This is a genomic window from Isoptericola sp. F-RaC21, assembly GCF_038593535.1.
Taxonomy (GTDB): Bacteria; Actinomycetota; Actinomycetes; order Actinomycetales; family Cellulomonadaceae; genus Isoptericola.
Genome location: NZ_JBCFYX010000004.1, coordinates 338085 through 393818, shown reverse-complemented (window position 1 = coordinate 393818; position 55734 = coordinate 338085). Strand labels below are relative to the sequence as shown.

The window sequence follows — 55734 nt, the reverse complement described above, 5'->3', positions numbered from 1 at the left end:
CCCGCCGGTGCGCGGACCGTACCGCGGCCGTAGTTGGACGTCGTGCCGACGTCGACGTGCACGTGGTTGCGGTGGCTGGCGGCCGACCCGGCCGTCCCGTCCCGCGCGTAGATCACGCCCAGGCCCATCGAGTCGGCCACCTTGATCGCGGTCCGTGCCCGGGTGCGCTCCGACGCGGGCGCCCCGGCCGGGCCGTAGTTGAGGTCCGCGGCGAGGCCGTCGTAGTGCCACGAGTTCTTCGAGTGCGCCCCGCGGGTCACCCCGCCGTACGACGGGTGCTCCGAGACCCGGAACCCGTACGCGCGGGCCCAGCTCAGGTACGCCTTCAGCGTCGCGGAGGAGCTCTTCTGCGGGCCGATCCCCATGGGCAGGAGGGCCTGTTCCGGCGCCTGGCGGGGCTCCGCCGCGGCGGGGGCGGCGTCTCGTGCGGAGGCGAACGCGGGCAGCGGGGGCAGCGCCAGGAGGACGGTGACGGCCCCGCAGACCGCCGCGGTGCGGCGTCGGCGCAGGTCGGCACGGCGGGCGTTCGGTCGGTTGCTCACTCACGACACCATGCACACGACTCGGCAGTTCTGCCAGGCGACGGTTGCCGCGACGTCGCGCCGCGCGGGGGAGCTCAGCCCCCCAGGGCGGTGCGGACGGCGCTCGCGGACCGGGCGAGGCGGGCGGCGATCTGTTCGTGATCGACGGGGCTGGCGACGTGCACGACGGCGACGGCGGCGGGCCCGCGCCCGCGCAGCTCGAGCGGGACGGCGACGGACTCCAGGCCGGGGATCACCTCGTCGTGGCTGGTGGCGAAGCCGCGCTCCGCGGCGTCGGCGACGGTGGCGCGCAGGGCCTCGGACGCGTCCGCGGGCCACTGTGCGTCGGGCAGCAGCGTGAGGATCGCCTTGCCGGGCGCGCCCGCCGTGACCGGGTGCCGGGTGCCCGGGCGCTGGGCCACGGGCGCGACGGCGTGCCGCGGCTCGACGCTGACGAGCGTCACGCACTCGTCGTGATCGAGGACGGCGAGGAAGCAGGTCATGCCCAGCTCGTTCGCGACGGCGGTGAGCTCGGGCAGGGCCTCGGCCTGGAGGTCGTGGGCCACGCCCGCGGCGAGCGCGGCCATGCGGGCGCCGAGCGCGACGCCCCCGTGCGCGTCGCGCACCACGAGCCCGTGGTGCTCCAGCGTGCGCAGCAGCCGGTACGCGATGGACCGGTGCACGCCGAGCGTCCCGGCGACGTCGTCGATGGTCAGGGGCGCGCGGGCGTCGGCGAGGACCTCGAGGATGCGGATGCCGCGGCTGAGGGTCTGCGACGGGGGCGGGCCGGCGTCGGGCATCGTCGTCCTTCCGGTGAGTTACGCTGCATTCAATAGTAGAACGTCGTGTTCGAATATAGAACACGAATGCAGCGTACGCCACGCCCGACGCGGAGGTCGAGCGGCGCATCGACGACGATGAGGAGTGCTCGTGCAGTTCCACCACCACGGTTACGTCTCCGGCGACCCGCGCGTGCTGCCGCCCGCCGGCACCGGCGTGGACCGGCCCGACGAGCTGCCCGACGAGGTCGACGTGCTGGTCGTCGGGTCGGGGCCGGCGGGCATGCTGCTCGCGGCGCAGATGTCGCGGTACCCGGGCGTCACGACGCGCGTCATCGAGAAGCGCGAGGGGCGGCTGGTGCTGGGGCAGGCCGACGGGATCCAGCCGCGCAGCGTCGAGACCTTCGACGCGTTCGGGTTCGCGGAGCGGATCATCGCCGAGGCCTACAACATCGGCTGGATGAACTTCTGGGGTCCGGACCCGGAGAACCCGAAGAACATCGTCCGCACGTCGCGCACCGAGGACTACGGCCTCAAGATCAGCGAGTACCCGCACCTCATCGTCAACCAGGCGCGCGTGCTCGACTACTTCGCCGAGGCTGCCGCGCTGGGGCCCGCCCGCATCGTGCCCGACTACGGTGTCGAGTTCCTCGGCCTCACGGTGCACGACGGCGACGAGCACCCCGTCGAGGTGCGGGTGCGGTACGTCGGGGGCGAGCGCGCCGGCGAGGAGCGCACCGTGCGGGCCAGGTACGTCGCCGGGTGCGACGGTGCCCGGAGCGCTGTGCGTGAGGCGATCGGTCGCAAGCACGTCGGCGAGCTCGCCGCGCACGCCTGGGGGGTCATGGACGTGCTCGTGAACACCGACTTCCCCGACTGGCGCACCAAGTGCGCGATCAACTCGGAGGCCGGCAACATCCTGCACATCCCCCGCGAGGGCGGGTACCTCAGCCGCATGTACGTCGACCTGGGCGAGGTCGCCGCGGACGACCACCACCAGGTCCGATCGACGCCGATCGAGGAGATCATCCGCCGGGCCAACGAGATCCTCACGCCCTACGCCCTCGACGTAAAGCAGGTCGCGTGGCACAGCGTGTACGAGGTCGGCCACCGCGTGACCGACAAGTTCGACGACGTGCCCGACGGCGAGGAGCACCGCACCCCGCGCGTCTTCCTCACCGGCGACGCCTGCCACACCCACAGCGCCAAGGCCGGGCAGGGGATGAACGTGTCCATGCAGGACGGGTTCAACCTGGGCTGGAAGCTCGGGTCCGTGCTCACCGGGCTCAGCCCCGAGTCCCTGCTGGCCACCTACTCCGCGGAGCGGCAGCCCGTGGCGCAGCAGCTCATCGACTTCGACCGCGAGTGGTCGAGCCTCATGGCCCGCAAGCCTGAGGAGATCTCCGACCCGCAGGAGCTGGCCGACTACTACCTCGCGACGTCGGAGTTCCCGTCGGGGTTCATGACCCGGTACGGGCCGTCGTCGATCGTCGGGAGCGACGCCCACCAGGAGCTGGCCGCCGGGTTCCCGCTGGGCAAGCGGTTCAAGTCCGCCCAGGTGACGCGGGTGTGCGACGGCAACGCCGTGCACCTCGGCCACCACGCCAAGGCCGACGGACGGTGGCGGGTTCACGCGTTCGCCGACGCCGCCGCTCCGGGTGAGGGCTCGGCTCTGGACGCGTGGGCGGCGTGGCTCGCCTCGCCGGAGTCTCCCGTGTGCCGGTTCACGCCCGAGGGTGCCGACGTCGACGCCGTCTTCGACGTGAAGGTCGTCTACCAGCAGGGGTTCCAGGACGTCGACCTCGCGGACGTGCCCGACGTCTTCCTCCCGAAGACCGGCCCGCTCGGGCTCACCGACTGGGAGAAGGTGTACGCCGCCGGCCCTACCGTGTGGAACGCGGACGACATCTTCGTCGAGCGAGGGCTGTCCCGCGACGGCGTGGTCGTCGTCGTGCGCCCCGACCAGTACGTGGCGCACGTGCTGCCGCTGGACGCCACCGACGAGCTCTCCGAGTTCTTCGCGGGGGTCTTCGTGGGCCGCTGACCCCCGGGCACCTCGCCGTCGGCGATGATCCTCCCCATGTCGCTGACACTGAGGCCGCCGCGCCCCGACGACGAGGCCACGCTGCTGCGCATGCACGACCAGCTCGCACCGGAGGGCTTCATGTTCCTCCAGCACGACGGGACGTGGGAGCAGCTCCTCGCGGCCGTGCGTCGTGAGGCGCGCGGGCAGGACCTGGCCCCGGGGCGCGTCCGGTGCGACTTCCTCGTCGCGGACGTCGACGGCGTGCCCGTGGGGCGGGTCTCCGTGCGACACGAGCTCACCGACTACCTGCGCGAGATCGGCGGGCACGTCGGGTACGCCGTCGCGCCGGAGCATCGCCGTCGGGGGCACGCGACGGCGATGCTCCGGGAGTCCGTCGCGCTCCTCGCCGCGGGCGGCGTCGCACGGGTGCTCGTGACGTGCGACGTCGACAACGCCGCCTCCGCCGCGGTCATCGAGGCGTGCGGCGGCGTGCTCGAGGACGTGCGCACGCGCGGCGGCGAGACCAAGCGGCGCTACTGGATCGACGTCTCGTCCGTGTGATCCGAGCCGTCGTCAGGGCCGGACGAACAGCGGCTGCGCCTGCGGCCGACCGCGCGAGTCGGAGCAGACCGCCCAGGTGTGCAGCCGCCAGCCGATCGCCAGGACCGCCGCCATCATGTGCTCCCAGTCCTCGACCCGGCCGGAGAGCCCGGCGTTCGAGCTCGGCATGTTGAGGATCGGCGTGAAGACGGGCGAGCCCGCATCCCACGCCTTGCGCGCGTCCTCGCCGAGCGTCGCCGCCTTCGCGTTCTTGATCCATCCCATGGCGACATGGTGCGGGCGGGGAGGGCGCGTGCGCACGCGCGACGACGCGGCGTCGCGCAGATACTGGTGGCGACCAGGATGAGCCCAGCGGCCGAGGAGGCCCCGCGATGGCAGACCTGATGATCGACTACATCACCTCGCTCGACGGCTTCGGCTCCGCCGACGGGTGGCCGGGCCTGTGGGGGATGGGCGGGCCGGACTACTTCGCGTTCCTCGAGGAGGACGGTCGGCAGGAGTTCACGACGCTGCTGGGCGCCACGACCTACCGGCTCTTCGCGGAGTTCGCGGAGACCGGCGAGGAGGAGATGGCCGAGGTCACCGCCCGGCCCAAGGTGGTCTTCTCCAGCACCCTCAGCGAACCGTTGGAGTGGGCGAACACGACGCTGGTCGCCGGCGACGCCGTCGAGGCCGTGCGCGAGATGAAGCAGGGCGACGTCCCCCTGCGGACGATCGGCAGCCCGAGCCTGGCTCGCTCGCTGCTGGTCGCGGGCCTCGTCGACCGGGTCAGGGTCGTCGTGTTCCCCGTCGTCAACGGGGCCACCGGTCACGACCGCCTGTACGACGGCTGGCCCGACGTTCGGCTGGACCTCCTGGACAGCCGCACCCTCGACGGCCGGCTGACGCTGCTCGAGTACGCGCCCACCGTGCTGGACGGGCCGCCCGGCGCGGGGTGAGTCGTTCGTCAGAACGGCGGGTGGTCGCCGTCGGCGCGGGTGGACCCGGGGCGTGACGTGGGCGCCGTCGCCGGCCCGGCGTTGTCGTCCTGCTTGTCCGGCAGGGCCGCGTTCGGCGGTGGTGCCTCGCGGGTGAGGTGTGCGGCTTCGGCGGCCCAGGTGTCGAGCCGGGTGAGGGTGTGGTCGGCCGTGCCGGGGGTGGTGAGGTAGGTGCGGCCGCGGGGAGAGGTCCAGGCCAGCACGCCGGCCTCGAGCTGCTCGACCTGCCAGCGGGACTCGTGCTTGATCGTGTGGTGCTTGCGGCACAGCGAGGCGAGGTTGGTCGCGTCGGTGGCCCCACCGTCGGCCCACGCGATCGTGTGGTCGAGGTCGCAACGCCGGGCGGGCACGCGGCAGCCGGGGAACCGGCAGGTCAGGTCGCGTTGGGTCAGGAAGGCGCGCAGGTCTGCGGGCACGACGTAGCTGCGGCGGTCCACGGTGAGCATCGCCCCGGTGACCGGGTCGGTCAGGATGCGCCGCAGCGTCGGGGCTCGGGCGGCCAGGTGGCGTGCGGTCTCCGCGTCCACCGGGATGGTGCCGTCCAACAGCCCCGAGGATTCACCGTCGCCGGTCAGCGTGGTGACCGGGACGGTCACATGCACCACCGGGCGCACGTTGCGCGCCAGCGTGGCCAGCGGATCAAGGAGCGGATCAGGGAGGGGATCTGGTGGCAGACCGGGGTCGACTGGTGTTGCCGTCGCTCGGTCGGGCGCCCGGCCCGGAGCGGGGCAGGGAGGTGCGCCGTCGTCACGGGACTTCTCGTCGTGGAGCAGCAGGGCGGTCAGGGTCGCGGCGCGTAGCTGCCCGACGCCGCGCGGGTCACCGGACGTCTTGGCGCGGGTGGCGGTGCGGGTCAGGCGGTCGTGCACACCGCGGGCCACGGGGGTGGGCAGGTGCGCGGTCAGCCAGGACATCCCGTCCCTGCCGTCGTCGACCCACACGTCCGCCCGCGCCGCGGCGGCCTCCCGGCGTACCTCCGCCGGGACCGGGTGCAGCCGGTCTCGCGCCGCGCGGGCGAGTGCCCCGAACCGGGCCGCCGTCAACCCGGCCGCGCGACCCAGCACAGCCTGCTCGACCTGCGCCGCGGCCGTCGCGGGCAGGTCCGCGACCACGTCCGCCAGCATCTCGGCATGCCGGTAGGAGATCGACCCGGCGCACAACGCGTCCAACGTGGCCGTGGCCTTGGCGGCCAGCACGCCCGCGTCCGCGAGCCACCCCTGCGCGACGTGCTCGCTCACCTCCAGCGCGCACGCGACCTCCGCGACCAGCGCCCGATGCGCGACCGACCCGCGACGCTCCGGCGTCGCCGACGACACCCACTCCACGCCCAGGTCCAACATCGCCCCAGGCGCCGCCTGCGCGGCCTCGAGGACCCGTGCCAGCGCGACCGTGCGCCGCCCCGCCGCCGCGTTCACCGCCACCTGCGCGTCCACCGCCGCATCCAGGGCAGCATCCAACGCGGCATCCAGCGCGGCATCCAACGGATGCTGCGCTGTGACGGAGACGGGCTGCTGTGCCATGACTCAAGCCAACCAGAACCCGACCCCGATGTCGAACACCTGTTCGAATCTGTGGACAACGATGGGGATACCTCGACGACGTCGCCCGCACCCGCCGGGGAGCGTGCTGCGGCCAGCTGTTCGACCAGCCTGCACACGGCGTTCGTGCAGCTGCCGCAACTGTGGTCGTCGGCCGGGCCGGCTCGTGCGGGGGGGTCAGTGGTCGTTCGCGACGACCGCCGCGGAATCGGTGTGTGCGGCGAACGGTGGCGGGCCGAGAACCTGAAGCCCGGCGGTCGCGACGGCGGCTGCGAAGCGGTCCGGGTCGGGTGGTGGTGGTGTGTCGCCGGGATCTGCGGCGGGGGTTCCGGCGAGCCGGAAGAACTCCTCGCTGACGGCGCTGGCCGGGGTGAGGATGACGAGGATGTGGGCCCACTCGGACTCGACCATGAAGGCGTGCGAGGTCCCGCGCGGCACGAGGGAGACGGTCCCCGCGGAGAGGTCCTGGTCGTCGACGCCGTCGACATGGATGCGGATCCGGCCGTCGAGGATCTTGAAGGTCTCGTCGGCGTCCGGGTGCACGTGGAGCGGCGTCGCCTTGCCGCGCGGCATGCGGGCCTCGAACAAGAGCATCGCGCCGTCGGTCTGCTTGCCGGTCGCCTTGAACGTCAGCAGGCCACCGTCGTAGTGGAGGTGCTCGCCGTCCAGATCGGCGAGAAGGAGCGGTGTCTGGGTCGGCATCATGTGCCTCCGAGCTATATGGACTCCTATATATGAGAATGACAGTACCGTCATGGTATGTCAATCCCATATGAGCGTACGGGTCGGACCGCGCAGAAGGCCCGCACGCGGCGGGCGCTGGTCGAGGCCGCGCGCGAGCTTCTCGCCGAGGGGCCGACCCCGACCGTGGAGCAGGTGGCCGACACCGCCGCGATCTCGCGGACGACCGCCTACCGCTACTTCCCGAACCAGCGGGCGCTGCTCCTCGCCGTCTTTCCCGAGATCGACACGGAATCGCTGCTCCCCGACGACCCGCCCGACGACCCCGAGGCTCGACTGGAGGCCCTCACCGAGGCGCTGACGGCGATCCTTCTCCAGCACGAGCCGGAGCTGCGCATGCAGCTCCGGCTCTCGCTCGAACCCGATGGCGACGGCCCACCCCACCACCCGTACCGCACCGGTCGGGCGATCACCTGGATCGAGCAGGCCCTCGCGCCCTTGGAGGGCAGCCTGCCGACCGCCGCGCTGCGTCGGCTCGTCCTCGCGATCAGGACGGCCGTGGGGATCGAGGCACTCGTCTGGCTCACCGACATCGCGGGGCTCTCCCGCGACGAAGCGGCGGGGCTCATGCGCTGGTCGGCGCGAGCGCTCCTCCGTCAGGCGCTGGCGGACCACGACGAGCGGTCCGGGTGAGTCATGCGTCGACCCGTGGGGCGCACGACCCTTGTCGTTGCCGGGGAGCGGAGCGGTCAGGTCTCTGGGTGCATCGCGATGTCGGACCTGAGGTGGGCGGTCACCGCGTGCGGTTCACCCGCAGGATCTCCTCCTGGTACGGGGCGACGACGGTGGGCGACACCCGGCAGTCGAGCATGAGGAAGCGTCGCTGGTCGACGGGCTCGCGCGCCCAGGTCCCGAGGCGGTCGAGGTCGGCGAGGCTGCGCACGACGACGCCCTCCGCGCCGACGGCGGCGGCGAGGGCGGCGAAGTCGGTCTCGGGGATGCGCATGGGCTCCTCGGCGAGGCCCTGGCGGCCGTAGACGTGCACCTCGGCGCCGTAGACGGCGTCGTTCCACACGACGGCGACGCCGCGGCCGCCGGCGGTGCGCACGGCGGTCTCGAGGTCGGCCAGGGCCATGAGGCCGCCGCCGTCGCCGGTGGTGAGGACGACGGTCGCGTCCGGCTGGGCCGCGGCGGCGCCGGCGACGCTGGGGAAGCCGAGACCGATGGACTGGTAGGCGGTGCCCACCATCATCATCCGGTCGGGCGAGGCCACGGGCCAGTACATGTTGGCCCAGCCGATGAAGTGCCCGCCGTCGGAGACGACGACGCGGTCGGCGGGCAGCAGCGCGCCGATGCGGCTCGCGACGCCGCGGGGGTCCAGCCGTCCGTCGGCGGCGAGCCCGTCGGCGGGGCCGGTGTCGTAGGTGCGGGCGGCGGCGACGCCCACGGAGTCCCGCCAGCCCGACGGCGCGGCGTCGAGGGCGCGCAGAGCGTCGAGCAGCGCGCGGGTCACGAGGGCCGCGTCCCCGCGGACGAACGAGCCGACGTGGCGGTGCGTCGCCGCCTGCGCGATGTCCACCTGGACCACGCGGGTGCCGGGGGAGAAGAGCTCGCCGAACCGCATCGTGAACTGGTTGAGCGACGCGCCCACCACGACGGCGACGTCCGCCTCGCGCACCAGCGCCATCGCGCCGTCCGCGCCGAACCCGCCGGCCACGCCGAGGTCGTACCGCCCGTCGGGGAAGACGCCGCGGCCCAGCGCCGTCGTCGCGGTCAGGGCGCCGGTGGCCTCCGCGAGCTCGCCCAGCGCCTCGCCGGCGCCCGCGAGCCAGGCGCCGCGGCCCGCGAGCAGCAGCGGCCGCTCTGCCACGGCGAGGGCGCGCGCGAGGTCGGTGATCGCGGCGGCGTCGAACGGCCCGGCCGGGGCGAGCGGGCCGGGGAGGGCGGGCTCGGGCGCGTCGGGGACCGGGCCGGCCTCGAGCGCCGCGACGTCGTAGGGGATGGCCAGCACGACGGGCACGCGGTAGGTGAGCGAGTGCTCGATCGCGATGACGGTGGTCGCGGCGGCGTCCGCGCGGCCGACGGTGTAGGTGCGCGCGCCGACGGCGGCGGCCAGCGCGATCTGGTCCACGTCCCACGGGCGCGGGCCCGACGTCGGCTCGTCGCCCGCGAGCAGTACCAGCGGGACGCGGGCCTGCGCGGCCTCGGCGAGCGCCGTCAGCGTGTTGGTGAAGCCTGCGCCGTAGGTGACGGTCGCGGCGGCGATGCGGCCGGATGCGCGGAAGTAGGCGTCGGCGGCCACGACGCCGCCGGCCTCGTGCCGGACGGCGGTGAACCGGGCGGACGTGGTGCGCTCGATGTCGTCGAGGAACCAGGCGTTGCCGTTGCCCATGACGCCGAAGACGTGGTCGACGTGCTGGGCGAGGGTGCGGGCGACGTGGGCGGACACGGTGCTGGACGAGGTGGGCACGGGGGCCTCCAGGGGAACAGTGACGGATGAGTGGCGTGCGTCCGTATGTGTCCCGTGCGGTCCCGACGCCGGGTCCGACGTGCTGGCTGTCCAGCGGCGACTGCCGGCGACCGGGCTGCCGTGCGCCCTTTTTTCGAGCGCAAGGCGGCACGAGTCCGCCTCGACGCCGCGAGTATAGCCACGGGTCGTGCGCGATCTCGCGCGGGGTCTTGTGGCCACGTTCCGTCAGGCGTAACTTACCGTAAGTGGCTACTGACACATCTGGGTTCGCCGCGCTGGCGGACCCCACGCGGCGCGAGATCTTCGAGCGCGTCGCGGCCCGGCCGTCGTCGGTCGGGGAGCTCGCCGCCGGGCTGCCCGTGAGCCGCCCGGCCGTCTCGCAGCACCTGCGCGTGCTCAAGGACGCCCGGCTGGTGACCGACGAGGCCGTCGGCACCCGCCGCGTCTACCGGGCCGACCCCGAGGGGCTCGCGATGCTCCGCGAGTACCTGGACCTGTTCTGGCGTCGCTCGCTCGACACGTTCGCCTCGGTCGCAGAGGAGACCTTCCATGACCGCTCAGACCCGACCTGACGTCTCCGTCGCCGTGGACGTCGCCGCCCCCGTGGAGCACGTCTTCGACGTGTTCACCCGGCAGATGTCGAGGTGGTGGGACCCGTCCCACCACCTGCTCGACGACGTCGTCGACATGGACGTCGAGCTCCGGCCCGGCGGCACGATCACCGAGGTGGACGCCGCGGGGAATCGCTGCACCTTCGCCCGCGTGCTCTTCGTGGACCGCCCCGCGCGGTTCGTCTTCACCTGGGACGTGTCGCCCCGCTGGGAGGTCGAGAACGACCCCGCGCGGTGCAGCGAGGTGCACGTGTCCTTCGCTCCGGTCGACGACGGCACGACGCGAGTGACCGTCGAGCACCGCCACCTCGACCGCCACGGCGAGGGGTGGGAGGGCATGCGCGCCGCCGTGGGCGGCGCCGACGGCTGGGCCGTCGACGTGCGGCGCCTGGCGGAGGTCGCGGGGGCGCCGGCCTGACGCCGGGGGCTCCGCGGCTAGGGTGGTCGCTCACGTCGCGACGGCCGAGGAGACACGAGTGACCATCCCCCCGGGGACGCGGCGACCCGTCGGGTACGCCGCGCGCATCGCGAGCTACCTGACGCGCCGTGCCGGCAGCCAGCGCGCGGAGGCGTGGGCGATGGTGGCCCTGAAGGTCCTCGCGCTGGCGCTCGCCGTGGTCTGCGTGGTGGTCGTCGTGGTGGCGGTGCAGGAGTCGGGCTGGCGCGGCCTCGTCGTCGCCCCGTTCGCCCTGGTCGGGATGCTGCTCGCACTGGGGATCACCGTCCTGGCCGGCAACGAGCTCGTCCGCGACCGGTTGCGCCCGGGCCGCGGCTACCACCGACTCGGCGCGCGCGACGTCGCCGCGCTCCCTGCGACCGTCGAGCCCGACCCTGGCCCCGCCGGCGACGACGTCGCCGAGCCGCCCGAGGGGGCGCTGATCTCCTCCCCGCGGGGACAGGCGACCCTGTTCACGCGCGCGGCGGTGTGCCTGGTGCTCGGCCTGCCGGCGGCGGCGTTCGTCGTGCTCTCCCTGCTGGCCTACGTGCACCAGGTGTGGGCGGGGTGGTCGAGCCCGGACGTCGACGCCTGGGCGTGGGACGCGCCGCAGCACTTCGGCGAGCTCGGCCGGTGGTTCTTCACCGACGAGTCGCTCGTCGTGCCGGTGAAGCAGGGTGAGGTCACCGTGCAGGTGCTGGTGGTGCTCCTGTCCGCCGTCCCCCTCGGGGCCGGGATCATCCTCGCGCAGCAGGCCGTCCCCGCGCTGCTGCGCCGGGGTGCCGCCGCGATCGACCTCGGCGTCGTGCAGACCGGGGCCGTCACCCGCGGGGGCCTGGCGCTCGGCTGGGACGAGATCTCCGCCGCCCTCGTGGTCCGCGACCAGCGGGTCACGGCCGACGTGGAGCGTCGGGGGACGACGGCTGGCGGCCGGCTGCCACCGTTCGTCCTGCGGCCCACGTTCGTCCGCGGGCAGTCCCGCACCCGGGTCGCGCTGGTGCTGCGCGACGTGCGGGACGTCGCCGCCCGCGCCACCGGCCCGCAGCGGCGCGGCCTGCTCGTGGACGACGACGTCACCCACGGCTACGCGCTGTGCGACCTGTGGGTCCACCCCGCGGACCGGGTGACCGAGACCCTCGCGGCGCTCGCGGCGGGCGCCCGTCGCGCCCGCGTCCCGGTCTCGATCGTGGACCGGGAGATCGCCGAGTCGTGACGGCCCGGCCCGGCGCGGTCAGGCCTCGCCGAGGAACAGCTCCACCACCGGCACGGCGACGTCCGGCCGCGCGGTGGGCACGTGCAGCGTGAGCGTGCCGGGCGGCTGCCCGCCGGGGTTGGTGTTCCACGCCTTCTGGTCCGGGTCGGAGACCGACGTGCGCAGCTCGGAGCCGTCGTGCAGCAGCTGGGCGTACCGCACCCGGTCGGCGAGCCCGCGCAGGTGCACGTGCCCGAACGGCCAGGCGAACAGGTGCAGGTACAGGCGGTCGTCGCGCTGCGTGAGCACGACGCCGGGCGGCAGACCGGGCGCGACGGCGGCGGCGAGGTCCGGGTCGGCGGGGCCGGCGCCGCGGATCGCGCGCTCGTGCAGGCGCATCCACGACCCGAGGACGGCGAGGGAGGCGGCGTCGCGCGCGGGGATCGCGCCCCGCCCGTCGGGGCCGACGTTGAGCAGCAGGTTGCCGCCCTTGGACACGGTGTCCACGAGCATGCGCACCAGCAGGTCCGGGTCCTTGAACTTCGTGTTGTCCCGGTCGTAGCCCCAGCTGCCGTTGAGGGTCTGGCACGCCTCCCAGACGACGAGCTCGCCGTCGTCGCCGCGCATCGGCTCGGCCGGCTGGTACTGCTCCGGGGTGACGAGGTCGCCGGGGATGCCGAGGCGGTCGTTGACCACCGCCTGCGGCTGCAGCTCGCGCACCATGGCGAGCAGCCCCTCGGCGTCCCAGTCCTCGGGGCGCTTGCCGGGCCAGCCGCGCCTGTCGCGGGTGTCGGTGAAGTCGAAGAAGACGTAGTCGACCGGCCCGTACCCGGTGAGCAGCTCGCGCACCTGGGCGTGCAGGTACTCCCGGTAGCGGGCCATGTCGCGGCCCTCGTTGAGCGCGTGGGCGTCGGGGTCGTCCCGGCGCGGGTGGTCGGCGTCGATCACGTAGTCGGGGTGGTGCCAGTCCAGGAGCGAGTGGTACAGCCCGAGCCGCAGCCCCTCCTCCCGGACGGCCTCGGCCAGCTCGGCGACGAGGTCGCGTCCGCGGGTGCGGGCGATGGAGTAGTCGCTGACGGCGGAGTCCCACAGGGCGAAGCCGTCGTGGTGCTTGGTGGTCAGCACCACGTACCGCATCCCGGCGTCCTTGGCGGCACGCGCGATGGCACGCGCGTCGAACAGGTCCGGGTCGAACACCTCGGCGTAGCGTGCGTACTGCTCGACGGTCATGCGCTCGAAGCTCATCACCCACTCGTGCCGGGCGGCCGCGGAGTAGAGGCCGAAGTGCACGAAGAGGCCGAAGCGGGCCTCGGTGAACCATGCTTGCTCGGGGGCTTGCTCAGGGGCCCGCTCGGGGCGCAGGGGCGGGGCGGCCGTGGTCATGCGGATCACTCCTCGTCGAGCGGGCGGTCCGGCGGCGAGCCGGTCGAGTCGGGCACGTAGAGATATGACGTCTGCGCGCGCGATCTGAGGATACGCGGTGCGGTCGGGGCTGGCGCAAGCGGCTGAGGCGCCTATACATTGGATGAATCAGTCCGCAGGCCGAGGGAGTCCGGATGTCCGACGTCGTCGTCGACGCGCACCACCACCTGTGGGTCCGCGCGCGGCACCCGCAGGACTGGATCGACCCGGTGAGCATGGCCGCCATCGACGCCGACTTCACGCCTGCCGACCTGCCGGCCGCCGCCCACGGCGTCGACGCCACCGTCGTCGTGCAGAGCGTGAGCACCTGGTCCGAGACCGAGGACCTGCTCGACGTCGCCGCCTCGCCCGAGGGGCGCGCGGCCCGCGTCGCGGGCGTGGTCGGGTGGGCCGACCTGTTCGACCCGGCGCTCGAGGACCGCCTCGCCGCCCTGCGGGAGCTCCCGGGCGGCGACCGCCTCGTCGGCATCCGTTCGATGGTGCAGGCCGAGACGGACCCCGGCTACCTCGACCGCGCTGACGTGCACGCCGGGATCGCCGCCGTCGGCGCGGCGGGCCTGCCGTTCGACCTCGTGGTCCGCGCGGACCAGCTCGCGTCGTGCGCGCGCCTCGTGGCGGCGCTGCCCGGCACGACGTTCGTGCTCGACCACCTGGCCAAGCCGCCGATCGCCAGCGGCAGCCTCGATGCCTGGCGTCGCGACCTGGCGGCGCTCGCCGCCCGGCCGAACGTCGTCGCGAAGCTGTCGGGCCTGGTCACCGAGGCGCGGTGGGACGACTGGACCGTCGCGGACCTGCGCCCCGTGGCCGACCACGCCCTCGACGTCTTCGGGCCGGACCGCCTCCTGCTCGGCAGCGACTGGCCCGTCTGCCTGCTCGCGTCCGGCTACGGGCGCTGGCTCGCCGCCGCCGACGAGCTGCTCGCGGCCCTCTCGGCCGACGAGCGCGCCGCCGTGCGCGGGCGCACCGCAGTCACCACCTACGGGCTCGACACCTCCGGGATCGACGTGCCCGCCACCACCACGAAGGAGAGCTCGTGAGCAGCACCCAGCTTCCGCCGGAGTTCGCCGGCATCCGCGCGATCGTCACCGGGGGCGCGTCCGGCATCGGCGCGTCCGTCGTGCGCGCCCTGCTCGCCCGCGGCGCGCAGGTGGTCGCGATCGACCGCACGCGCGACGGCGTCCCCGAGGGCGCGGGCGCCCAGGTCGCCGACGTCACCGACGACGCCGCGGTGCGCGCCGCCGTCGAGGGGGCCGCCGCCGAGATGGGCGGCATCGACGTCGTGGTGAACAACGCCGGGATCGGCGCGCAGGGCACCGTGGCGGACAACGACGACGCCGAGTGGCTGCGGGTGCTCGACGTCAACGTGCTCGGCATCGTGCGGGTGACGCGCGCGGCGCTGCCGCACCTGCGCGCGTCGGAGCACGCGGCCGTCGTGAACACGGCGTCGATCGCGTCGTGGTCGGGGCTGCCGCAGCGCGCGCTGTACTCCGCGAGCAAGGGCGCCGTGCAGGCGCTCACCCTCGCGATGGCCGCCGACCACGTGCGCGAGGGAATCCGCGTGACCTGCGTGAACCCCGGCACCGTGGACACCCCGTGGGTGGGCCGGCTGCTCGACGCCGCGCCCGACCCGGCTGCCGAGCGCGCCGCGCTCGAGTCGCGCCAGCCCACCGGGAAGCTGGTGAGCCCGGAGGCCGTCGCGCACGCCGTCTGCTACCTCGCGAGCCCGCTCGCCACCGCGACCACCGGCACCGCGCTCGCCGTCGACGGCGGCATGCACGAGCTGCGGGTGCGCCCGCCGGAGCAGCCGTGAACGTTCGGCTGACGAGCCTCGGGTACGGCGCCGCGCAGGCGGGCAACCTGTACCGGCCGACGACGGACGCCGAGACGCAGGAGGCGTTCGACGCCGCGTGGGACGCCGGCGTGCGGTACTTCGACACCGCGCCGCACTACGGGCTAGGGCTGTCGGAGCGGCGGCTCGGCGCGAGCCTGGCCGGGCGGCCGCGCGACGAGTACGTGGTGTCCACGAAGGTGGGGCGGCTGCTCGTGCCGTCGCCGGAGACGGCGCACCTCAAGGACCCGGACATGTTCGACGTCCCCGCCGACGTGCGCCGGGTCTGGGACTTCTCCCGCGACGGCGTGCTGCGGTCGCTGGAGGCGAGCCTGGAGCGCACCGGCCTGGACCGCGTCGACGTCGTGTACCTGCACGACCCGGACGACCACGAGGAGCAGGCGTTCGCGGAGGCGGTCCCCGCGCTCGTGGAGCTCCGCGAGCAGGGCGTCGTCGGCGCGATCGGGGCGGGGATGAACCAGTCGGCGATGCTCGCCCGGTTCGTCGCCGAGGCCGACGTGGACGTCGTCATGTGCGCCGGCCGGTTCACGCTGCTGGAGCAGCCCGCGCTCACCGACCTGCTCCCCGTCGCCGCCGAGCGGGGCGCCGCCGTCGTCGTCGCCGGGGTCTACAACTCGGGGCTGCTGGCCCGCGACGTCGTGCCGGACGATGCGACGTACGACTACGCGCAGGCCCCGGCCGCCCTGCTCGACCGCACCCGCCGCATCGCCGAGGCGTGCGCCGAGCACGGGGTGACGCTGCCGCAGGCCGCGCTCGCCTACGTGCGCACGCACCCGGCGGTGGCGAGCACCGTCGTCGGGCTGCGCACCGCCGACCAGGTGCGCCAGGCCGTGGACCGGCACGCCGCCGTCGTCCCCACCGACCTGTGGACCGACCTCGTGGGTCGGGGCCTACTCGACCCCGAGGCCCACCCCGACGCCTTCGCCTGACCGACGCGGCCCTGACATCCGCCCGCATGACGGGACGGATGTGACCGGGCAGCGATACGGGCGCATGATCGAGGCGCCCCCCCAGAGAGAACAGAGGACACCGATGCAGCTGCTCCGCCTGGGCCCGGTGGGCCAGGAGATCCCCGCCGTCACCCACGACGGCACGACCTACGACCTGCGGCCGCTGACGGCCGGCACCGGAGGCGACCTCGACGGTCGCTTCCTCGCCGCCGACGGCGTCGCCCGCACCCGCGCCGCGCTCGCCGCGGGCGAGCTGCCCGTGCTGGAGGGCGCGGACGGCCTGCGGGTCGGGGCGCCGATCGCGCGGCCGACCGCCGTCGTGTGCGTGGGCCAGAACTACGCCGCGCACGCGCGCGAGTCGGGCGCGGAGCCGCCGCGCCTGCCGATCATCTTCTTCAAGCACCCGAACACCGTCGTCGGCCCCGACGACACGGTGCCCATCCCGCCCGGCGCCGACAAGGTCGACTGGGAGGTCGAGCTCGCGATCGTCGTCGGGAAGCGCGCCAGCTACCTGTCGTCCGTCGACGAGGCGCTCGAGCACGTCGCCGGCTACACGGTGGTGGACGACGTCAGCGAGCGGACCTGGCAGCTCGAGGACTCCCTCGGGCAGTGGTCGAAGGGCAAGTGCGGCCCGGCGTTCCTGCCCACCGGCCCCGCGCTGGTGCCCGCCGACGAGGTGGACGCCGGCGACCTGCGACTGCGGTCGTGGGTCAACGGCGAGCCCCGCCAGGACTCGTCGACGGCGGACATGATCGCGGGCGTGGCCCAGATCGTGCACCACCTGTCGCAGTACATGGCGCTCGAGCCGGGCGACCTGATCTGCACCGGCACGCCCGAGGGCGTCGCCCTCTCCGGCCGTTTCCCGTACCTCGCCGACGGCGACGTCGTCGAGGTGGAGATCGACGGCCTCGGCCGCCAGCGGCACGCGTTCGCCGACGCCCCCGTCCCTGCGACGGCCCAGGCCTGACCGTGCTGCGCTACGAGCTGTTGCACCCGGGCCTCGTCACGGCGCTCGCCGTGGCGGGGCACGGGTCGCGGGTGCTGCTGGCGGACGCGAACTACCCGCACTCCACGGGCGCCCGCCCCGGCGCGGCGCGCGTGCACCTCAACCTGCGGCCCGGCCTGCTGACCGTGGACCAGGTGCTCGAGGTGCTGCTCGACGCCGTGCCCGTCGAGTCCGCCGCCGTCATGGTGCCCGGCGGCGTGGCCGGCGACGTCGTCGCCGCGGGGGAGGAGATCCCCGCCCACACCGGCTACCGGGAGATGCTCGGGCCCGACGTCGGCTGGGACGAGCTGGACCGCTTCGCGTTCTACGACGCCGCCCGGTCGGACGACGTCGCGCTGCTCGTCGCGACGGGCGACCAGCGCGTCTACGCCAACCTGCTGCTCACGATCGGCGTCCGCACCCCCGCGAGGTAGTCCGGGAACTACCTCGGCCAGGTTCGAACTACCTCGCGTCCGACTCGGTCGCCTCGGGGCCGGGGAGCGTCTCCTCGACGTCGAGGAGGTGCGCGGCCATGCGCACGCGCGCGGCCTCCGCGTCGCCGGCGGCCAGCGCCCGCCAGACGGCCTCGTGGTCGCGCTGGGTGCGCTCCTCCGCGCCTTCCTCGTGCCGGCCGCGCCAGAGGCGCTCGCGGGACGTACGGCCGGCGATGGCCTCGACGAGCGCGGTCACCACGGGGTTGCCGCCCTGGTCGGCCACGATCCGGTGGAAGGCGGTGTCGGCCTCGATGAAGGCGGCGTGGTCGACCTCGTCCTGCGCGAGCGTGCGGGCGGCCTCGTCGAGGACGAGGCGCGCCTCCTCGAGCGCCTCGGGGGTGATGCGGTGCGCCGCGAGCCCGGCGGCCTCGGTCTCCAGCACCCGGCGGACGGCGTGGAACGGGCGTGCGCTGGTGTCGCCGTGCAGGTCTACGACGAACTGCAGGGACGACATGAGCCGGGCGGGGTCGAGGCTGGTCACGTACGTGCCGTCGCCCTGCCGGGTGTCGAGCACGCCGAGCACGGTGAGCGCGCGCACGCCCTCGCGCAGCGACCCGCGGGAGACGCCGAGCCGGTCGGCGAGGTCCTTTTCCACGGGGAGCCGGTCGCCCGGCCCGAGCTCGCCGTCGGTGATCATCCGTCGGACGCCGGCGACGACCTCATCGGTGCGGGACATGCCCTGGATTATGGCCCAGTTCGCCGCCGGCCGCACCGATTCCTCTGATGAATCCGGGGGACGCGCTGTGAGCGGGCGTTTGGCCCTGCTTCCGTCGGGAAACAGGGCCAAACGCCCGCTCACAACACCGGGGTGTCGTCAGGCGGGGACGATGAGCCCGGCGGTCTGGGTGCGGGCGCGCTGCAGGCGGGCGGCGACGTCCTGCCAGTTGGCGATGTTCCAGACGGCCTTGACGTAGTCGGCCTTGACGTTGAGGTAGTCGAGGTAGAAGGCGTGCTCCCACATGTCCAGCATGAACAGCGGGGTGATGCCGACGGGCACGTTGGCCTGCTGGTCGAAGAGCTGGAAGATGGCGAGGCGCTGGCCGATGGCGTCCCAGCCGAGCACGGCCCAGCCGGAGCCCTGGATGCCGGTGGCGACGGCAGCGAACTGGGCCTGGAACTTGGCGAAGTCGCCGAAGTACTCCTTGATGGCCTCGGCGAGCTCGCCCTCGGGCTGACCGCCGCCCTCGGGGGACAGGTTGTTCCAGAACACGGTGTGGTTGGTGTGGCCGCCGAGGTTGAACGCGAGGTTCTTCTCGTGCAGGTTCACCGCGGCGTTGTCGCCGGACTCGCGGGCCTCGGCCAGCTTCTCCAGGGCCGTGTTGGCGCCGGTGACGTAGGCCGCGTGGTGCTTGTCGTGGTGCAGCTCCATGATCTTGCCGCTGATGTGCGGCTCCAGGGCGCTGTAGTCGTACGGCAGGTCGGGCAGGGTGTACACGGACATCTCGTTCCCTTCGACGGTGCTGGTGTCGTTGCTGGTCACGCTACGACCTGAACCCTTGTTGAGGTCAACGTGTTCCGGGCCAACGTGTCCCAGGTCACCACGGTCACGCGGTCCACGCCACGCCGTCGGGGAAGCGGAACTCCGCCACGGACCCCGGGCGCATCTGCGTGGAGTACCCGGGCGCGCTGGGCACGACATACGACACGCCCTCGCCGGCGTCCTGCACCACGCACGGGTCGGTGAAGTGCTCGTGCAGGTGGTCGACGAACTCGGTGATGCGCCCGTCCAGCGACCCCGAGACGGCGACGTAGTCGAGCACCGACACGTGCTGCACCATCTCGCACAGGCCGACGCCGCCGGCGTGCGGGCAGACGGGCACGCCGAACTTCGCGGCGAGCAGCAGCACCGCGACGATCTCGTTGAGGCTGGCGAGCCGGCCGGTGTCGAGCTGGCAGTAGTCGGTCGCGCCGGCCTGGAAGAGCTGCTTGAACATCACCCGGTTGTGGCAGTGCTCGCCCGTCGCCACGCGCACGGGTGCGACGGCCTCCCGGATCGCGGCGTGGCCGAGGACGTCGTCGGGCGACGTGGGCTCCTCGATCCACAGCGGGTCGAACCCCCGCAGCGCGCGGACCCACTCGATCGCCTCGGGCACGTCCCACACCTGGTTGGCGTCGATCATCAGCGTGAGGTCGGGCCCGAGCTCCTCGCGCGCGATGCCGAGGCGGCGCACGTCGTCCTCGAGCCGGGCGCCGACCTTGAGCTTCACGTGCCGGTAGCCGGCGTCCACGGCCTCCCGGGTGAGGCGGCGCAGCTTGGCGTCGTCGTACCCGAGCCAGCCCGCCGACGTCGTGTACGCGGGGTAGCCGCGGTGTTCGAGGTGCGCGATGCGCTCCGCCTTGCCCGGCTCGGCGGCGCGCAGGATCTCCAGCGCCTCGTCGCGGGTGAGGGCGTCCGACAGGTAGCGCAGGTCGGCGACGTCGACCAGCTGCTCGGGCGTCATGTCGGCGAGCAGTCGCCAGACCGGCTTGCCGGCGCGGCGCCCGGCGAGGTCCCACGCGGCGTTGAGCACGGCGGCCAGCGACAGGTGCACCACGCCCTTCTCGGGGCCGAGCCAGCGCAGCTGGCTGTCCGCGGTGAGGTCGCGGTAGACGCCGCCCATGTCGCCGACGACCTCGTCGACGTCGCGCCCCACCAGGCGGTCGGCCTGGTGCCGGGCGGCGAGGGCGACGACGTCGGTGCCGCGGCCGATGGTGAACGTGAGGCCGTGGCCGGCCAGCGGCTCGCCCGCGGCGTCCGTGGCGTCGGTGCGCAGGACGACGTAGACAGCCGAGTAGTCGGCGTCTGCGTTCATGGCGTCCGATCCGTCGGCCGTGCGGGAGGTCGGGAAGCGGACGTCCGTGATCTCGACGTCGGTGATGGTCGGCATGCGCACCTCTTCGTGGCGATGGACGGAGAAAGATCGGATGACTGCAGTCAATCTAGCCCGGGTGTGGACGGTGCGGCAACGATGCGGCCCTGCGGCCGCGGCGAAGTGATCCGAGGACTGGGGCGATGTGCTCCCGCCGCGACCGGCGTCGTACCGTGGGGCGCATGCCCGAGCGTCCCGTCCTCGTCAGCGCCTGCCTCGCCGGGGTGCCGTGCCGGTACGACGGCCGGGCCAAGCCGGACGCCGCCCTCGTCGCCGACGTCGAGGCGGGGCGCGCCGTCCCGGCGTGCGCGGAGGTGCTGGGCGGCATGGACACCCCGCGCCCGGCCGCGGAGATCGTCGGCGGGGACGGCCACGACGTGCTCGACGGCGCGGCGACGGTGCGCACGGTCGACGGGGAGGACGTGACCGCCCCCTTCGTGCGCGGCGCCGAGGCCGTCGCCGATCTCGCGGCCTCCCACGGGGTCACGACGGCGGTGCTGCAGGCGCGCAGCCCGTCGTGCGGCTGCGGCCGCATCTACGACGGCTCGCACACCGGCGCGCTCGCCGACGGCGACGGTGTCGTCGCGGCGCTGCTGAGGCGTCGCGGGCTGGACGTCGTCGCGGTGCGGGGCACGAGCTGACCCGCGCTGAAGCTTCTCTGTCGGCGGCGCCGCTCGCGCCCGGCCGGGCTCGGCAGCGGCCGTCCCCCCGGAAGGCTGGCGCTCGGGGCGGCGATCCGCCAGGATCGTCGCGTGCTCGACGCCGAGGGCAAGCCGCCGCGTCGCAAGACCGGCCTCGTCATGAAGATCCTGGGACTGACCGCGCTCCTCGCGGTCGTGCCCACGATCGCCACCATCTACGTCGTGAACACCCTGGTCGACGAGTCCGTGAGAGCCGACGGGGTCCTGCGGGGCGCTCTCGGCGGGTTCGTCGCGGACGACGGCGAGGCACTGGCTGCTGAGCTCGGGGAGCGCGTCGCGATCGGGATCGCGGACGACGTCGAACCCTCCTACGACGAACCCGCCGACGCGGCCGCCATCGTCCAACGCCGCGCCATCGTGTCGCCGCGGCTGCCGGAAGTCGCCGCCGGTGTGTCCATCTCGGTAGTCCCCCTGGCCTGGCACGGGTCCTCCGGCGACCAGGAAGGGGCGCTGATCGACCTCGCCGTGTCGGTCGACGTCGCACAGATCGACAGCGTCATGGGAGACGCAGGCCGCGACGCGGGGAGCTCGAGGACCTGCTGGCGGTACGCGGTCCGGGCGCCGGACCCGGACGACATCGCCGACTACGACGAGGTCGACTGCCCGGGGGACCTGTCACCTGCGCAGCCCTCGCCGACCCCGCTCCCGTCCCTCGGCGTCGAGGAGAGCGACGAGGTGCGACAGGTGCTGGACGAGCTCCCCGACGGAGCCGGCCCCGAGGACGCGGAGGCGGCCCTGCGGGCAGTCTTCCCGGGTGTCGACGTCGTCCGGGCGGAGCGGGCGGCGGACGAGCTGGTCGCGGCCGTGGGCGTCACCCAGGCGCGCGACTGCATCGTGGCGGTGCGGCCGGACGGCGGGCACACGTGGCGGTTCACCGCCTTCGACAAGGTTCTCGTCGAGCCCGGAGAGCTGGGTTGCACACCGAGCCTCTACACGGTTCCGGTCTCCACCCACTAGACGTCGGGCCGCGTCGAGCCCCGCTCCACCAGGCGGACCGGGGTGGTCACGTGCTCGCGCGGCGCGTCGCTGCCCGCCATCCGTCGCTCGAGCAGGCGCACCGCGGTGGCGGCCACGACGTCGTAGCCGGGGTCGACGGAGGTGATCCCCGGCGGGACGAAGCGCGACACGTCGAGGTTGTCGAACCCGGCGAGCTGGACCTGGTCGGGAACGCTCACGCCGCGCTCCGTCAGCGCCGCGAGGGCGCCGAACGCCGCGGTGTCGTTGACGGCGAAGACGCCGTCGAACGGCACGCCGTCGTCGAGCACCCGGCCGACCGCGTGGTGCGCCGCCTCGGCGGTGAAGTCGTCCAACGACACCACCAGGTCCTCGTCGGGGGTCAGGCCCGCCTCCCGGTGCGCCTCCGCCCAGCCGGCGCGGCGGTCGGACTCCATGCCGGTGGACGGCTCGACGCTGCCGCCGAGGGCGAGCACCCGGCGGGCGCCGCGCTCGAGCAGGTGCGCCGTCGCGAGGCGGGCGCCCCCGACGTTGTCGAGCCGGACGTGGTCGAACCGCGCGGGCACCTCCCGCTCGCCCAGCAGCACGATCGGGGCGGAGGCCGGCACCCGGTCGAGCTCGTCGCCGTCCAGCCCGGCCACCGAGAGGAAGACGCCGTCGTACATCTGCAGGCGCGGGACGCTCAGCGACTCCATCTCGCTTCGGGCGTCGGCGCTCGTGCGCTCGAGCACGAGGTGCCGCCCGCCGGCCTCGATCAGCGGGGCGATCCGGTCCGCGACCTCGGCGAAGTAGTCGTGGAAGCTCGGCACGATGAGGGCCACGGTGTCCGTGCGCCCGGCGCGCAGGTGGCGGGCGGTGAGGTTCACCTCGTACCCCAGCGACTCCACCGCCGCGAGCACCCGGTCGCGCGTCGGCTCGCCCACGCGCTTGCGGCCGGTGAGCACGTTGGAGACGGTCATCATCGACACGCCCGCCTCGCGCGCGACGTCGCTCATCGTGACCATGCGGCACCTCCCGGGGTGATCCTGCCAGGCCGTCGCCGCCGCCGTCGTGCCGACCTTGACGGTGCCGGGGAGCCGTGTCAGGGTCGTGGCGGATTAACGATAAACCAGAAGGGTCCCGACGATGCGCGCCGACGATCCGTACGGCTATCTCCTGGTGCACTTCGTGGAGGACAGCGCCGGGCACGGGGAGCGCGTGCACCTCAGCCTCAGCGAGGGCGACGACCCGCTGCGCTGGCGCCGGCTCCGCGGCGGCGAGCCGTTGCTCGAGAGCCGCGCCGGCACCACCGGGGTGCGCGACCCGCACGTCGTGCGCCGGCCGGACGGCACCGGGTTCCACCTCGTGGCCACGGACCTGCGGGTGTGGCGGCCGGAGGGCCCGGACTGGGAGGAGTTCCGGCGGCACGGCAGCCGGGACGTCGTCGTCTGGGACTCGCCGGATCTCCTGACGTGGTCGGAGCCGCGGCTCGTGACGGTCGCGCCGCCGCACGCCGGCATGGCGTGGGCGCCGGAGGCCTTCTACGACGAGGACACGGGGGTCTTCGTGCTGCACTTCGCGGCCGCCCTGTACGTGGAGGACGACCCCGCGCACGAGGGCCCGTGCGTGCCGCGGATCATGACGACCACCACCCGCGACTTCCGCAGCTTCACGCCTGCCGAGCCGTACCTGGAGCTGCCCGGCGGGGTGATCGACATGACGGCGGTGCGCGCCGGCGGTCAGGTGCACCGCTTCGCGAAGCAGGACGACGCCGCGCCCGGGTCGTGGCAGGTGTTCCACCAGGTCGGGGCGTCGTTCTTCCACCCCGCGTTCCGGACGCTCGCGACCGGGCTCGGGCAGGGCTTCGGCCCGGCGGTCGAGGGGCCGCTGGTCTTCCCCACGCACGACGGCCGCCGGTGGTACCTGTGGGTGGACCAGTACGGGACGCCCCCGCAGGGGTACCGGGCGCTGACCACGACCGACATCGCGTCGGGGGAGTGGGTGCCCGTGCCGGACGACGAGCTGCACATACCCCCGCACACCAAGCACGGCGCCGTGCTCCCGCTCCAGCGCGGCGAGTGGAAAGGGCTTGCTCGGCTCTGAAAGGGTCGGCGGACGACACACGACGAAGGAGACGTATGACGCGACGAGCGCTCGTGGTGCGCGGCGGATGGGACGGCCATCAGCCCGAGGCAGCTACGGACCTGTTCCTCCCCTTCCTGCGCGAGCAGGGGTTCGAGGTGCGGGTCGAGACGGACAACGAGGTGTACGCCGACGCCGACACGATGGCAGCGACCGACCTGGTGCTGCAGTGCGTGACGATGTCGCAGATCAGCGGCCCCGCGCTGCAGGGGCTGCGCGCGGCGGTCGAGGCGGGCACCGGCCTGGCGGGGTGGCACGGCGGCATCGCCGACTCCTACCGCGCGAGCTCGGACTACCTGCAGCTGGTGGGCGGGCAGTTCGCGACCCACCCGGGCAAGGAGCCGCACCTGCGGCAGGGGGACGCGAGCGACAACTACCTGCGGCACACGGTGGAGCTCACCGATCTCGGCCGGGAGCACCCCGTCACCGCCGGCCTGGACGACGTCGAGCTCGAGACCGAGCAGTACTGGGTGCTGCACGACGACCTCATCGACGTCCTCGCCACCACGACGCACCCGGCGCCGGAGTGGCACCCGTGGCACCGCCCGGTGACGTCGCCGGCGGTCTGGACGCGGCAGTGGGGCGCGGGGCGCGTGTTCGTCGCGACGCCGGGGCACTCGGTGGACGTGCTCGAGAACCCGACCGTACGGACGATCGTGGAGAGGGGGCTGCTGTGGGCGAGCCGGTGAACGAGGCGTCGGGCGAGGTGGGCATCGGGATCGTGGGGCTCGGCGTCATCTCGCGCCAGTACCTGGACACGCTGGCCGGTCACCCGCGGGCGCGGGTCGTCGCCGTGACGGACCTGGACCGGGCGCGGGCGGAGGCGGTCGCCGCCGAGCTGCCCGGCGCGCGCGTGGCCCCGGACCTCGACGCCCTCGTCGCGGACGACGAGGTGTCGGTCGTGCTGGACCTCACGACGCCCGGCGTGCACGCGCACGTCGCGAAGGCCTGCGCCGCGGCCGGCGTCGACCGCTACGGCGAGAAGCCGCTCGCGGTGGACCTGGAGGCGTCGCGCGAGGTGATGGCCGCGGCGCAGGCGGCGGGCACCCGCGTGGGCTGCGCCCCGGACACCGTGCTCGGCACGGGCGTGCAGACCGCCCGGGCCGCCGTCGCCGAGGGGCGGATCGGCACGCCGACCGCCGCCGTCGCGACGTGGGTCTCGCCCGGGCACGAGGCGTGGCACCCGCAGCCCGACTTCTACTACGCGCCCGGCGGCGGCCCGCTGCTGGACATGGGCCCGTACTACCTCACGAGCCTGGTGCAGATCCTGGGGCCCGTGGCGTGGGTGCAGGGCGCGGCGTCGCGGTCGCGGGACGAGCGCACCATCGCCTCCGGGCCCCGCGCCGGCGAGCGCGTGCCGGTGCAGGTCGCCACGCACGTGACCGGAGTCCTGGGCCACGCGAGCGGTGCGCTGTCCACCGTGACGGTGAGCTTCGACGCGGTGGGCTCGCACTCCAGGCCGATCGAGGTGCACGGCACCGAGGGGTCGCTCGTCGTGCCGGACCCCAACCGCTTCGACGGCGATGTGGAGCTGCGGACCCTCGGCGGCCGTGAGTGGGAGGTGCTCCCTCCGAGCGCCGGGTTCGAGGGCGCCGGTCGCGGCGTCGGGCTGCTGGAGATGGTCGGCGCGGCGGGCCTCGGCGACGCGCCGCCCGCCCCGCGCGCCGGCGGCGACGTCGGGCTGCACGTCATGGAGATCATGACGGGCCTGCTGGACTCCGCCGACTCCGGCCGGCGCGTCGAGCTGACCAGCGCGCCCGAGGTGCCGCCGCTCGTGCCGCTCACGTCGGAGGCGGCCTGGCACGGTGGCCGCGGCGCGGGGGCCGTGTGACCGGTCTGGAGCACCGCCGCACACGGTCGACCGTGACCCTGCGCGGGTCGGACGGCCTGCCCCTGGCGCACCAGGACGTGACGGTGCGCCAGGTGCGGCACGCGTTCGAGTTCGGCTGCGCCGCCTTCGAGGTGGCCGACGCGGACGCGGCGTACCAGGACCTGTGGCTCGGGCTCTTCGACACCGCGACGCTGCCCGTCTACTGGGGGCGGTACGAGCCCCGCCCCGGGGAGACGGCGCTCGCGGACCTCACGGCCGCGGCGCGCTGGCTCGCCGACCGGGGGGTGCGCCTCAAGGGGCACCCCCTGGTGTGGCACACCGTCAAGGCGCCGTGGGTCGACCGTCTGCCGCTGGACGAGGCCGAGCGTCTGCTGCGCGGCCGCGTGCGCCGGGAGGTGCGCGACCTCGCGGGTCTGATCGACACATGGGACGCCATCAACGAGGTGGTGATCATGCCGCGGTTCGACAACGAGCCGGACGGCGTCCCCAACGCGGTCAGCCGGCTGTGCGCCCGCCTCGGGCGCGTCGAGATGGTGCGGTTGGCGGTGGACGAGGCGCGCGCCCAGGGCACGTCGCCGCGGCTGCTCGTCAACGACTTCGACCTGGGCGCCGAGTACGAGCGGCTGATCGAGGAGCTGCTCGAGGCCGGGGTGCGGATCGACGCGATCGGGCTGCAGTCGCACATGCACCAGGGCGCCCGCGGCGCCGACGAGCTCCTGGAGATCTGCGATCGGTTCGCCCGGTTCGGGCTGCCGCTGCACTGGACGGAGACGACGCTCGTCTCGGGCGACCTCATGCCGCCCGACGTCGTGGACCTCAACGACTTCCAGCCCGCCGAGTGGCCCTCCATGCCGGAGGGCGAGGCGCGCCAGGCCCAGGACGTGGTGCGGCACTACATGACGCTCGTGTCCCACCCGGCAGTCGAGTCGATCACCTACTGGGGGATGGGCGACGGCGGCGCGTGGCTGGGCGCGCCGGCGGGGCTGGTGCGCGCGGACGGCACGCCGAAGCCGGCCTACGACGCGCTGCGGTCGCTGGTGCGCGGCGCGTGGTGGACGGACCCGGCGCCGGCGCGCACCGACGCCGAGGGTCGGATAGAGGTCGAGGGCTTCGCCGGCCGGTACGAGGCGCGCTGCGGCGCGGGCTCGGCGACCGTCGACCTGGCGGTCGGCGAGCACGCCGTCGAGGCGCGTCTCGCGCGCTGACTCTCGTGAGACAGGGGTTGACGGGCCCCGAGCAGGGCTCTAGTTTAACGCTAAAATCGCTCGGGCAGTGCGGCTCGGGTTCTCGAAGGGGAGACACATGACGCGTGATCTGACGCCGCGGGCGCACCGTCGGCCATGGCAGCTCGGCACGGCGGCGCTCGCCGCGACCTCGATGCTCCTCCTCGCCGCCTGCGGCAGCGACGAGGGCGAGGAGGACGGGGCCGGGTCGGAGAACACCGCGGGGTCGATGACCGACTTCGCGGCCGACCAGCAGTTCACGGCGACCGAGCCGCTCGACTTCTCGATCCTGTGGACCGACTGGCCCGACCTGCCGATCAAGGACTCCTGGCGCCTCTTCGACGAGATCGAGAAGCGGACGAACGTCACGCTCGAGCCCACCAACATCCCGTTCAGCGACGCCACCGAGAAGCGCAGCCTGCTCATCAGCGCGGGCGACGCGCCGCAGATCATCCCGCTCGTGTACACGGGCGAGGACGCGCCGTTCGTGTCGTCCGGCGCGGTGCTGCCGATGAGCGACTACGTCGACCTCATGCCGAACTTCCAGAAGTACGTCGAGGAGTGGGACCTCGGCGACATGATCGACAACCTCCGCCAGGACGACGGCAAGTACTACATGGTGCCCGGCCTGCAGGAGGTCTCGGTCCCGGTCTTCTCGATGATCATCCGCAAGGACGTCTTCGACGAGGTCGGCGCGAAGACGCCCGAGACCTGGGACGAGCTCCGCGACGCCCTGGCGAAGATCAAGGAGAAGCACCCGGAGTCGTACCCGCTCGCGGACGGCTTCGAGGGGCAGTCGCTGCTCAACTACGCCGCGCACGCGTTCGGCACGGTGGGCGGCTGGGGCTTCGGCAACGGCACGTTCTGGGACGAGGGGGCCGGCGAGTTCAGGTACGCCGCGACCTCGGACGGCTACCAGGAGATGGTCGAGTACTTCCACGGCCTCGTCGAGGACGGGCTGCTCGACCCGGAGTCGCTCACCGCGTCGAACGACGGCAGCGGCGGCGGCGACGTCTCCGAGAAGGTGGCGAACAGCGCCGTCTTCGCCGCCTCCGGGTCCTCGGGCACCGTCGAGGAGTTCCGCACCGCGCTGAAGGCGGCCGACCCCGACGCCGACGTCGAGCTGATCCAGATCGCCCCGCCCGGCGGGCCTGCCGGCCAGGTCGTGGAGCCCCGCAACTTCTGGCACGGGTTCATGCTGAGCGCCGAGGCCAAGGACAGCCCGAACTTCGTGGCCATGGTGCAGTTCCTCGACTGGCTGTACTACAGCCCCGACGCGCGCGAGATGCTGCGCTGGGGCATCGAGGGCGAGACCTACACCAAGGACGCCGACGGCACGATCACGATCGACCCCGACTACTCGCTCGACGCCTTCAACATCAACCCGGACGGCAAGACCGACCTGCAGAAGGACCTCGGGTTCTCGACGTTCCTCGCGGAGTCGACCGAGTCGCGGGCGCTCAAGGAGTCCTACAGCTCCGAGCAGTTCGTCGAGTACATGGACACGGTGCTCGAGACCAGGACGCCCCGCGACCCGTTCCCGCCCGCGCCGCTGGACGACGCGGAGCTGGAGCAGGCGTCGCTGCTGGCCACCCCGCTCAAGGACACCGTGGACACGAACACGCTCAAGTTCATCCTCGGCGACCGGCCGCTGTCGGAGTGGGACGCCTACGTGGGCGAGCTCGAGGGGCAGAACCTGCAGGGCTACCTCGACCTCGTCAACGGGGCGCAGCAGCGCTTCGCGGCGAAGAACTAGCCCTGGCCTCCGGGAGCTCACGAAGGAGCGACGCATGAGCGTGACGTTGGATCGGGCGGCGGCCGGGCCCGCCACCGTGCCCGACGGACCCGTGGGCACGCGGCCCGCCCGCCGGTCGTGGCGGCTGACCCTGCGCCGCGACTGGCAGCTGTACGCCCTGGCCGTCGTGCCGGTGCTGTTCCTCGTCGTCTTCCGCTACGTGCCGATGCTGGGGAACGTCATCGCGTTCCGCCAGTTCCGGCCCGGCGGGAGCATCTTCGGCGAGCAGTGGGTGGGCCTGCGGTACGTGGACATGTTCATCCACGACCCGACGTTCTGGCACGTGTTCGCCAACACGGCGATCCTCGGCGGGCTGACGCTCGTGGTCTGCTTCCCGTTGCCGATCGTGCTGGCGCTGCTCCTCAACGAGGTGCGCAAGAAGGCGTTCAAGCGGACCATCCAGTCGATCTCCTACCTGCCGCACTTCCTGTCGCTGGTGATCGTGGCGGGCATGGTCATGCAGCTGCTGTCGCTGCAGGGCACGGTCAACCAGATCATCGAGGGGCTCGGCGGCCAGGGGATCCCGTTCCTGCAGCGGGCGGAGTGGTTCCGCACGATCTACGTGGGTTCGGAGGTCTGGCAGACCGTCGGCTGGGGCACGATCCTCTACCTCGCCGCGCTGACCACCGTGGACGGGTCCCTCTACGAGGCGGCGCGCATCGACGGCGCGAACCGGTGGAAGCAGACCTGGCACGTCACGATCCCGGGCATCCGCCCGACGATGATCACGCTGCTCATCCTCAACATCGGCACGTTCCTCAACGTCGGCTTCGAGAAGGTCCTGCTGCTCTACAACCCGCTGACGTATTCGACGGCCGACGTCATCTCGACGTACCTGTACCGGGTCGGCCTGGTGTCCAACAACCTCAGCTACGCGGCCGCCATCGGCCTCTTCCAGGCGTGCATCGGCCTGGTGATGGTGCTGAGCGCCAACTTCATCTCGCGACGAGTGGTGGGAGCAAGCCTGTGGTGACGCAGAGCGGGATGTCGCTACCCGGCGGCCTGGCCCGGCCAGGGAAGCCGGTCGGGGCGCGGGACACCCGGGGGTACCGGGCGTTCACGGTGTTCAACACGGTGGCGCTGGTGGTGGTGTCGCTGTTCATGCTCTACCCGTTCGTCACCGTGCTGGCGCAGTCGTTCAGCAGCCCGGGGGCGATCAAGGCCGGCCTGGTGAGCTTCTGGCCGGTGGGCTTCAACCTCGACACCTACCACGCGGTGGCGCAGGACCAGATGTTCTGGACCAGCTACCGCAACACGCTCGTCTACACGCTCGTCGGCACGACGATCGCGATGGTGCTGACCACCACGTTCGCGTTCGTGATCTCCAAGAAGCACCTGCGCGGCCGCGGGGTGCTCATCGGGATCGCCGTCTTCACGATGTTCTTCAACGGCGGCCTGGTGCCGAACTACGTGCTGATCTCGTCGCTCGGGCTCAAGAACACGATGTGGGCGGTCGTGCTGCCCGGTGCGGTGTCGGTGTTCAACCTGCTGGTGATGAAGTCGTTCTTCGAGAACCTCCCCCAGGAGCTGGAGGAGGCCGCGCAGATCGACGGCCTGGGCTGGTTCGGGATCTTCGGCCGCATCGTGCTGCCGCTGTCGAAGGCCGTGCTCGCCACGATGGTGCTGTTCTACTCCGTGGCCTACTGGAACGACTGGTTCGCCGCGTTCCTGTACCTCGACAAGAACGACCTGTTCCCGGTCACCCTGTTCCTGCGCAACCTCATCGCGGGCGCCTCGACGACGGCGTCCGAGGGCGCGGCCGCGGTCGGGGCCACCACGCAGGCCGTGTCGGCGAACATCCAGGCGGTCACGATGATCCTCACGATCGTGCCGATCCTGTGCGTCTACCCCTTCGTCCAGAGGTTCTTCGTGTCGGGCGTGATGCTGGGCTCGGTCAAGGGCTGACGGGCCCGGGCGGCGCGCGCCACGACGAGGTTCTGCACCAGCAGCGAGATCCCGAGCGCGAGCAGCACGCTGCCCTCGGTCACGGCCGGTGCGGCGTCGAGCCGCGCGCCGGCGCCGGCCAGCGAGAAGCGCAGGGCGACGGAGACCACCCACAGCACCACCGTCAGCCCCGTGTAGCGGTACTCGACCCTCCCGGCCGCGCCGCGCTCCACCTGGACCGTCGCGCCGCGCGCCACGCCGAGCCCGACCGTGAGCACGAGGTCGGCGAGGGCGACGACCACGGTCGCCCCGACGCTGCCGGTGCCCGCGGCCACCCACGGCACCAGCAGGAACGCGCCGACCAGGACGACGACGCACGGGCCGACGACGAGGCGGCGTACACGCACCGGGCGCGCGCGCAGCCGCACGAGGACGATGACCGCGAGCGTCACGAGGCCCACGAGGACCTGCGGGGGGAGCTCGTCCATCAGGACTCCTCCTCGGCGACCAGGTGCGCCGCGACGGCTCGGGTGAGCGCGTCCCGGAAGTTCTCGGCGCGCCGGGGGTCGTCCGGGTCGTGGCCGAGCGCCGACTGCCAGGACCGCCCGCCGAGCGCGTAGCCGTAGGCGCCCGCCATGCCCAGCAGCAGGACGGCCTCGACCCGGTCGCGGGACGGCACCCGCTCGGCGGGCAGCGCGGCGCGCAGCCCGGCCTCCATCGTGTCCGCGATGCCCGCGAGCCCGCCGGCGGCGATCGTCCCGTGCTCCGGGTGCAGCGCGGACCAGGTCCACAGGCGCAGGTACTGCTCGTCCGCGAGCGTGGCGAAGACGACGTCGAGCATGCGGGCCGCGTACGGCACGCCGGCGTCGTCCCGCACCCGGGCCAGGACGCGCTCGCGATGGCGGGCGTCCTCCTGGCGCAGCACCTCCCGGACGAGGCCGGCGTACGTGCCGAAGTAGTGGCTCACGAGCCCGCGGGTCACGCCGGCGGCCCGGGCCACACGCGCGAGCGTGACGCCGTCCGGGCCGTGCTCGGCGACGAGCGCCGTGGCGGCGTCGAGGATCTCCTGCCGTGCCTGCTCGGGGGAGCGGCGCCGGCGCCGGGGCGGCCGTGCCCCGCTGTTGTTGGCGCTCACGCCAACAAGATAGCGAAGGGACGCGCCGAGAGAGCCTGTCGAAACCCCGTTGCGGTGATTGAGCCTGTCGAAATCCGTGCACCGGGATTTCGACAGGCTCAATCAGCCGGGTTTCGACAGGCTCAACCGGCGGTGGGGGCGATGCTCATCTCGCCCGCGGGGCCCTGCCGGTACGCGGTGAAGTACCCGTCGCCGGCCAGAGGGCTGTCGGCGGTGTCGTCGAGCCAGCTCCACACCGGCTCGCCGTCGACGCGCAGCACCACGCGCGTGCCGCCCTCCACGTCGACCGCGCCGAACGTGACCTCGTGGGTCGAGCTCGGCTCGATCACCGTGTTGGGGAACGTGTCGACCATGAAGACGGCGGGGCTCCACCGCTGCATCTCGATGACGTCCTCCTTGATCACCACCAGGTAGCCCGAGCTGCTGTTGGTCCACACCGGGTCGCCCGCGGTCTTCGACCGCACGGAGAACCCGAACCAGCCGCCGTTGAACGCGCCGACCGTGGTGTCGAACCGGAGCAGCTCGTCGCCGAACTGCTTCGGCGCGAGGCTCCAGGCGCCGCGTGGCGCCAGGTGGGCCGCGCCGTCGGCCACCGTCACCCCCTCGCCCGGGGCCCAGGCCGCCGGGTCGAGGATCTCGGCGCCCAGGTCGGTCACCGGGTGGTCCGCCGCCTGCACGGTGACGGTCGACGACGCGGCCAGGTCGGGCACCGCCGTCGACGTCGCGGTGATCGTCGCGGTGCCGGCGCCGACGCCGCGGACCACGCCCTGGGCGTCCACGGTCGCGACGGCCTCGTCGCTCGACGTCCACTCCAGCCCGGTGCGGGTGGCGTCCGCCGGCGTGAACGACGGCGCGACCGGGTGCGTCTCGCCCGGCTCGATCGTCGCCTCGGACGGCGCCAGCGTCAGCCCGTCCGGGTCGACGCCCACGAGCGAGAACCGCACGTCGTCGAGGTCCAGCGACGCGAAGCCCTGCACGTAGAAGCCGACCTTGCCGGCGGCCTCGGGGGCCGGGTTGGCGCCCTTCACGACCTCCGCGCCGTCGAGCAGCACGCGGACGCCGCCGGCCGTCACCACGACCCGCACGTCGTACTGCGTGCCCGGCTCCAGGCCCTCGCCCGCGGGGAGCGTCGTCTCCTGCACCGTGCCCCACGCGGAGTCGAAGATCGTCCACGTCGAGCCGGCCGCCGCGTGGCGGTAGCGGACGTACCCGCCCGGCGTGCTGCCGGTGCGGTCGTAGACGAGCAGCTGGCCGCCCTCCGGCACCTGGGCCGGCGTCGTCACGGTGAAGTCGAGCGCGTACTCGGAGAACGAGCGGCCCAGCTGGGCGTTGGCGCCGTTCTTGATCCGGTAGACGTGGTCGCCCGTGCCGTCGTCGACGATCGCGCGGTTCGGGTCGGTGGGCCAGCCGTTCGCCCCCGTCTCGAAGTCCGTCGAGTGCAGCACCCCGTCGCCGGCGGCCACCGTCACGGTCATCTCGTCGCGGATGCCCGCGTCGGCCTTCGCCTCCGCGGTCACCGTCACCTCGCCCGGCCCGACGGCGGTGAGGATCCCCGCCGCGGTGACGGCCGCGACCTCCGGGTCGCTGGAGGTGTACGTGACGGCCTGCTGGGTCGCGTTCCACGGCACCGCCTGCGCGGCCACGGAGACCTCGTCGCCGAGGGTGACCGACAGCTGGTCCGCGGGCAGCGCCAGCGACTCCAGGGCCACGCTGTCCGGCGTCAGCGACTGGCCGACGTGACCGTCGGTGCCGATCTCGCCGAACGGGATGGCCTCGAAGCCGGGGATCTGGTCGAAGACGGCGGAGTCCTCGCGCAGCGTGTAGTCGCCCTTCGCCGCGTCCACGAAGCCCGGGTCGTCGTCCGTCACCCAGTTGGCGTCGTCGCCGGACCCGTAGTTGAGCAGGTTCTTCGTGTCGAGCGCGCCGTGCGCGTTGACGTCCGGGTTCCGGGCGCGGTCCGGGTTCCACACCACGTTGCGCGCGAACGAGCTGTGGTCGGGGAAGTAGTGGTTGTCCTCGAAGAAGTGCGCCAGCTCGGGGTACTTCTCCAGGTACGGCGTGCCGACGAAGTCGTCGTTGTCGGCGAACACCTTCTTCCAGTCCTCCATGTAGTGCGAGTCCACGGAGTTGCCCGGCCCGTCGCCCATCCACTGCGTGTAGTTGTCGTAGGGCACCTTGGTGTCGACGAACACGTTGTTCACGGCGTCGATGTAGTCGGCCGAGCCGGACTTGATCGCGTCGTTGCCCATGTCCACGAACACGTTCTGCTCGATGTTCAGGTCCCACGTGAAGTTGTCGGCGTAGATGCCCTCGACGCCGTCCTTGCCCAGGCCGATGTCGTGGAAGTAGTTCTGCCGGAACACGTGCCCGCGCTGCTGCGGCGTCTTGCCCGAGTTCATGTAGATCGCGCCGAGGTCCTGGAACGTCTTGCAGACGTCGTAGACCTCGTTCTGCTCGAACAGGTGGTCGTTGCCGTGCACGATGACGCCCGGGTGCGGCGCGTCGTTGATCTCGTTGCCGCGCGCGACGTTCCCGACGCCGTCGAACATCACGCCCGGGTTGTAGGCCTTGTGGTAGTAGGCGAAGTCGTGGATGTGGGAGTTCTCCACGCGGTTGCGCCCCGGCTCCAGGGTCTTCTTGTCGCCGCCCTGCAGCACGATGCCGACGCCGCCCACGTGCCGGATGTCGCTGGACACCACGGCATGGTCGCGGCCGCCCCGGTTCACCGGGATGCCGTCGTAGGTGTACCGCCCCGGCGAGTTGATCGACACGCCGCCGTCGGCGAAGTTCTGGATGTCGCTGTTCGAGATCGTCACGTGGCTGCCGCCGAGGATGACCGCGCCCAGCGCGCGCCCGTACTCGAGGACCAGGTCGTCGAACGTCACGTACGACGCGCCGTCGGTGCGGATCATCGGCTCGTCGAGCGTCGTGACGACCGGCGCCCCGCGCTCGGCGAGGAACGACGCGTTCGGCACCAGGTAGAGCTTCCCGACGTCGCGGTCGATGTAGTACTCGCCCGGCGCGTCGAGCTCCTCGAGCAGGTTCTGCACGAAGTGGAAGTCCGGGTACCAGGTCTTCATGAGGCCGGACATCTCGCCGTACCGCAGCGTGATGGTGCGCGCGTCGGTGTCGATCGTGTCGACCTTGTTGTACGACCACTCCCAGCTCTGGCCGAAGATGCCGTCCAGCCAGACGTCCTTCGCGTCGCCCCAGTACTGCGGGCGGTCGTAGGAGTAGCTGAACGTGCCGCCGCGCTCCTGGAGGTCGGCGTCGTCCTTGGTGGGGCCGGGGTCGACGATCTTGTTCATCTGGACCGTGTCCTTCGCGGCGCCGGCGTTGGGCCAGCGTGCGAGGGTCATGTCCTCGCCGTCCACGTACAGCTCCATGGGCGGCGTCGTGCTGACGTCGTTGGCCTTCCAGTAGCCGTGCCGGCTGAGCTGGCCGTAGTCGTCGATGCCGAGCTCGCGCAGGTCGATCTGCAGGACGTCGTCGCGCGCGGACGTCTCGATGATCCGGTCCAGCACGGCCTGGTCGGTCACGGGGGAGAAGCCGTCGTAGGGCAGCTCCTTGCCGCCCGAGAGCGTGGCCCGCTCGCCCGGGTAGGAGCGGTAGGTGATGGGGGCGTCCGCGGTGCCCGAGTCCTCCTCGCCGAGGAGGAAGGACTCCGAGCGCTCGTACGTGCCCTCACGGAGGTAGACGGTGACGCCGCGGTCCGGCAGCCCCTCGTCGGCCTTGAGCGCGCGGATCGCGTCGCGGGCGCCCTCGAGCGTGCGCAGCGGCTGGTTCTCGCTGCGGCCGCTCGCGTCGTCGTCGCCGTCGGGGGAGACGAAGAACGTCGCCCCGGCCTTGGACTGCGGTGCGGAGTGCGGGGGTGGTTCGGCGTGGGCCGCCGTCTGGGTCCCTGCGACGAGCAGGGACGTCAGCAGCAGTGCTGACAGTGGTCGCTTCATTGCGAGTGCTCCGACCTCTCGTGTGGTCACGGGTAGTCGGGTGCGACGCAGGGTGCGGCGCGCCCGGATCGTCAAGCACCGGCAGGCTACATTAATCGATAATCGCTGACAATGAGGTGACGGCGGCCCCGACCCGCTACGGTCGGACCCGTCCGCCACTCGAAGGAGAGCTCATGACCAGCAGTGCCGCCCCCGAACGCCTCGTCTTCGTCGGGGACTCCATCACCGACGCCGGCCGCGACCGCGCCGACGCTGCGTCGCTCGGCGACGGCTACGTCTCCCTCGTCGCGGCCGACCGGCCGGACGCCGTCGTGGTGAACCTGGGCATCGGCGGCAACCGCGCCGTCGACCTCGAGGAGCGGTGGGAGCGCGACGTCGTGCCGACCGCCCCCGACGTCCTCACCGTGTACGTGGGCGTCAACGACACCTGGCGCCGGTTCGATGCCGACGACCCGACCAGCGCCGAGGCGTTCGAGGCGACCTACCGGCGGCTGCTCGCTCGGGTGCCGGGCAGCCCGCGGCTCGTGCTCGTCGAGCCGTTCCTGCTGCCCGTGCGCCCCGAGCAGGAGGGCTGGCTGGAGGACCTCGACGGCAAGCGGGACGTCGTCGCACGGCTGGCCGCCGAGACCGGGGCCGCGCTGGTGCCGCTGCACCCGCTGCTGACCCGCGCGGCGCAGGACGTCGGGGCCGCGGCGCTCGCCCCGGACGGCGTGCACCCGACGCCCCCGGCGTCGCGGATCATCGCGGACGCCTGGCTCGCCGCTTCCCGCGAGGCGTCCAGCGGGGCACAAACGATTGTCGATAATGGCGTTAAGGTGCAGGGATGACGGACGCGCTCAGCTCGATCAGCGGCCTGGAGCGGGGGCTCCTGTCGGACCAGATCTACGACCTCGTGAAGTCGATGATCAAGACGTCGCAGCTCGAACCGGGGGAGCAGCTCGTCGAGTCGCAGCTCGCCCGCCGCCTCCAGGTCAGCCAGGCGCCCGTGCGCGACGCGCTCAAGCGCCTCGCCCACGAGGGGCTCGTGACGCACGTGCGCCACCAGGGCAACTTCGTGGCGCAGTACTCCGACGAGGAGGCGCAGCAGGCCAAGCAGGCGCGCGTGGCCCTCGAGGCGCTGGCCGGGCGGCTCGCGTGCGGGCAGCTCGCCCCCGAGACGCGCTCCAGCCTGGAGAAGGTCATCGACGAGATGCACGGCGCCGTCGACGCGGCCGACCTGCCCGCGTTCCGCGAGCTCGACTTCGGCTTCCACCGCGCCGTCATCGAGGCCAGCGGCAACACCTACCTGCCGCGCATGTGGGACATCATCGAGCCCAGCCTGCGGTCCATGCACCTGCTCGGCGACCCCGAGTTCACGGGCGACTGGCACCAGGTGGCCGACTGGCACCGCAGCCTGCTCGACGTCCTCGACGACGGCGACGCCGACGCCGCGTCCGCGCTCTTCGAGGCGCACGCGGCGGGCACGCTCCTGGACGAGCAGCCCGGCTGACACCGCGTCCACGGCGGGTGTCGGCCGGGCAGGGCGTCACACCGTGCGGCCGAGGTTGGCCTCGCGGTCGGTGGCGAGCTCGCGGTAGGTGTCCGCGACGGGCGTCCGCCGGCGGTCGAGCCCGCCGGCGCCGTCCTCGACCAGGTCCCACAGCCCCATGGTGAGGAGGTAGTCCTCGCGAGGGCCGGTGCCGTGGCGGTACGTCCACTCGTACATGTCGAACACCGGCCACCACGTGTAGCCGACGATCTCGTGCCCGTCGGCCCGGAGGCGGCGGATCGCCGCGACGGACTCGTGCAGCCACGCGATGCGGTCGGCCTCGGGCGCGGTCACGGAGGTCTCGGTGAGCATCACGGGCACCCCGTGCCGTCGCTCGGCCTCGGTGAGCACCTCGACGAGACCCTCGACGCCGGCGTCCTGCGCCGGGCGGGGGTCGGCGAACCCGCCGCCGTGGTGGACGCCCTCCTCGAACACCTCGGTGGAGATGCGGGGGTAGTAGTTCATCCCCATGACGTCGGGGCGCACCGCCTGCTCCGCGAACCAGGACAGCGTGGCGTCGTCGAAGCCCCCGGCGCGCAGGAGACCCACGAGCGGGTGCGCGTCGTCGACCCGGCCGGTCACCAGGTCCTCGACGAGGTGGGCCTGGTGCCGCAGGCGCTCGACCTGCGCGCGGTGCTCGCCCGTGACGTCCCCCGCGTACCGCATGGAGGCGTCCACGTGCAGGAACGTGGCGCGGGGGCCGAGCGTCTCGGCGATCCCCTGCTGGGTGCGCACGAAGCCCTCGGCCAGGGCCCCGACCATCGTGGTCAGGCCCCGGTCGCCGGTGAGGTACGGAGGCCAGTACCCGTACGCGCCGCTGAACAGCGCGTGGATCATGGGCTCGTTGACGGGCGTGTAGTCGGTCACCCGGTCGCCGTACCGCTCGGCGAACGCCACCGCGTACTCGGCGACGACCTTCGGGTAGTCGGGGTGGGCGAACTGTCCCTCCAGCCACAGCGGCGTGCCGTAGTGGAGCAGGTCGATCACCGGGCGCAGCCCGAGCTCGCCGAAGCGGTCGACGACACGGTCCACCCACGACCAGTCCCACTCGCCCGGCGCGGGGGCGACCCGATACCACGGCACGCCCCAGCGCAGGAAGGTCGCTCCGGCGTCGACGGCCAGCCCGAGGTCCTCGTGGAACCGGCCGTAGTGGTCCGTGAGCTCGTACTCGTCGATCGCCCGCTCGCCCGGCCGGGTCTGCGGCACGAAGGTGTCCTCGATGCCGAGGCCGAAGTGCAGGGCGCCGTCCTCGTACCAGCGCGGGGCGCGCGCGGGGCCCGTCACTTGAGCCCCGTCGTGGCGATGGACTCGATGAACTTGCGCTGCACCAGCATGAAGGCGAGCACGAGCGGGACGACGGCGACGAGGGCCCCCGCCATCATGACGCCGTAGGGCACGATGCCCCCGGGGCCGGTGAGCAGGGTCAGTCCAGAGGTGATGGTGCTCATCTCCTGTTCGGTGGTGAAGACCAGCGGCCAGAGCAGGTCGTTCCAGTTGTTGACGAAGACGAAGATCGCCAGGGTCATGAGGGCGGGCCGGGCGTTGGGCAGCACGACCTGCCAGAAGACCCGCAGCTCCGAGGCACCGTCGATGCGTGCCGCGTTGTCGACGTCGCGGGGCAGCGACAGGAAGAACTGGCGCAGGAAGAAGATGCCGAAGGCGTCGGCGGCGCGCGGCGCGATCATCCCGGTGAACGTGTTGACCCAGCCCAGGTCGCTGACGATCTGGTAGACGGGGATGAGCGTGGCCTGGAAGGGGATCATCAGCGTCGCGACGATGCCCACCAGGAGCACCTTGCGCCCGGCGAAGTCGATGCGGGCCAGCGCGTAGGCGGCCAGCGAGTCGAAGACCAGGGCGAACAGGGTCACCCCGCCGGCGAACACGAAGCTGTTGGCGATCAGGCGCGCGAACGGCAGGTCGGAGAAGATCCGGTCGAAGTTCTCCGTCGTCCACGCCTGCGGCAGCAGGGTGGGCGGGAAGGCGTTGACCTCGGCCGACGGCTTGAACGCCGTGAACAGCACGATGAACAGCGGCAGCAGCACGACCAGCGTGGCGACCCCGACGCCGGCGGTGAGCAGCACGGTGGACGGGCGGACCCGGCGTCGGCGGGTGGTGGCGACGGACATCAGGACTCCTCCTCGCGGCGCCCGAAGAACACGAACTGGACGATGCTCAGCAGCAGCGTCGCGATGAGCAGCACGTACGAGAGGGCGGACGCGAAGCCGAGCTCGAGCTGTCGGAAGCCCGACTCGTAGATCTCCATGACCACGGTCTGGGTGCTGCCGTACGGGCCGCCGCCGGTCATCACGTAGATCTGGTCGAAGGCCTGGAGCGCGGCGATCATCGCGAAGATCAGCACGAACGCCGTCGTGTTCGAGAGCATCGGCAGCGTGATGTGGCGGAAGCGGGACCAGGGGCCGGCGCCGTCCATCTTCGCGGCCTCGTAGAGGGAGCCGGGGATGTCCTGCAGGCCGGCCAGGAAGATCACCATGTAGAAGCCGAAGTTCTTCCACACCGCCACGAGGGCGACCGCGGGCATCGCGAGCGTCGGGTCCTGGAGCACGTTGCCCAGGTCGATCCCGATGCCGCGCAGCCAGTAGTGCAGCAGCCCCACCTGCGGGTCGATGAGGTACGACCAGGCCAGCGCGGCGACGGCGAGCGAGATGATGAACGGCAGGAACAGCGCCGTGCGGAAGAGGCCGCGGAACGGCAGCCGCGGGTCGTTCAGCAGCAGGGCGAGCGCGAGCGCCACCACGACGGCGGTGGGGGTGAACAGCACCGCGTACACGACGGTGTTGACCACGGCGTCGCGGATGTCGGCGTCCGTGAAGATCCGGGCGTAGTTGTCCCAGCCCACCCACTCGGCCTGCCCGAAGCCGCTGGCGTCGGTGAACGACATCTGCAGCGCCGAGACCATGGGCCAGACGACGAACACGCCCAGGACGACGAGCGCGGGGGCGAGGAAGCCGAACGCGATGCGGGTGCTGCGCCCGCGGGAGCTCCGGCCTCGCGGTGCCGGCCTGCGCCCGCCCAGCGGGGCGGGCGCCCGGAAGTCCCGGCGGCGGGGGCCTGCGGCCTGCGCGGTGCTCATGAGGGGTGCCTCTCGGACGTCGGGCGGGTGATCGGCCAGGTGCGGGCGGTCGTGCGGGCGGTCATTCGTCCAGCTCCACCTGGATCTCGCGCTGCGCCTCGGCCAGCAGGCCGTCGACCGGCTGCCCGGCCATGGCGCGCTGGGTGAGCTTGTCGACCTCCTCGAGCACGTCGGCGTTGTTCACCACGCCGGGCAGCAGCGGGCGCGCGAGGGGCGCCTGCGTGGTGAGCGCGGCGACGACGGGGTTCGACGCGACCTCGTCGGGCCCGACGTCGGTGCGCAGCGGCGGCCACCCCGAGCCCAGCGACCACGTCACCGCCTGCTCGTGGGCGAGGAAGTAGGAGAAGAACTCCTGGGCCGCCGCGCGCTGCTCGTCGTCGGCCTGCACGGTGAGGGCCATCGCGACGCCGATCGCCGAGGCCGCCTGCTCGTCCGGGCCTGCCGGGACGGGGGCGATGCCGTAGTCCACGTCGTTCTCCTCGGCGACGGAGGCCATCCACGGGCCGCCGACGTACATCCCGACGCGGCCGCTGGCGAACAGGCTGTCGCCCTTGACGCCGTCCAGGCCGGTGGGGCTGATCGAGTCCGCGGCGATCGCGTCGTGCCAGAACCGGAGGGTCTCGGCGTTCTGTGGCGAGTCGATCACCGCCGTGCCGTCCTCGACGATGTCGCCGCCGTTGCCGTAGAAGAGCGTGGGCCACACGCCGTTGCCCACCGTGGCGTGGTCGGCCAGGGCGAGGCCGTACTGCTCGGGCGTGCCGTCCCCGTCGGAGTCCACCGTGAGCTTCTTCGCCGCGGCCACCCACTCGTCCCAGGTGCGGGGCACCTCGACCCCGGCCTCGGCGAAGAGCGTCTTGTTGTAGAACATGGTCAGCGGCACGAACCCGGTGGGCACGCCGTAGGTGCCGTCGCCCGTGGTGACCATGTCGAGGGCACCGGGCTGGACGTCGGCCGTCGCCGGCTCGTCGGCGTAGAAGTCGTCGAGGTTCACCAGAGCGCGCCGGTCCGCGTACACGGGCAGCCGCTCGGCCGGCATCGCGACGATCTCCGGCCCGCTGCCCGCCGACAGCGCCGGCAGCACGGTGTCGTCGATGACGTCCCACGGGTTGACCTCGGTGGAGACGACGACGTCGTCCTGGGAGGCGTTGAAGTCCTCGACGAGCTGGTTCAGCACGTCACCGTCCGACTCGGTGTACCCGTGCCAGAAGGTCAGGTGGACACGGCCGTCGGACGTCTCGGGGTCGGCGGCCGAGCAGCCTGCCAGGACGAGGGCCAGGCAGAGCGGGGCGGCCAGGAACGCGGCGGTGCGCTTCATCGTGCGGGTCCCTCCGTGGTCAATACAACGTTGCAAGACAACGTTGTAAGTGGATCATGCGTGGCGGACCTCGAGCGTGTCAACCCCGTGGACCGGGTCCGTCCTGGCCGAGCCCGGCCGAGCCCGGGCGGGCGTGCGCCGGCTCAGAGCCGGGTGGACTCCCGCGCGACCAGGCGGAACTCCGGCGCGACCACGCGGGGCTCGGCGCCGGGGCCGGTCCCCTCCGAGATCCGTTCGCCGAGGAGCTGCACCGCGAGGCGGGCCACCTCGTGCCGGCCCGGCTCGACCGTGGTCAGGCTCGGATAGCTGAAGCGACCGTCCGGGACGTCGTCGAACCCGACGAGGGCGACGTCGGCCGGCACCGACAGCCCGCGCTCCTGCAGCGAGCGCAGGGCGCCCAGCGCCAGGTCGTCGTTCATCGCGAAGACGGCGTCCGGTCGCAGCCCCGCGTCCAGCGCCCGCGCCATCGCCTCGGCGCCGCTCGGCCGGTCCCAGGTCTCGACCGGGATCACGAGCTCGTCGTCGAGCGTGACGCCCGCGCCGTGGAGGGCTGCCGCGTATCCCGCGTGCCGCAGCCCGGCGACGCTCGACGTCTCGTCGGCATGGGCGCCGAGCAGCACGACGCGTCTGCGGCCCAGCCCGAGCAGGTGCTCGGTGGCGGCGCGCGCGGCGGCCTCGTGCTGCATCGTCACGTGGTCGACGGGCCCCGGGAACAGACGCTCGCCGAGCACCACCAGGGGTGACGACGGTGTCCAGGTCGGGGGCACGTCCTCGTGGGTCAGGCCGAGCGGGGCGAGCAGCAGCCCGTCGGTGAGCGCCAGCCGGGGGTTGCGCAGCACCTCGAGCTCACGGTCGCGGTCGCCCCCCGTCTGCTCGACGAGGACCACGAGCCCCTGCTCGGCGGCCACCCGGATCACCTCGTCGGCGAGCTGGGCGAAGAAGGCCTGGCTGAGCTCCGGCACGGCGAGGGCGATCACCCCGCTGCGGCCGAGCCGCAGGTTGCGGGCGGTCAGGTTGGGTCGGTAGCCGAGCTCCTCCACGGCGGCGAGCACCTTCGCGCGGGTCGTGTCGCGCACCTGCGGATGGTCGTTGAGCACGTTCGAGACGGTCTTGAAGGAGACGCCCGCCGCGCGCGCGACGTCGTGCAGCGTGGGTGCGGACCGGTCGTCCCGACGTGGCGCCATACGTCGGAGGTTACAACGTTAAACGTTCGGGTTCCGAGCGCTGCTCGCTCGCGCCGGCCGCCAGCCCGTGGCGGCGGCCCACGCCTCCGCCCGGGCGGTGATCTCCGCGATGAGCGGGCCCTTCGCGTCGGCGTAGTCGTTCATGCTCGGCCAGTCGCGGGCCGCGAGCTCGCGCTTGAGCGCGGCGTAGGCGGCGCGGTCGGTGACGTCGTGCCGGAGCCGGTCGCGGAACAGCAGGTGGCTCCGCTCCCAGTCGCTGCCCGCGGCGCACACGTGGACGTGCACGTCGCGCTCGGCCGTGCGGACCAGCCGGTGGCCGGGCTCGCGCACGCGCAGCTCGTAGCCCGCCGCGAGGAGCGCGGGCAGGTAGGCGTCCTCGTCCTCGACGTCGGGCACGCTGACGTCGATGTCGACGATCGGCTTCGCGGCGAGCCCCGGCACCGACGTCGAGCCCACGTGGTCCACCCGCACCGCGACGGGCCCGAGCGCTCTCACGATGCGCTCGCGCTCCCGCTCGAACCGCGCCGGCCACGCGGGGTCCGGCTCGACGATCACGATGTCGCGCTTCTCGATCCCTCCGAACAGCTCGGCGCCGCCGACCCGCTCGACGGCGTCGTCGCTCATGCCTGCGCCTCCCACTCCGGCGCGAGGACCGACCAGACCTCGATGTCCTGCCGCACCCCGCGGTGCTCGTGGTGCTCGCGCAGCACGCCGTCGCGGCACATCCCGAGCCGGCGGGCGACCGCGATGCTCGCCGTGTTGCCCGACGCCGCGCACCACTCGACGCGGTGGATGCCGCGCTCGCGGACCGCCCAGTCCACGATGACGCGCGCCGCGCGGGTCACCAGCCCGCGGCCCGCGGCCGCCGGCTCGAGCCAGCAGCCCGCCTCCGCCGTCCCCTGCGCGACGTCCATCGTGCGGAACAGGACGCCGCCCACGAGCGTGCCGTCCAACCAGATGCCGTACAGGCGCCCGGTGTCGGTCGCGGCCTTCTGCGCGTACGACTCGAGGAACGACCGGCTCGAGGCCAGGTCCGTGATCCGGTCGGGCAGCCCGATGAACCGCCCGACGAACTCCCGGCCCCGGTCGATCGTCGCGAGCAGCTCCTCCGCGTGCCACGGCTCCAGCGGCCGCAGCTCGGCACCGTCGTCGCCCAGCGACCTCGCGAACATCGTTCCTCCCGTGGTCGGCCGACCCGGACGTCGGCGCCCCGGGGATCCTCCCACGTAGGGTCGACGCGTGAACCGGACGGACCGGCTGTACGCGATCGTCGAGGAGCTGCGGGCGGTCGCCCCGCGCCCGCGGAGCGCGACGTGGCTGGCCGGCCGGTTCGAGGTGAGCCGACGCACGGTCGAGCGGGACATCAGCGCGCTGCAGCAGGCGGGCGTGCCCGTCTGGGCCGAGCCGGGCAGGACCGGGGGCTACTGCCTCGACCGCGCCCGCACGCTGCCCCCGGTGAACTTCAGTCCCGGCGAGGCGGTGGCCGTCGCCGTCGGGCTCGGTGGCCTGGCGGGGACGCCGTTCGCGGGCGACGGGTCGGCCGCGCTGCGCAAGATCCTCGCGGCGATGCGCGACGACGACGCGGTCGCCGCGCACGACCTGGCCGCCCGCGTGCACCTGCTGGGGGCGCCGGCCGACGGCCCGCCGATCCCCGGCGTCCTCGCCGACGCGATCTCCGCCCGTCGCGTGCTCCGGCTGCGGTACACCGACCGCGAGGGTGTCCCGTCCACCCGCGACGTCGAGCCGCTCGGGTTCGTCGGGTCGTCCACCGGGTGGTACCTGCTGGCGTGGTGCCGGCTGCGCGACGGGATCCGGGCCTTCCGCCTCGACCGGGTCGACCGGGTCACGGCCACCGCGGAGCGGGCGCCGAGACGCGTCGTGCGGCCCGAGGACATCCAGGTGCCGGACGGGGACCTGAGGACGCTGACGCTGCTCGGGTGAGGTCCGTCGGAAACACCGACACCGGGGTGTCGCGGAGGCGCCGGACGCTGGTCGGGTGCCGCGGAGAGCCCGCGGCCACGACCGGTGGGAGCCCCATGAGCCACGACCCGATCCTCGCCTCCGTCCGCCTCATCACCGACGACGTCGGCCGGCTGACCGCCTTCTACGAGCGGCTCACCGGCGTCCTCGCCGACCGCCCGTCGCCGGAGTTCGCCGAGGTGCGCACGCCGCGCGGCACCCTCGCCATCGGCAGCACCCGCACCGTGGGGCTGTTCGGCCCGGGGGCGGCGGAGCCCGGAAGCAACCGCACCGCCATCGTGGAGTTCCGCGTCGAGGACGTGGACGCGGTGCACGCCGGGCTGGACGACACGGTCGAGGTGGTCACCCCGCCGACCACCATGCCGTGGGGCAACCGGTCGCTGCTGGTGCGCGACCCGGACGGGACGCTGGTGAACTGCTTCACCCCCGTCAGCCCCGAGGCGCTGGCGAGGTTCGCGTAGCGGCGCCGTAGAGCCGCTCGGCCGTCCCGGACCAGACCGCCGCCGCGGCGCCGTCGTCGAGCGGGGGGAGCGCGGCCGCGGTGCGCCCGACGATCTCCGCATACGGCGCGACCCGCGCGGACATCGGCCAGTCGCTGCCGAACAGCAGGCGCTCCGGCCCGAGCAGGTCGACGGCGGCACGGGCCGCCGCGGCGACGCGTCCGGCGTCGTCCCGCGAGGTCGTGAACAGGCCGGAGAGCTTCGCGTGGGCGCGGCGGCGGGCCGCGACGGCGGCGAGGGCATCGCGCCAGGAGGCGTCCGGCTCGCCCGTGCCGAGGCCGAGGTGGCACACGACGACGTCGAGGGTCGGGTGCCGGGCGGCGAGCGCGGCGACGGCGGCGAGCTGCTCGGGGCGCACCAGCGTCTCGAGCACGCGACCGGTCGCGGCCAGCCCCTCGCAGAGCGCGTCGAGCCCCGCGACGTCGGACAGGTCCGCCGCGCCGCCCGGAACGGCGAGCCGGACGCCGGCGACACCCGGCGCCGTCGCGCCGTCGTCGATCACCGCCTGCGCCATGCCGGCCCAGGCGTCGGGCTCGGTGGGGCGGGCGTCGTACTGGAGCACGACCGGCCCGGGCAGCGGCACGTGGGCGGCGGACTGCCGGAGGAGCCAGCGCGACTCGCCCTCGGTGTCCGCGGCCTGCACCGCGACGGCGGCACGGACGGGGACGGGCGACGTCGCGACGGCGCGCGCCAGGTCGCCCGGCCCCACGCGCGGCGGCAGGCCGAGGTCGTCCCGGAACCAGGAGATCCGCATCGCCGCCGTGTCCCACAGGTGCACGTGCCCGTCCACGACCCCGCCCGTCCCGCCGAACAGGCGGTTGACACCGTTATGCGACGCCATCGGCCGCGATAACGGTGTCAACCGCCTGTTCGGCAGCGGCGGCGATGTCGTCGAGCTCCGTCCACAGGTGGTCGGGGACGACGGCGTCGGCGGCGTCGGCGAAGACGTCCACCTCGGCGAGGGTGCGCGCCCCGACGACGACGGCCTCGACGCCCGGCACGCGCAGCGGCCAGCGGGCGGCCGCCGTGGCCAGCGTGACGCCGGCCGCCTCGCACGCCGCCGCCATGCGCAGGGCCGTGTCAACCTGCTCCGGCGACGCCGGGTGGTAGTCGAAGAACGGCGCGGCCACCGGGTCCGCGAGGACGCCGGAGTTGTAGACGCCGGCGCCGATCACCCCGACGCCGCGCTCGCGGGCGGCGGGGAGCAGGTCGTCCAGGGCGGTGCGGTCCAGCAGGGTGACGCGTCCGGCGGGCATGACGACGTCCAGCGCGCCGGCGCTCTCGCGCACCAGCCGGGCGACCGGCGCGCTCCGCCCCATCCCGACGCCCACGGCACGCACGACACCCTGGTCGCGCAGCTCGAGCAGGGCAGGGACGGCGCCGCGCAGCGCCTCGTCGACGTCGGCGGGGTCGTGCAGGTAGAGCAGGTCGACGCGGTCCGTGCCGAGCCGGGCGAGGCTGCCCTCGAGCGACCGCAGCACGCCGTCGCGGCTGAGGTCGCCGACGGTCGTGCCGCCCGGCCCGCCGGTGCCGCCCACGGGCACGGGCGCGCCGGCGGCGTCCACGATCACGCGGCCCACCTTGGTGGCGATCGCCACCGAGTCCCGCTCCACGCCGGCCAGCGCGCGGCCGAGCCGCAGCTCGCTGACACCCTCGCCGTAGTGCGGGGCCGTGTCGAAGAACCGGATCCCGCGCTCCAGCGCGCGGCCGACCGTCGCCTCGGCGTCGCCGTCCGCGACCGGCGTGAACAGGTTGCCGATCGGCGCGCAGCCGAGGCCGAACGACGACGCGGCGACGCTGGTCGTGGCGACCCCGGGAGCGTCGCCCCGGTCGGTCAGCGGGCGGAGCCCTGCGCGGAACGCCATGCCTCGAACTCCCCTCGCGTGTCGGGCGTGAGCGGGTAGTAGTCGCTGAGGCGGGCACCCTCGTCGAGCCGGAGGCGGCTGAAGACCTCCCACTCCTCGTGGTCCTGCGCGGACGCCACCACCTGATCGGCCATCGCGCGCGGCACGATGACGGGACCGTCGTCGTCCGCCACCACGAGGTCGCCCGGCATGCACAGCACGCCGCCGACGGCGACGGGCACGTCGTACGCCCACGGGAACAGCTCGGACTGCGAGGCGTAGTGCGGCGTCACGCCGGTGGACCACACGGGCAGGCCGAGGTCGCGGATCTTGCCCGAGTCGCGGATGCGGCCGTCGACGACCATCCCCGCGCCGCCCTGGCGCTGGAAATAGCGGGCGAGGATGTCGCCCACGCAGCCGGAGAAGCGGCTGCCGTACGCCTGGACCACCAGCACGTCGCCGGGCTGCACCGCCTCGAGCACGTGCCACAGCGCCGTGTGCCGCTCCACGTACTCCTGCTCGTCGCCGGCGGCCAGGTCCTCGCGCTGCGGCATGAACTGCAGGGTGAGCGCGGAGCCCACCACCCGGTAGCCCGGCTTGAGCGGCCGGGGGCCCTCGACGAACGAGTGCCGGATGCCGAGGCCGTGCAGCTTGGCGCAGGCCGTCGCCGACGACACCCGGCCGAGCCGCTCGAGCGCCTCCGCGTCGGCCCGCTCGTACGCCGCGCCGCGCACGGGGAGCGTGATCGCGGGGCGCACGAGCCCCGCGGCGGGGTCGACGGGCATGGTGTCGGCGGGCGACCCGTCGGTGAGGGCGTCGGTCATGGTCGGGCTCCTTCGTGGTGCTGATGGCGCGGTGCGGTGCCGGCGGGGGCGGTGAGCAGCACGACGTCGGCGCGGTGCGACGGCGGCAGCTCGACGAGCAGGTCGGGGGCGTCCAGGGGGACGGTCGCGACGGTCCGCGTCCCGGCGCGGCCGGCGGACGCGGTGGACGGGCCGGGCCACGCGCCGCCGTCCTCGCCGTGCGTGACCACTCCCGTCAGCCGCTCCTCGCCGAACCGCGAGGGCCGCACGCGCACGCGCCGGGCGTGCGCGGCCGAGAGGTTGACGAGGCTGAGCTCGACGCGGCCGCCGCCGTCCGCGTCGCGGTCGAGGCCGGAGACGAGGGCCGCGACGTCGGGCGGCAGGCCGGGACGGTGCCGGTCGGCGTCGGTGTACGCGACGGCGGCGAACGGCAGGCCGCCGTTGTACAGGGTCTGCGGCGTGCCGGTGACCAGCTGGCCCAGCACCTCCGTGACGACCGGGTTGGCGCGCTGCCAGAAGTGCAGGTGCACCGTGGCAGGGTCCACGGGCTCGGCGTCCATCAGCGCGACGCGGCGGGCGAGCTGGCCCAGCGCCATCGACAGCGCGCGCTCGGGGTAGTCCGGCAGCGAGCCGTCGAGGAACGCGAGCCACGGGCCCTCGTGCCCCGCCTCGACCTTGTCGCGGAACGGCCGCACCTCGTCGGAGCCGGGGACGCCGTCGAGCACCCGATCGAGGCGCTTGCGGTCGGCGTCGTCGCGCGTCCACCACCACAGCCAGGTGGGCAGGTCGAGCTGGAGCGGGCCGTAGTCGAACCAGCCGTCGGCGCCGAACCGGTAGGGGACGAGCGTGGCGGGCTCGGCCGCGTGCGGGCCGAGCCGCTCCAGCCAGCTGCCGCGCAGGCTGAACGGCGTCTCCGTGACGGGAGCCGTGATCGCGTGGTCGAGCGCCGTGTCGAGCATGGTGCGCACGAGGTCGAGCGCTGCGTCGTCCCGGGCGCCCGTCGCGCCCGACACGAACGACGCGTTGATCGCGCCGATCAGCGTGCTCATGCCCACCGAGTGCAGGCCGTGCGGCCACGTCCACCCGTAGTGGCCGCCGTACCAGGCGCCGTCGTGCAGGCCGCCGACCGTGCCGTCGGGCGCGACGTTGTCGGGCATGAGCCCGCCTGCCGCCGCCGCCCGCTCGCGCCAGCCGTCGACGTACCGTTCCACCCACGCGGCGGACGCGGCGTCGCCGTCGTACAGCCAGCGGTTGGTGACCAGGGACGTCGCGGCGAGGTTGACCGCCGTGTCGCCGGCTGCGCGGCGCTGCAGCTCGTCGCCCATGAGCTGCGCGTGGGCCGGGTCCTCGAGGTCGGACCACCGCGTGATGCCCGGCAGCCCGTGCAGCGGCAGGCCGTAGGCCTCCATGTAGTCGAGCGACGCGGGGTAGGTGAGCCACTCGGTGCCGAGCCCCGGCAGCGGCCCCCGCGCCCCGTTGTGCGGCGCGGTGATGATGTTGCGCGCGGGGTCGTAGTTGCCGTGCGCGGGGTCGGTGTACAGCGCGGCGAACCGGAGGGCGCGCTCCGCGAACCGCTCGTCGCCCGGGTCGGCCGCGCACAGCCCGTAGAAGAACAGCAGCGACTCGCCCTGGTGGAACCAGTCGTACCCGTTCTCGTACTCGCCGGTGAGCATCCCGGCCTCGGTGAGCTGCGCCGTCACGCCCTCGAAGTGGTGCTTCGCGGCGGCGAGGACGTCGTCGCTGCCGCCCAGCGCGTAGAACGCCGGCCAGTTGAAGAACGGCTCGTAGAGGTCGTCCACGCCGTCGCGGTGCTCGAAGCCGCCCGCGTGCAGGATGCGGCCGTCGGGCCCGGTGTAGCGCGCCGCGAACAGCCGCCAGGCCTCCTCGGTCGCGTCGAACAGGCGCCGCTCGAGCACGGCCCAGGCGGGCACCTCGTGCAGCGGCGTCGTGGGGATGCGCACGGTCATGTCCTCAGCCCTTCGTCGCCCCGGCGACCAGGCCGCCGATGATGTGCCGCTGCATGAGGACGAAGAACAGGATGGCCGGGCTCACGGCCAGCAGCAGCGTGGGGAACACGGTGGTGTAGTCGGTGGAGAACTCGCCCACGGCCGCGTACACGCCCGTCGTCACGGTGTAGATGCCGGAGCTCGGGCCCAGGATGATCTGCGGGCTGACGAAGTCGTTCCACACGCTGATGGAGTTCAGGACGACGATCGTCGCGACCACCGGCTTCATGATCGGGAAGACGCACGACCAGAACGCGCGGATCTTGCCCGCGCCGTCCAGGGCCGCGGCCTCGTCGATGTCGCGCGGCACGGTGCGCAGGTAGGCGGAGAACAGGAAGATCGTCACCGGCAGGGTCGCCGCCGTCTCGAACAGGATGAAGCCGGGCATCGTGTTGATCAGGCCCAGCACCCGCAGCACGAACACCACGGGGATGAGGGTCACCTGGCCGGGGATGAACAGGCCGCAGACGAACAGCAGCAGCAGCCCCAGGTGCCACTTCGAGCGGCCGCGCGCGATGACGTAGGCGACGGGCGCGGCGAGCGCGATGCCGCACACGTTGACCAGCGCGACGAACAGCAGCGTGACGCCGTAGGCCTTCACCACGTTGAACTTCTCGCTGGTGAGCGCGGCCTGCAGGTACTCCAGGCTGAACGTGTCGGGGGTGATCGCCAGGGGCGAGGAGATGATCGCGTCCTGCGGCTTGAACGCGTTGATCACCATGATGTAGAGCGGCACGAGCATGACCAGCGCGCCGAGGCCCAGCACCACCCACTTGAGGATCGTGCCCACGCTCGGGGCGGGCCGTCGTCGGGACCGCGTCGCCGGTCGCGGCGCGGTCGGCGCCGGGGCCGCCGGCGAGGCGGCCGGGGTCGTCGGGTGCGTCGTCGTCGCCATCAGTCGGCCACCTTCTTCTCCGCGCCGCGCCGGGCGAACGTCACCGCGAGGCCCAGCACGGCCGTGACGAGCAGCAGGATCACGGACTGCGCGGCGCCGAAGCCGAGCTCGGAGTTCGCGAACGAGTCCCGCAGCACCTGGTACACGATCGTCTGGGTCGACCCGGCGGGCCCGCCGTCGGTGAGGGCCAGCACGATGTCGTAGACCTTGAGCAGCCCCACCAGCGTGAGCACGAGGTTCACCGTGAACACGGGGGCGATGAGCGGCAGCGTCACGTTGCGGAACTGCTGCCACTTCGAGGCGCCGTCCACGGTCGCGGCCTCGAAGTACTCGGCGGGCACCGACTTGATGCCCGCGAGGAACAGGATCATGTTGAAGCCGAAGTGCGACCACACGATGGTGAGGATCACGCTGGCCTTCGCGAACCCGACCTCGGTGAGGAACGGCACGGGCCCGAGGCCCACGTGCCCCAGCAGGCCGTTCACCGCGCCCTCCGGGGAGAGCATCGCCGACCAGAGGAACCCGATGATCAGCGCGCTGATGATGTACGGGTAGAAGAAGATCGTGCGCAGCAGCGTGTTCGCGCGGCTGTTGCCGGCGATGAGGGCCGCGATGAAGAGCCCCACCCCGTTGCACAGGACCGTGCCGCAGAACGCGACGACGGCGGTGAAGATCGCCGCGTCGACGGTGCGCGGGTTGCGGAACGCCTCCGCGTAGTTGTCGAAGCCGATGAAGGTGAAGTTCAGGCTGTAGCCGTTCCAGTCGGTCAGGCTCAGCACGAACGCCAGGAACATCGGCACGATGAACATCGCCAGGAAGACGAGGACGGCGGGGCCGCCCATGACGATGCCGGGCAGTCGGTCGCGCCACACGCGCGCCGCCGGACGGCGGCGCGCGGTGGCGGGGGAGAGCGTGGCAGCCATCGTCAGCCCGCGGTGGAGGCGAACCAGTCGTCCATCGCCGCGTCGACCTTGTCGGCCGAGGTGCCGCCGATGAGCGCCTGCGTCTGCGCGTTGATCTCGTCCGAGTAACCGGTCGGCAGCGTGCGCTCGCCGTAGCCCTGGCCGGTCGGGGTGTACGACTCGGCGGGGGTGTCCGCCACGATCTGCAGCAGCTCCTTGCCCAGGTCGTCCATGTCGTACTCGTAGCCGTCGCGGAAGTTGCCGTCGACCTCGAGCTGGCTCGCCACGGCCTTCTGGTCGGTCACGAGGAACTCGACGAGCTTGGCGGCCGCGTCCTGGTTCTCGCTGGCCTTGAGGATCGAGTACGGGCTGGCGATGTTCGCGCCCATCGCGGGGCTGTCCACGCCGTCGACGGCGGGGGCCCGGAAGACGCCGATCTCGGCCTTGTCCTCCGCCTTGGCCTCGGTGCCGGCGAACCAGCTGCCCATCGGGTAGATCGCGCTCTTGCCGGAGAGGAAGGCCTGCTCGGCGTCGGGGTACTTGATGCCCAGCGCGTCCTTGGGGACGTAGCCCTTCGCCACCCAGTCGGCGTACGTGGCGGTGAAGTCCCCGTACGAGTCGGAGAACGTGGTGTCGCCCGCGTTCATGTGCGCGAACCAGTCCGGGTCCTCGCCGACGATCGACGGGAGGGCGAGCGCCTGGAGCGAGTGGCTGCTCATCCAGTCGCCGCCGGTCTGGATCGGCGTCCAGCCGGCGTCCTTGAGCTTGCCGAGCGCGGCGGTGAGCTCGTCCACCGTGGTCGGCACCTCGGAGATGCCGGCCTCCTCGAACGCGGTCTTGTTGTAGAACCACAGGCTCTGGAGCTGGAAGCCGATGCCGGCCATGTAGTACTTGCCGTCGATCGAGTACTGGTCGGCCAGCGGGCCGTTCTTCGCCCAGTCGTACTGGGACAGGTCGACGAGCTCCGGCGCCATCTCGACCGTGGGCGCCTGCTCCACGATGTCCGGCGCGTCGCCCGCGGTGAGCAGGCGGGGGAGGGCGGCGGCCACGCCCTCGGCGCCGGGGTTCTGGATGACGACGTCGATGTCGGGGTTCGCGTCCTCGAACGGCTTGACCAGCTCGTTCCAGAACTCCTCGGTGAGGTTCGGGGTGACGTTGACGAGCATGCTCACCTCGGTGGTGCCGCCGGAGCCGCCGCCGTCGTCGTCGGAGCCGGCGCAGCCGGTGAGCGCGAGGGCGGCCACCGTGAGGGTGCCCACGCTCGCCAGGGTGCGGTGCTTGATCATCGTTGATCCTCTCGGGTCGCCGCCCCGCCGGGAACGCTGCTGCGCGTGCCCCGACGTTCGGCCATACGACTGTGAATGACGTCCGGTGTGGAGGGACGCCCTGGACACTAATCGATAATCGTTGGATTGGGAATAAGGCGCGAGCCGGCCGGTGATCTCACACCGCGGGCGTGCCGGGGCGCCGCCCGCCGCCCATAGGCTGGACGGGTGACCTCCGCAGCCCCCGCCGTGCAGCGGCCGGGCGGTACCCCGAGCGTTCCGCCGCGGCCCTGGTGGCTCGTCGCCGCCGGGCCCGCCGCCGTCCTCGTCGCCGTCCTCGCCGTGCTGTGCGGCGGGGCCTACTCGGGGGCCTTCCAGGCGCTCAGCGGCTTCACCGACCCGGGCGCGCTCGTGCGCTTCGGCCTGCCCGTGACGACGGTGCTCACCGAGGTGAGCGTCTCCGTCACGCTCGGCTCGCTCCTCGTGGCCGCGTGCCTGGTGCCGCCCGGCCGCACGCAGGCGCGCGTGCTCGCCACGGCCGGCGCCGCCAGCGCGGTGTGGGCCGTGGCCGCCGTCGTCCAGCTCGTGCTGCGCTACTCCAACATCTCCGGCACGTCGCCGGCCTCGCCCGCGTTCGGGCAGGGGCTCGCGCAGTTCGTCACCGACCTCGACCTCGGCAAGCTCTACCTGGCGATCGTCGTGGTGGCCGCGCTCACCTCCGCCCTCGCGATGGCGGTGCGCGGGCCGGTGGGCGCGCTGTGGACGACGGTCCTGCCGCTCGCCGCCCTCGCCATGCAGTCCACGACCGGGCACGCCTCCGGCGCCGCGAACCACGAGCTCGCCGTCGGCGCGATGCTGCTGCACCTGGTGGGCGCCGCCGTGTGGGTGGGCGGCCTCGGCGCGCTGCTCGTCGTCGTGCTCACCCGCGAGGACGCGCGCGACGACGGCCGGACCGCCGCGGCCGCCGTCGCGCGCTTCTCGCCGGTCGCCGGGTGGTGCTTCGCCGCGGTCGGGATCTCCGGCATCCTCAACGCCTGGCTCCGGATGGAGTCGTGGGGCGACCTGCTCACGCCGTACGGCGTGCTGCTGCTCGTCAAGGCGCTGCTCATGGTGGCGCTGGGCGGGTTCGGGTTCGCGCACCGGATGTGGGTCGTGGACCGACTCGGCCGTGCCGGCTCGGCGGGCGCGGTCCGCCGCCTGTTCTGGCGGCTGCTCGCCGTCGAGCTGCTCGTCATCGGCGCCGTCTCCGGCGTGGCCGTGGCGCTGGGGTCCACCGCGCCGCCGGTGCCCGACGAGGTGCCCGTCGACGTCACGCCCGCCTTCCAGCTCACGGGCGAGGCCCTGCCGCCCGAGCCCACGATGTCGAGGTGGTTCACCGAGTGGAGCCTCGACCCGCTGCTGGCGTTCGCCTGCGTGGCGGGCCTGGTGGTCTACGTGCGCTGGGCCCTGCGCCTCGCGCGGCGCGGGGACAAGTGGCCCGTGGGGCGCACCGTCTCGTGGTGCCTGGGCATGGTCGTGATGCTGTGGGTGACCAGCGGCGGGCCCGCCGTGTACGGGCACGTGATCTTCAGCGGCCACATGGTGCAGCACATGATCCTGGCGATGCTGGTGCCGCTGTTCCTGGTGCTGGCCGCCCCCGTCACCCTGCTGCTGCGGGCCATCCCGGCCCGCAAGGACGGCAGCCGCGGCCCGCGCGAGTGGGTGCTCGGTCTGGTGCACTCCCGGTTCGGCCAGTTCGTCGCGCGCCCGGTGGTGGCCGCGGTGCTCTTCGCCGGCGGCATGATCGCGTTCTACTACACGCCCGCGTTCGAGTTCGCGCTGCGCAACCACGCGGGGCACGTGTGGATGATCGTGCACTTCACGCTCGTGGGGTACCTGTTCGCCAACGCGCTCGTCGGCATCGACCCCGGCCCGAAGCGCCCGCCCTACCCGCAGCGGCTGCTGCTGCTCTTCGCGACGATGGCGTTCCACGCGTTCTTCGGCGTCGTGCTGACGTCGGGCACCTCGCTGCTCGTCGCCGACTGGTTCGGCAACATGGGGCGGCCGTGGGGCCTGCCCGCCATCGAGGACCAGCAGCGCGGCGGCGGCGTCGCGTGGGGCATCGGCGAGCTGCCGACGCTCGCGCTCGCCATCGCCGTCGCCGTGCAGTGGACGACGTCCGACGAGCGCGAGGCGCGCCGTCGCGACCGCAAGGCCGACCGCGACGGCGACGCCGAGCTCGAGGAGTACAACGCCATGCTCGCCAAGATGGCGGAGCGCGACGAGCCGCCCTCGCCGAGGTAGCCCGAAGCCCCTGAACTACCTCGCGGAGACCTGAACTACCTCGCCGAGACCTGGACTACCTCGTCGGCGCCTGTCAGGGCCGCGACGTGGGCCGGGACCGGCTCGCGCGTGTCCGCGTCGGGGACCGCGGCGCCCATGACGCGTCGCACCGGGACGTGCCCGCCCCAGCCGCCGGCGGCGACGTCGGCCGGGTCGTCGACGGG

At 73.2% G+C, this 55734-nt stretch carries 55 protein-coding genes (2 of these 55 running past the window's edge); 26 read left to right on the top strand and 29 right to left on the bottom strand.

Annotation, left to right across the window (positions count from 1 at the left end):
- Together AAG589_RS16675 and AAG589_RS16670 are read right to left on the bottom strand one after the other, a co-directional pair.
- Positions 1-542: the 5' portion of a hypothetical protein gene (locus AAG589_RS16675; protein ID WP_430568395.1), read on the bottom strand. The gene continues 322 nt to the left of window position 1, outside the view; the window shows 542 of its 864 coding nt (coding positions 1-542); it begins with the start codon at positions 540-542; its stop codon lies beyond the left edge, outside the window.
- A 74-nt stretch (positions 543-616) separates the two neighbouring features.
- A complete protein-coding gene (locus tag AAG589_RS16670) occupies positions 617-1321 on the bottom strand; it encodes an IclR family transcriptional regulator (protein ID WP_430568394.1) in 705 nt (234 codons plus the stop codon).
- Positions 1322-1451: 130 nt separating this feature from the next.
- Here AAG589_RS16670 and AAG589_RS16665 point away from each other — a divergent pair, with 130 nt between their 5' ends.
- Together AAG589_RS16665 and AAG589_RS16660 are read left to right on the top strand one after the other, a co-directional pair.
- The gene (locus AAG589_RS16665; protein ID WP_430568393.1) at positions 1452-3344 is read left to right on the top strand and encodes an FAD-dependent monooxygenase; all 1893 of its coding nucleotides are present in this window, start codon (positions 1452-1454) and stop codon (positions 3342-3344) included.
- A gap of 36 nt (positions 3345-3380) precedes the next feature.
- Complete coding sequence (locus AAG589_RS16660) at positions 3381-3887, top strand: GNAT family N-acetyltransferase (protein WP_430568392.1); 507 nt, start codon at positions 3381-3383, stop codon at positions 3885-3887.
- A 12-nt stretch (positions 3888-3899) separates the two neighbouring features.
- On the opposite strand, the gene AAG589_RS16655 is transcribed toward AAG589_RS16660, so the two are convergent.
- Entirely contained in the window at positions 3900-4151 is a 252-nt protein-coding gene (locus AAG589_RS16655; protein ID WP_430568391.1) for a hypothetical protein, read from the bottom strand.
- A gap of 107 nt (positions 4152-4258) precedes the next feature.
- On the opposite strand from AAG589_RS16655, the gene AAG589_RS16650 reads away from it, so the two are divergent.
- The gene (locus tag AAG589_RS16650) at positions 4259-4825 is read left to right on the top strand and encodes a dihydrofolate reductase family protein (RefSeq protein WP_430568390.1); all 567 of its coding nucleotides are present in this window, start codon (positions 4259-4261) and stop codon (positions 4823-4825) included.
- A gap of 8 nt (positions 4826-4833) precedes the next feature.
- Here AAG589_RS16650 and AAG589_RS16645 read toward each other — a convergent pair whose 3' ends face one another.
- Both AAG589_RS16645 and AAG589_RS16640 read right to left on the bottom strand, forming a co-directional pair.
- The gene (locus tag AAG589_RS16645; protein ID WP_430568389.1) at positions 4834-6384 is read right to left on the bottom strand and encodes an HNH endonuclease signature motif containing protein; all 1551 of its coding nucleotides are present in this window, start codon (positions 6382-6384) and stop codon (positions 4834-4836) included.
- Positions 6385-6579: 195 nt separating this feature from the next.
- Positions 6580-7104 carry a cupin domain-containing protein gene (locus AAG589_RS16640; protein ID WP_430568388.1) on the bottom strand — a complete coding sequence of 175 codons (525 nt, stop codon included), beginning with the start codon at positions 7102-7104 and terminating at the stop codon, positions 6580-6582.
- Positions 7105-7161: 57 nt separating this feature from the next.
- Here AAG589_RS16640 and AAG589_RS16635 point away from each other — a divergent pair, with 57 nt between their 5' ends.
- Complete coding sequence (locus AAG589_RS16635) at positions 7162-7776, top strand: TetR/AcrR family transcriptional regulator (protein ID WP_430568387.1); 615 nt, start codon at positions 7162-7164, stop codon at positions 7774-7776.
- A gap of 100 nt (positions 7777-7876) precedes the next feature.
- On the opposite strand, the gene AAG589_RS16630 is transcribed toward AAG589_RS16635, so the two are convergent.
- Entirely contained in the window at positions 7877-9553 is a 1677-nt protein-coding gene (locus AAG589_RS16630; RefSeq protein ID WP_430568386.1) for a thiamine pyrophosphate-binding protein, read from the bottom strand.
- Positions 9554-9798: 245 nt separating this feature from the next.
- Between AAG589_RS16630 and AAG589_RS16625 the strand changes: the two genes are divergently transcribed.
- The 3 genes from AAG589_RS16625 to AAG589_RS16615 are packed head-to-tail and all read left to right on the top strand — an operon-like array spanning position 9799 to position 11813.
- The gene (locus tag AAG589_RS16625; RefSeq protein ID WP_430568385.1) at positions 9799-10125 is read left to right on the top strand and encodes an ArsR/SmtB family transcription factor; all 327 of its coding nucleotides are present in this window, start codon (positions 9799-9801) and stop codon (positions 10123-10125) included.
- Positions 10103-10582, top strand: coding sequence for an SRPBCC domain-containing protein (locus tag AAG589_RS16620; protein WP_430568384.1), 480 nt, complete (start codon positions 10103-10105; stop codon positions 10580-10582). The genes AAG589_RS16625 and AAG589_RS16620 overlap by 23 nt, the downstream gene beginning before the upstream one ends.
- Before the next feature lie 58 nt (positions 10583-10640).
- Complete coding sequence (locus tag AAG589_RS16615; protein WP_430568383.1) at positions 10641-11813, top strand: hypothetical protein; 1173 nt, start codon at positions 10641-10643, stop codon at positions 11811-11813.
- Positions 11814-11831: 18 nt separating this feature from the next.
- On the opposite strand, the gene AAG589_RS16610 is transcribed toward AAG589_RS16615, so the two are convergent.
- A complete protein-coding gene (locus tag AAG589_RS16610) occupies positions 11832-13175 on the bottom strand; it encodes an alpha-L-fucosidase (RefSeq protein WP_430568382.1) in 1344 nt (447 codons plus the stop codon).
- A gap of 173 nt (positions 13176-13348) precedes the next feature.
- On the opposite strand from AAG589_RS16610, the gene AAG589_RS16605 reads away from it, so the two are divergent.
- The 5 genes from AAG589_RS16605 (at position 13349) to AAG589_RS16585 (ending at position 17432) form a co-directional block, all read left to right on the top strand.
- The gene (locus tag AAG589_RS16605) at positions 13349-14251 is read left to right on the top strand and encodes an amidohydrolase family protein (RefSeq protein WP_430568381.1); all 903 of its coding nucleotides are present in this window, start codon (positions 13349-13351) and stop codon (positions 14249-14251) included.
- The gene (locus AAG589_RS16600) at positions 14248-15024 is read left to right on the top strand and encodes an SDR family NAD(P)-dependent oxidoreductase (protein ID WP_430568380.1); all 777 of its coding nucleotides are present in this window, start codon (positions 14248-14250) and stop codon (positions 15022-15024) included. The genes AAG589_RS16605 and AAG589_RS16600 overlap by 4 nt, the downstream gene beginning before the upstream one ends.
- Positions 15021-15992 carry an aldo/keto reductase gene (locus tag AAG589_RS16595; RefSeq protein ID WP_430568379.1) on the top strand — a complete coding sequence of 324 codons (972 nt, stop codon included), beginning with the start codon at positions 15021-15023 and terminating at the stop codon, positions 15990-15992. Before AAG589_RS16600 ends, AAG589_RS16595 begins: the two co-directional genes overlap by 4 nt.
- A gap of 103 nt (positions 15993-16095) precedes the next feature.
- A complete protein-coding gene (locus tag AAG589_RS16590) occupies positions 16096-16980 on the top strand; it encodes a fumarylacetoacetate hydrolase family protein (RefSeq protein WP_430568378.1) in 885 nt (294 codons plus the stop codon).
- A 2-nt stretch (positions 16981-16982) separates the two neighbouring features.
- Entirely contained in the window at positions 16983-17432 is a 450-nt protein-coding gene (locus tag AAG589_RS16585) for an RbsD/FucU family protein (protein WP_430568377.1), read from the top strand.
- A 28-nt stretch (positions 17433-17460) separates the two neighbouring features.
- Here AAG589_RS16585 and AAG589_RS16580 read toward each other — a convergent pair whose 3' ends face one another.
- The 3 genes from AAG589_RS16580 to AAG589_RS16570 all read right to left on the bottom strand — a co-directional run bounded on the left by AAG589_RS16580 (position 17461) and on the right by AAG589_RS16570 (position 20359).
- Entirely contained in the window at positions 17461-18168 is a 708-nt protein-coding gene (locus AAG589_RS16580) for a FadR/GntR family transcriptional regulator (RefSeq protein ID WP_430568376.1), read from the bottom strand.
- A gap of 138 nt (positions 18169-18306) precedes the next feature.
- Positions 18307-18933, bottom strand: coding sequence for a superoxide dismutase (locus tag AAG589_RS16575; protein ID WP_430568703.1), 627 nt, complete (start codon positions 18931-18933; stop codon positions 18307-18309).
- A gap of 103 nt (positions 18934-19036) precedes the next feature.
- Positions 19037-20359 (bottom strand): enolase C-terminal domain-like protein, encoded by a 1323-nt coding sequence (locus AAG589_RS16570; protein ID WP_430568375.1) that lies wholly within the window; start codon positions 20357-20359, stop codon positions 19037-19039.
- 164 nt (positions 20360-20523) lie between these two features.
- Between AAG589_RS16570 and AAG589_RS16565 the strand changes: the two genes are divergently transcribed.
- A complete protein-coding gene (locus AAG589_RS16565; RefSeq protein ID WP_430568374.1) occupies positions 20524-20982 on the top strand; it encodes a DUF523 domain-containing protein in 459 nt (152 codons plus the stop codon).
- A gap of 111 nt (positions 20983-21093) precedes the next feature.
- A complete protein-coding gene (locus AAG589_RS16560) occupies positions 21094-21999 on the top strand; it encodes a hypothetical protein (protein WP_430568373.1) in 906 nt (301 codons plus the stop codon).
- Here the strand turns inward: AAG589_RS16560 and AAG589_RS16555 are convergent.
- On the bottom strand, positions 21996-23000 hold the full coding sequence (locus AAG589_RS16555; RefSeq protein ID WP_430568372.1) for a LacI family DNA-binding transcriptional regulator: 1005 nt from the start codon (positions 22998-23000) through the stop codon (positions 21996-21998). The two genes, AAG589_RS16560 and AAG589_RS16555, sit on opposite strands and share 4 nt — an antisense overlap.
- Positions 23001-23121: 121 nt before the next feature.
- Here AAG589_RS16555 and AAG589_RS16550 point away from each other — a divergent pair, with 121 nt between their 5' ends.
- The 7 genes from AAG589_RS16550 (at position 23122) to AAG589_RS16520 (ending at position 30871) form a co-directional block, all read left to right on the top strand.
- Complete coding sequence (locus tag AAG589_RS16550) at positions 23122-24078, top strand: glycoside hydrolase family 43 protein (protein WP_430568371.1); 957 nt, start codon at positions 23122-23124, stop codon at positions 24076-24078.
- Positions 24079-24113: 35 nt separating this feature from the next.
- Positions 24114-24806 (top strand): ThuA domain-containing protein, encoded by a 693-nt coding sequence (locus AAG589_RS16545; RefSeq protein WP_430568370.1) that lies wholly within the window; start codon positions 24114-24116, stop codon positions 24804-24806.
- Positions 24791-25948, top strand: coding sequence for a Gfo/Idh/MocA family protein (locus tag AAG589_RS16540; RefSeq protein ID WP_430568369.1), 1158 nt, complete (start codon positions 24791-24793; stop codon positions 25946-25948). Before AAG589_RS16545 ends, AAG589_RS16540 begins: the two co-directional genes overlap by 16 nt.
- A gap of 32 nt (positions 25949-25980) precedes the next feature.
- Positions 25981-27153: an endo-1,4-beta-xylanase gene (locus AAG589_RS16535; protein ID WP_430568368.1), complete on the top strand. Its 1173-nt coding sequence runs from the start codon at positions 25981-25983 to the stop codon at positions 27151-27153.
- A gap of 97 nt (positions 27154-27250) precedes the next feature.
- On the top strand, positions 27251-28927 hold the full coding sequence (locus AAG589_RS16530) for an ABC transporter substrate-binding protein (RefSeq protein ID WP_430568367.1): 1677 nt from the start codon (positions 27251-27253) through the stop codon (positions 28925-28927).
- Positions 28928-28961: 34 nt separating this feature from the next.
- Positions 28962-29939 carry an ABC transporter permease gene (locus AAG589_RS16525; RefSeq protein ID WP_430568366.1) on the top strand — a complete coding sequence of 326 codons (978 nt, stop codon included), beginning with the start codon at positions 28962-28964 and terminating at the stop codon, positions 29937-29939.
- A gap of 11 nt (positions 29940-29950) precedes the next feature.
- The gene (locus AAG589_RS16520) at positions 29951-30871 is read left to right on the top strand and encodes a carbohydrate ABC transporter permease (RefSeq protein WP_430568702.1); all 921 of its coding nucleotides are present in this window, start codon (positions 29951-29953) and stop codon (positions 30869-30871) included.
- Here AAG589_RS16520 and AAG589_RS16515 read toward each other — a convergent pair.
- The 3 genes from AAG589_RS16515 to AAG589_RS16505 form a co-directional block, all read right to left on the bottom strand.
- Positions 30811-31338 carry a hypothetical protein gene (locus tag AAG589_RS16515; protein WP_430568365.1) on the bottom strand — a complete coding sequence of 176 codons (528 nt, stop codon included), beginning with the start codon at positions 31336-31338 and terminating at the stop codon, positions 30811-30813. The genes AAG589_RS16520 and AAG589_RS16515 overlap by 61 nt on opposite strands.
- Positions 31338-31985: a TetR/AcrR family transcriptional regulator gene (locus tag AAG589_RS16510; RefSeq protein ID WP_430568364.1), complete on the bottom strand. Its 648-nt coding sequence runs from the start codon at positions 31983-31985 to the stop codon at positions 31338-31340. The genes AAG589_RS16515 and AAG589_RS16510 overlap by 1 nt, the downstream gene beginning before the upstream one ends.
- 122 nt (positions 31986-32107) lie before the next feature.
- Positions 32108-35935, bottom strand: coding sequence for an Ig-like domain-containing protein (locus AAG589_RS16505; protein WP_430568363.1), 3828 nt, complete (start codon positions 35933-35935; stop codon positions 32108-32110).
- A 173-nt stretch (positions 35936-36108) separates the two neighbouring features.
- Between AAG589_RS16505 and AAG589_RS16500 the strand changes: the two genes are divergently transcribed.
- Complete coding sequence (locus tag AAG589_RS16500) at positions 36109-36762, top strand: SGNH/GDSL hydrolase family protein (RefSeq protein ID WP_430568362.1); 654 nt, start codon at positions 36109-36111, stop codon at positions 36760-36762.
- Positions 36759-37424, top strand: coding sequence for a GntR family transcriptional regulator (locus AAG589_RS16495; protein ID WP_430568361.1), 666 nt, complete (start codon positions 36759-36761; stop codon positions 37422-37424). Before AAG589_RS16500 ends, AAG589_RS16495 begins: the two co-directional genes overlap by 4 nt.
- 36 nt (positions 37425-37460) lie before the next feature.
- On the opposite strand, the gene AAG589_RS16490 is transcribed toward AAG589_RS16495, so the two are convergent.
- From AAG589_RS16490 to AAG589_RS16460, 7 genes are all read right to left on the bottom strand, one after another.
- Positions 37461-38747, bottom strand: coding sequence for a family 1 glycosylhydrolase (locus AAG589_RS16490; RefSeq protein ID WP_430568360.1), 1287 nt, complete (start codon positions 38745-38747; stop codon positions 37461-37463).
- Positions 38744-39589: a carbohydrate ABC transporter permease gene (locus tag AAG589_RS16485; RefSeq protein WP_430568359.1), complete on the bottom strand. Its 846-nt coding sequence runs from the start codon at positions 39587-39589 to the stop codon at positions 38744-38746. Before AAG589_RS16485 ends, AAG589_RS16490 begins: the two co-directional genes overlap by 4 nt.
- Positions 39589-40554: a carbohydrate ABC transporter permease gene (locus AAG589_RS16480; protein WP_430568358.1), complete on the bottom strand. Its 966-nt coding sequence runs from the start codon at positions 40552-40554 to the stop codon at positions 39589-39591. Before AAG589_RS16480 ends, AAG589_RS16485 begins: the two co-directional genes overlap by 1 nt.
- Before the next feature lie 61 nt (positions 40555-40615).
- Entirely contained in the window at positions 40616-41869 is a 1254-nt protein-coding gene (locus tag AAG589_RS16475; protein ID WP_430568357.1) for an ABC transporter substrate-binding protein, read from the bottom strand.
- A 143-nt stretch (positions 41870-42012) separates the two neighbouring features.
- On the bottom strand, positions 42013-43053 hold the full coding sequence (locus AAG589_RS16470) for a LacI family DNA-binding transcriptional regulator (protein WP_430568356.1): 1041 nt from the start codon (positions 43051-43053) through the stop codon (positions 42013-42015).
- A gap of 18 nt (positions 43054-43071) precedes the next feature.
- Positions 43072-43677: a GrpB family protein gene (locus AAG589_RS16465; RefSeq protein ID WP_430568355.1), complete on the bottom strand. Its 606-nt coding sequence runs from the start codon at positions 43675-43677 to the stop codon at positions 43072-43074.
- Positions 43674-44225 carry a GNAT family N-acetyltransferase gene (locus AAG589_RS16460; protein ID WP_430568354.1) on the bottom strand — a complete coding sequence of 184 codons (552 nt, stop codon included), beginning with the start codon at positions 44223-44225 and terminating at the stop codon, positions 43674-43676. The genes AAG589_RS16465 and AAG589_RS16460 overlap by 4 nt, the downstream gene beginning before the upstream one ends.
- A gap of 67 nt (positions 44226-44292) precedes the next feature.
- On the opposite strand from AAG589_RS16460, the gene AAG589_RS16455 reads away from it, so the two are divergent.
- On the top strand, positions 44293-44994 hold the full coding sequence (locus AAG589_RS16455) for a helix-turn-helix transcriptional regulator (protein WP_430568353.1): 702 nt from the start codon (positions 44293-44295) through the stop codon (positions 44992-44994).
- Between the two features lie 95 nt (positions 44995-45089).
- Entirely contained in the window at positions 45090-45494 is a 405-nt protein-coding gene (locus tag AAG589_RS16450) for a VOC family protein (protein WP_430568352.1), read from the top strand.
- On the opposite strand, the gene AAG589_RS16445 is transcribed toward AAG589_RS16450, so the two are convergent.
- Genes AAG589_RS16445 through AAG589_RS16415 form a run of 7 tightly spaced genes read right to left on the bottom strand, consistent with a single transcriptional unit; the run spans position 45463 to position 53269 of the window.
- The gene (locus AAG589_RS16445; protein ID WP_430568351.1) at positions 45463-46374 is read right to left on the bottom strand and encodes an amidohydrolase family protein; all 912 of its coding nucleotides are present in this window, start codon (positions 46372-46374) and stop codon (positions 45463-45465) included. The two genes, AAG589_RS16450 and AAG589_RS16445, sit on opposite strands and share 32 nt — an antisense overlap.
- Positions 46361-47398 carry an aldo/keto reductase gene (locus tag AAG589_RS16440; RefSeq protein ID WP_430568350.1) on the bottom strand — a complete coding sequence of 346 codons (1038 nt, stop codon included), beginning with the start codon at positions 47396-47398 and terminating at the stop codon, positions 46361-46363. The genes AAG589_RS16445 and AAG589_RS16440 overlap by 14 nt, the downstream gene beginning before the upstream one ends.
- A complete protein-coding gene (locus AAG589_RS16435; protein WP_430568349.1) occupies positions 47368-48201 on the bottom strand; it encodes an RraA family protein in 834 nt (277 codons plus the stop codon). Before AAG589_RS16435 ends, AAG589_RS16440 begins: the two co-directional genes overlap by 31 nt.
- Positions 48198-50147 (bottom strand): hypothetical protein, encoded by a 1950-nt coding sequence (locus tag AAG589_RS16430; RefSeq protein ID WP_430568348.1) that lies wholly within the window; start codon positions 50145-50147, stop codon positions 48198-48200. The genes AAG589_RS16435 and AAG589_RS16430 overlap by 4 nt, the downstream gene beginning before the upstream one ends.
- A 4-nt stretch (positions 50148-50151) precedes the next feature.
- On the bottom strand, positions 50152-51081 hold the full coding sequence (locus AAG589_RS16425; protein WP_430568347.1) for a carbohydrate ABC transporter permease: 930 nt from the start codon (positions 51079-51081) through the stop codon (positions 50152-50154).
- Entirely contained in the window at positions 51081-52004 is a 924-nt protein-coding gene (locus tag AAG589_RS16420) for a carbohydrate ABC transporter permease (protein ID WP_430568346.1), read from the bottom strand. Before AAG589_RS16420 ends, AAG589_RS16425 begins: the two co-directional genes overlap by 1 nt.
- Before the next feature lie 2 nt (positions 52005-52006).
- On the bottom strand, positions 52007-53269 hold the full coding sequence (locus tag AAG589_RS16415; protein ID WP_430568345.1) for an ABC transporter substrate-binding protein: 1263 nt from the start codon (positions 53267-53269) through the stop codon (positions 52007-52009).
- Positions 53270-53476: 207 nt separating this feature from the next.
- Between AAG589_RS16415 and AAG589_RS16410 the strand changes: the two genes are divergently transcribed.
- The gene (locus tag AAG589_RS16410; RefSeq protein WP_430568344.1) at positions 53477-55531 is read left to right on the top strand and encodes a cytochrome c oxidase assembly protein; all 2055 of its coding nucleotides are present in this window, start codon (positions 53477-53479) and stop codon (positions 55529-55531) included.
- 35 nt (positions 55532-55566) lie between these two features.
- On the opposite strand, the gene AAG589_RS16405 is transcribed toward AAG589_RS16410, so the two are convergent.
- On the bottom strand, positions 55567-55734 hold the final stretch of the coding sequence (locus AAG589_RS16405) for a pyridoxamine 5'-phosphate oxidase family protein (RefSeq protein ID WP_430568343.1). The gene runs 534 nt beyond the window's last position; the window shows 168 of its 702 coding nt (coding positions 535-702); its start codon lies beyond the right edge, outside the window — the gene reads right to left on this strand; the stop codon is at positions 55567-55569.

Coding starts and splice junctions, on each gene's coding strand:
- AAG589_RS16645 (WP_430568389.1), bottom strand. CDS start 6,384: ATGGCACAGCAGCCCGTCTCCGTCACAGCGCAGCATCCGTTGGATGCC.
- AAG589_RS16425 (WP_430568347.1), bottom strand. CDS start 51,081: ATGGCGACGACGACGCACCCGACGACCCCGGCCGCCTCGCCGGCGGCC.
- AAG589_RS16430 (WP_430568348.1), bottom strand. CDS start 50,147: ATGACCGTGCGCATCCCCACGACGCCGCTGCACGAGGTGCCCGCCTGG.
- AAG589_RS16545 (WP_430568370.1), top strand. CDS start 24,114: ATGACGCGACGAGCGCTCGTGGTGCGCGGCGGATGGGACGGCCATCAG.
- AAG589_RS16450 (WP_430568352.1), top strand. CDS start 45,090: ATGAGCCACGACCCGATCCTCGCCTCCGTCCGCCTCATCACCGACGAC.
- AAG589_RS16485 (WP_430568359.1), bottom strand. CDS start 39,589: ATGTCCGTCGCCACCACCCGCCGACGCCGGGTCCGCCCGTCCACCGTG.
- AAG589_RS16530 (WP_430568367.1), top strand. CDS start 27,251: ATGACGCGTGATCTGACGCCGCGGGCGCACCGTCGGCCATGGCAGCTC.
- AAG589_RS16445 (WP_430568351.1), bottom strand. CDS start 46,374: ATGGCGTCGCATAACGGTGTCAACCGCCTGTTCGGCGGGACGGGCGGG.
- AAG589_RS16565 (WP_430568374.1), top strand. CDS start 20,524: ATGCCCGAGCGTCCCGTCCTCGTCAGCGCCTGCCTCGCCGGGGTGCCG.
- AAG589_RS16415 (WP_430568345.1), bottom strand. CDS start 53,269: ATGATCAAGCACCGCACCCTGGCGAGCGTGGGCACCCTCACGGTGGCC.
- AAG589_RS16640 (WP_430568388.1), bottom strand. CDS start 7,104: ATGCCGACCCAGACACCGCTCCTTCTCGCCGATCTGGACGGCGAGCAC.
- AAG589_RS16655 (WP_430568391.1), bottom strand. CDS start 4,151: ATGGGATGGATCAAGAACGCGAAGGCGGCGACGCTCGGCGAGGACGCG.
- AAG589_RS16435 (WP_430568349.1), bottom strand. CDS start 48,201: ATGACCGACGCCCTCACCGACGGGTCGCCCGCCGACACCATGCCCGTC.
- AAG589_RS16470 (WP_430568356.1), bottom strand. CDS start 43,053: ATGGCGCCACGTCGGGACGACCGGTCCGCACCCACGCTGCACGACGTC.
- AAG589_RS16460 (WP_430568354.1), bottom strand. CDS start 44,225: ATGTTCGCGAGGTCGCTGGGCGACGACGGTGCCGAGCTGCGGCCGCTG.
- AAG589_RS16575 (WP_430568703.1), bottom strand. CDS start 18,933: ATGTCCGTGTACACCCTGCCCGACCTGCCGTACGACTACAGCGCCCTG.
- AAG589_RS16590 (WP_430568378.1), top strand. CDS start 16,096: ATGCAGCTGCTCCGCCTGGGCCCGGTGGGCCAGGAGATCCCCGCCGTC.
- AAG589_RS16500 (WP_430568362.1), top strand. CDS start 36,109: ATGACCAGCAGTGCCGCCCCCGAACGCCTCGTCTTCGTCGGGGACTCC.
- AAG589_RS16635 (WP_430568387.1), top strand. CDS start 7,162: ATGTCAATCCCATATGAGCGTACGGGTCGGACCGCGCAGAAGGCCCGC.
- AAG589_RS16505 (WP_430568363.1), bottom strand. CDS start 35,935: ATGAAGCGACCACTGTCAGCACTGCTGCTGACGTCCCTGCTCGTCGCA.
- AAG589_RS16475 (WP_430568357.1), bottom strand. CDS start 41,869: ATGAAGCGCACCGCCGCGTTCCTGGCCGCCCCGCTCTGCCTGGCCCTC.
- AAG589_RS16580 (WP_430568376.1), bottom strand. CDS start 18,168: ATGTCCCGCACCGATGAGGTCGTCGCCGGCGTCCGACGGATGATCACC.
- AAG589_RS16520 (WP_430568702.1), top strand. CDS start 29,951: ATGTCGCTACCCGGCGGCCTGGCCCGGCCAGGGAAGCCGGTCGGGGCG.
- AAG589_RS16555 (WP_430568372.1), bottom strand. CDS start 23,000: ATGGTCACGATGAGCGACGTCGCGCGCGAGGCGGGCGTGTCGATGATG.
- AAG589_RS16515 (WP_430568365.1), bottom strand. CDS start 31,338: ATGGACGAGCTCCCCCCGCAGGTCCTCGTGGGCCTCGTGACGCTCGCG.
- AAG589_RS16670 (WP_430568394.1), bottom strand. CDS start 1,321: ATGCCCGACGCCGGCCCGCCCCCGTCGCAGACCCTCAGCCGCGGCATC.
- AAG589_RS16440 (WP_430568350.1), bottom strand. CDS start 47,398: ATGGCGTTCCGCGCAGGGCTCCGCCCGCTGACCGACCGGGGCGACGCT.
- AAG589_RS16660 (WP_430568392.1), top strand. CDS start 3,381: ATGTCGCTGACACTGAGGCCGCCGCGCCCCGACGACGAGGCCACGCTG.
- AAG589_RS16480 (WP_430568358.1), bottom strand. CDS start 40,554: ATGAGCACCGCGCAGGCCGCAGGCCCCCGCCGCCGGGACTTCCGGGCG.
- AAG589_RS16420 (WP_430568346.1), bottom strand. CDS start 52,004: ATGGCTGCCACGCTCTCCCCCGCCACCGCGCGCCGCCGTCCGGCGGCG.
- AAG589_RS16550 (WP_430568371.1), top strand. CDS start 23,122: ATGCGCGCCGACGATCCGTACGGCTATCTCCTGGTGCACTTCGTGGAG.
- AAG589_RS16465 (WP_430568355.1), bottom strand. CDS start 43,677: ATGAGCGACGACGCCGTCGAGCGGGTCGGCGGCGCCGAGCTGTTCGGA.
- AAG589_RS16570 (WP_430568375.1), bottom strand. CDS start 20,359: ATGCCGACCATCACCGACGTCGAGATCACGGACGTCCGCTTCCCGACC.
- AAG589_RS16605 (WP_430568381.1), top strand. CDS start 13,349: ATGTCCGACGTCGTCGTCGACGCGCACCACCACCTGTGGGTCCGCGCG.
- AAG589_RS16620 (WP_430568384.1), top strand. CDS start 10,103: ATGACCGCTCAGACCCGACCTGACGTCTCCGTCGCCGTGGACGTCGCC.
- AAG589_RS16525 (WP_430568366.1), top strand. CDS start 28,962: ATGAGCGTGACGTTGGATCGGGCGGCGGCCGGGCCCGCCACCGTGCCC.
- AAG589_RS16495 (WP_430568361.1), top strand. CDS start 36,759: ATGACGGACGCGCTCAGCTCGATCAGCGGCCTGGAGCGGGGGCTCCTG.
- AAG589_RS16610 (WP_430568382.1), bottom strand. CDS start 13,175: ATGACCACGGCCGCCCCGCCCCTGCGCCCCGAGCGGGCCCCTGAGCAA.
- AAG589_RS16650 (WP_430568390.1), top strand. CDS start 4,259: ATGGCAGACCTGATGATCGACTACATCACCTCGCTCGACGGCTTCGGC.